The 52,948-nt window shown below is 64.6% G+C and carries 50 protein-coding genes and 1 tRNA gene (1 of these 51 running past the window's edge); 33 read left to right on the forward strand and 18 right to left on the reverse strand.

Annotated elements, in window-relative coordinates; genetic code table 11:
* Nucleotides 1-1,935: the 3' portion of a methyl-accepting chemotaxis protein gene (locus AWR35_RS10050; protein WP_058575829.1), read on the forward strand. The gene continues 210 nt to the left of window position 1, outside the view; the window shows 1,935 of its 2,145 coding nt (coding positions 211-2,145); its start codon lies off the left edge, out of view; the stop codon is at nucleotides 1,933-1,935.
* A 69-nt stretch (nucleotides 1,936-2,004) separates the two neighbouring features.
* On the opposite strand, the gene AWR35_RS10055 is transcribed toward AWR35_RS10050, so the two are convergent.
* The 6 genes from AWR35_RS10055 to rluB all read right to left on the reverse strand — a co-directional run bounded on the left by AWR35_RS10055 (nucleotide 2,005) and on the right by rluB (nucleotide 7,052).
* Nucleotides 2,005-3,375, reverse strand: coding sequence for a dihydroorotase (locus AWR35_RS10055; protein WP_082664066.1), 1,371 nt, complete (start codon nucleotides 3,373-3,375; stop codon nucleotides 2,005-2,007).
* Entirely contained in the window at nucleotides 3,372-4,385 is a 1,014-nt protein-coding gene (locus AWR35_RS10060) for an aspartate carbamoyltransferase catalytic subunit (RefSeq protein WP_058575830.1), read from the reverse strand. Before AWR35_RS10060 ends, AWR35_RS10055 begins: the two co-directional genes overlap by 4 nt.
* 5 nt (nucleotides 4,386-4,390) lie before the next feature.
* Nucleotides 4,391-4,912 (reverse strand): bifunctional pyr operon transcriptional regulator/uracil phosphoribosyltransferase PyrR, encoded by a 522-nt coding sequence (gene pyrR / locus AWR35_RS10065; protein WP_058575831.1) that lies wholly within the window; start codon nucleotides 4,910-4,912, stop codon nucleotides 4,391-4,393.
* Between the two features lie 40 nt (nucleotides 4,913-4,952).
* Entirely contained in the window at nucleotides 4,953-5,468 is a 516-nt protein-coding gene (ruvX, locus tag AWR35_RS10070) for a Holliday junction resolvase RuvX (RefSeq protein WP_058575832.1), read from the reverse strand.
* Nucleotides 5,468-6,031: a YqgE/AlgH family protein gene (locus AWR35_RS10075; RefSeq protein WP_058575833.1), complete on the reverse strand. Its 564-nt coding sequence runs from the start codon at nucleotides 6,029-6,031 to the stop codon at nucleotides 5,468-5,470. The genes ruvX and AWR35_RS10075 overlap by 1 nt, the downstream gene beginning before the upstream one ends.
* A gap of 61 nt (nucleotides 6,032-6,092) precedes the next feature.
* On the reverse strand, nucleotides 6,093-7,052 hold the full coding sequence (gene rluB, locus AWR35_RS10080; protein WP_066185139.1) for a 23S rRNA pseudouridine(2605) synthase RluB: 960 nt from the start codon (nucleotides 7,050-7,052) through the stop codon (nucleotides 6,093-6,095).
* A gap of 174 nt (nucleotides 7,053-7,226) precedes the next feature.
* Here rluB and AWR35_RS10085 point away from each other — a divergent pair, with 174 nt between their 5' ends.
* The 4 genes from AWR35_RS10085 to AWR35_RS10100 all read left to right on the forward strand — a co-directional run bounded on the left by AWR35_RS10085 (nucleotide 7,227) and on the right by AWR35_RS10100 (nucleotide 10,856).
* Nucleotides 7,227-8,393, forward strand: coding sequence for an ABC transporter permease (locus AWR35_RS10085; protein WP_058575834.1), 1,167 nt, complete (start codon nucleotides 7,227-7,229; stop codon nucleotides 8,391-8,393).
* A 1-nt stretch (nucleotide 8,394) separates the two neighbouring features.
* Nucleotides 8,395-9,180 carry an ATP-binding cassette domain-containing protein gene (locus AWR35_RS10090; protein WP_058575835.1) on the forward strand — a complete coding sequence of 262 codons (786 nt, stop codon included), beginning with the start codon at nucleotides 8,395-8,397 and terminating at the stop codon, nucleotides 9,178-9,180.
* A 9-nt stretch (nucleotides 9,181-9,189) separates the two neighbouring features.
* A complete protein-coding gene (locus tag AWR35_RS10095) occupies nucleotides 9,190-10,161 on the forward strand; it encodes an MlaD family protein (RefSeq protein WP_058575836.1) in 972 nt (323 codons plus the stop codon).
* Nucleotides 10,162-10,259: 98 nt separating this feature from the next.
* Nucleotides 10,260-10,856, forward strand: a complete 597-nt coding sequence (locus tag AWR35_RS10100) for an ABC-type transport auxiliary lipoprotein family protein (RefSeq protein WP_197408202.1) — start codon at nucleotides 10,260-10,262, stop codon at nucleotides 10,854-10,856.
* A 9-nt stretch (nucleotides 10,857-10,865) separates the two neighbouring features.
* Here AWR35_RS10100 and AWR35_RS10105 read toward each other — a convergent pair whose 3' ends face one another.
* The 4 genes from AWR35_RS10105 to AWR35_RS10120 form a co-directional block, all read right to left on the reverse strand.
* A complete protein-coding gene (locus tag AWR35_RS10105) occupies nucleotides 10,866-11,564 on the reverse strand; it encodes a cupin domain-containing protein (RefSeq protein ID WP_058575838.1) in 699 nt (232 codons plus the stop codon).
* A gap of 102 nt (nucleotides 11,565-11,666) precedes the next feature.
* Complete coding sequence (locus AWR35_RS10110; RefSeq protein ID WP_058575839.1) at nucleotides 11,667-14,978, reverse strand: efflux RND transporter permease subunit; 3,312 nt, start codon at nucleotides 14,976-14,978, stop codon at nucleotides 11,667-11,669.
* 2 nt (nucleotides 14,979-14,980) lie between these two features.
* Complete coding sequence (locus AWR35_RS10115) at nucleotides 14,981-16,123, reverse strand: efflux RND transporter periplasmic adaptor subunit (protein WP_058575840.1); 1,143 nt, start codon at nucleotides 16,121-16,123, stop codon at nucleotides 14,981-14,983.
* Between the two features lie 70 nt (nucleotides 16,124-16,193).
* A complete protein-coding gene (locus tag AWR35_RS10120) occupies nucleotides 16,194-17,717 on the reverse strand; it encodes a TolC family protein (RefSeq protein WP_231723597.1) in 1,524 nt (507 codons plus the stop codon).
* A 408-nt stretch (nucleotides 17,718-18,125) separates the two neighbouring features.
* On the opposite strand from AWR35_RS10120, the gene truA reads away from it, so the two are divergent.
* The 20 genes from truA to AWR35_RS10210 all read left to right on the forward strand — a co-directional run bounded on the left by truA (nucleotide 18,126) and on the right by AWR35_RS10210 (nucleotide 35,923).
* Entirely contained in the window at nucleotides 18,126-18,914 is a 789-nt protein-coding gene (gene truA, locus AWR35_RS10125; protein ID WP_058575842.1) for a tRNA pseudouridine(38-40) synthase TruA, read from the forward strand.
* Nucleotides 18,915-18,996: 82 nt separating this feature from the next.
* Nucleotides 18,997-19,659: a phosphoribosylanthranilate isomerase gene (locus tag AWR35_RS10130; protein ID WP_058575883.1), complete on the forward strand. Its 663-nt coding sequence runs from the start codon at nucleotides 18,997-18,999 to the stop codon at nucleotides 19,657-19,659.
* Nucleotides 19,631-20,860, forward strand: coding sequence for a tryptophan synthase subunit beta (gene trpB / locus AWR35_RS10135; RefSeq protein WP_058575843.1), 1,230 nt, complete (start codon nucleotides 19,631-19,633; stop codon nucleotides 20,858-20,860). The genes AWR35_RS10130 and trpB overlap by 29 nt, the downstream gene beginning before the upstream one ends.
* Before the next feature lie 29 nt (nucleotides 20,861-20,889).
* Nucleotides 20,890-21,705 (forward strand): tryptophan synthase subunit alpha, encoded by an 816-nt coding sequence (gene trpA / locus AWR35_RS10140; protein WP_156413996.1) that lies wholly within the window; start codon nucleotides 20,890-20,892, stop codon nucleotides 21,703-21,705.
* Nucleotides 21,706-21,790: 85 nt separating this feature from the next.
* On the forward strand, nucleotides 21,791-22,675 hold the full coding sequence (gene accD, locus AWR35_RS10145) for an acetyl-CoA carboxylase, carboxyltransferase subunit beta (protein WP_058575845.1): 885 nt from the start codon (nucleotides 21,791-21,793) through the stop codon (nucleotides 22,673-22,675).
* 43 nt (nucleotides 22,676-22,718) lie between these two features.
* Nucleotides 22,719-24,011 carry a folylpolyglutamate synthase/dihydrofolate synthase family protein gene (locus tag AWR35_RS10150; protein WP_058575846.1) on the forward strand — a complete coding sequence of 431 codons (1,293 nt, stop codon included), beginning with the start codon at nucleotides 22,719-22,721 and terminating at the stop codon, nucleotides 24,009-24,011.
* A gap of 32 nt (nucleotides 24,012-24,043) precedes the next feature.
* Entirely contained in the window at nucleotides 24,044-24,802 is a 759-nt protein-coding gene (locus AWR35_RS10155) for an SPOR domain-containing protein (RefSeq protein WP_058575847.1), read from the forward strand.
* Between the two features lie 55 nt (nucleotides 24,803-24,857).
* Nucleotides 24,858-25,346, forward strand: coding sequence for a CvpA family protein (locus AWR35_RS10160; RefSeq protein ID WP_058575848.1), 489 nt, complete (start codon nucleotides 24,858-24,860; stop codon nucleotides 25,344-25,346).
* A 183-nt stretch (nucleotides 25,347-25,529) separates the two neighbouring features.
* Entirely contained in the window at nucleotides 25,530-27,065 is a 1,536-nt protein-coding gene (gene purF / locus AWR35_RS10165; RefSeq protein ID WP_058575849.1) for an amidophosphoribosyltransferase, read from the forward strand.
* A gap of 157 nt (nucleotides 27,066-27,222) precedes the next feature.
* Nucleotides 27,223-27,726, forward strand: a complete 504-nt coding sequence (locus AWR35_RS10170) for a L,D-transpeptidase (protein WP_231723600.1) — start codon at nucleotides 27,223-27,225, stop codon at nucleotides 27,724-27,726.
* 46 nt (nucleotides 27,727-27,772) lie between these two features.
* Nucleotides 27,773-29,638 (forward strand): dihydroxy-acid dehydratase, encoded by a 1,866-nt coding sequence (ilvD, locus tag AWR35_RS10175; protein WP_058575851.1) that lies wholly within the window; start codon nucleotides 27,773-27,775, stop codon nucleotides 29,636-29,638.
* 23 nt (nucleotides 29,639-29,661) lie between these two features.
* On the forward strand, nucleotides 29,662-30,330 hold the full coding sequence (locus tag AWR35_RS10180; protein WP_058575852.1) for an FMN-binding negative transcriptional regulator: 669 nt from the start codon (nucleotides 29,662-29,664) through the stop codon (nucleotides 30,328-30,330).
* Between the two features lie 301 nt (nucleotides 30,331-30,631).
* Entirely contained in the window at nucleotides 30,632-31,918 is a 1,287-nt protein-coding gene (locus AWR35_RS10185) for a site-specific integrase (RefSeq protein ID WP_058575853.1), read from the forward strand.
* The gene (locus AWR35_RS10190; protein ID WP_058575854.1) at nucleotides 31,915-32,586 is read left to right on the forward strand and encodes a hypothetical protein; all 672 of its coding nucleotides are present in this window, start codon (nucleotides 31,915-31,917) and stop codon (nucleotides 32,584-32,586) included. The genes AWR35_RS10185 and AWR35_RS10190 overlap by 4 nt, the downstream gene beginning before the upstream one ends.
* Nucleotides 32,587-32,682: 96 nt before the next feature.
* On the forward strand, nucleotides 32,683-32,877 hold the full coding sequence (locus AWR35_RS10195) for a helix-turn-helix domain-containing protein (RefSeq protein WP_058575855.1): 195 nt from the start codon (nucleotides 32,683-32,685) through the stop codon (nucleotides 32,875-32,877).
* Nucleotides 32,877-33,050, forward strand: coding sequence for a hypothetical protein (locus AWR35_RS10815; protein WP_156413991.1), 174 nt, complete (start codon nucleotides 32,877-32,879; stop codon nucleotides 33,048-33,050). The genes AWR35_RS10195 and AWR35_RS10815 overlap by 1 nt, the downstream gene beginning before the upstream one ends.
* On the forward strand, nucleotides 33,050-33,448 hold the full coding sequence (locus AWR35_RS10820) for a hypothetical protein (protein ID WP_156413992.1): 399 nt from the start codon (nucleotides 33,050-33,052) through the stop codon (nucleotides 33,446-33,448). The genes AWR35_RS10815 and AWR35_RS10820 overlap by 1 nt, the downstream gene beginning before the upstream one ends.
* Nucleotides 33,448-33,915, forward strand: coding sequence for a DNA primase (locus AWR35_RS10200; RefSeq protein ID WP_156413993.1), 468 nt, complete (start codon nucleotides 33,448-33,450; stop codon nucleotides 33,913-33,915). The genes AWR35_RS10820 and AWR35_RS10200 overlap by 1 nt, the downstream gene beginning before the upstream one ends.
* On the forward strand, nucleotides 33,912-35,525 hold the full coding sequence (locus AWR35_RS10205; RefSeq protein WP_058575857.1) for a DUF3987 domain-containing protein: 1,614 nt from the start codon (nucleotides 33,912-33,914) through the stop codon (nucleotides 35,523-35,525). Before AWR35_RS10200 ends, AWR35_RS10205 begins: the two co-directional genes overlap by 4 nt.
* Nucleotides 35,522-35,923, forward strand: a complete 402-nt coding sequence (locus tag AWR35_RS10210; RefSeq protein WP_058575858.1) for a hypothetical protein — start codon at nucleotides 35,522-35,524, stop codon at nucleotides 35,921-35,923. Before AWR35_RS10205 ends, AWR35_RS10210 begins: the two co-directional genes overlap by 4 nt.
* On the opposite strand, the gene AWR35_RS10215 is transcribed toward AWR35_RS10210, so the two are convergent.
* Genes AWR35_RS10215 through AWR35_RS10230 form a run of 4 tightly spaced genes read right to left on the reverse strand, consistent with a single transcriptional unit; the run spans nucleotide 35,900 to nucleotide 40,921 of the window.
* Nucleotides 35,900-36,247, reverse strand: coding sequence for a hypothetical protein (locus tag AWR35_RS10215; protein ID WP_058575859.1), 348 nt, complete (start codon nucleotides 36,245-36,247; stop codon nucleotides 35,900-35,902). The two genes, AWR35_RS10210 and AWR35_RS10215, sit on opposite strands and share 24 nt — an antisense overlap.
* Nucleotides 36,248-36,261: 14 nt before the next feature.
* Nucleotides 36,262-37,185, reverse strand: coding sequence for a restriction endonuclease (locus tag AWR35_RS10220; protein ID WP_058575860.1), 924 nt, complete (start codon nucleotides 37,183-37,185; stop codon nucleotides 36,262-36,264).
* A 39-nt stretch (nucleotides 37,186-37,224) separates the two neighbouring features.
* Complete coding sequence (locus tag AWR35_RS10225) at nucleotides 37,225-37,416, reverse strand: hypothetical protein (RefSeq protein ID WP_058575861.1); 192 nt, start codon at nucleotides 37,414-37,416, stop codon at nucleotides 37,225-37,227.
* 46 nt (nucleotides 37,417-37,462) lie between these two features.
* A complete protein-coding gene (locus tag AWR35_RS10230; RefSeq protein WP_058575862.1) occupies nucleotides 37,463-40,921 on the reverse strand; it encodes a DNA methyltransferase in 3,459 nt (1,152 codons plus the stop codon).
* 479 nt (nucleotides 40,922-41,400) lie between these two features.
* Between AWR35_RS10230 and AWR35_RS10235 the strand changes: the two genes are divergently transcribed.
* The gene (locus AWR35_RS10235) at nucleotides 41,401-41,865 is read left to right on the forward strand and encodes a terminase small subunit (RefSeq protein ID WP_058575863.1); all 465 of its coding nucleotides are present in this window, start codon (nucleotides 41,401-41,403) and stop codon (nucleotides 41,863-41,865) included.
* A 261-nt stretch (nucleotides 41,866-42,126) separates the two neighbouring features.
* Here AWR35_RS10235 and AWR35_RS10240 read toward each other — a convergent pair whose 3' ends face one another.
* The 3 genes from AWR35_RS10240 to AWR35_RS10250 all read right to left on the reverse strand — a co-directional run bounded on the left by AWR35_RS10240 (nucleotide 42,127) and on the right by AWR35_RS10250 (nucleotide 44,217).
* On the reverse strand, nucleotides 42,127-42,597 hold the full coding sequence (locus AWR35_RS10240) for a hypothetical protein (protein WP_058575864.1): 471 nt from the start codon (nucleotides 42,595-42,597) through the stop codon (nucleotides 42,127-42,129).
* A 753-nt stretch (nucleotides 42,598-43,350) separates the two neighbouring features.
* Nucleotides 43,351-43,854, reverse strand: a complete 504-nt coding sequence (locus AWR35_RS10245; protein ID WP_058575865.1) for a hypothetical protein — start codon at nucleotides 43,852-43,854, stop codon at nucleotides 43,351-43,353.
* Nucleotides 43,855-44,126: 272 nt separating this feature from the next.
* Nucleotides 44,127-44,217: transfer RNA gene (locus AWR35_RS10250), tRNA-Ser, on the reverse strand.
* Between the two features lie 385 nt (nucleotides 44,218-44,602).
* Between AWR35_RS10250 and pal the strand changes: the two genes are divergently transcribed.
* The gene (gene pal / locus AWR35_RS10965; protein ID WP_282096957.1) at nucleotides 44,603-44,971 is read left to right on the forward strand and encodes a peptidoglycan-associated lipoprotein Pal; all 369 of its coding nucleotides are present in this window, start codon (nucleotides 44,603-44,605) and stop codon (nucleotides 44,969-44,971) included.
* Nucleotides 44,972-45,089: 118 nt separating this feature from the next.
* On the opposite strand, the gene nadB is transcribed toward pal, so the two are convergent.
* Nucleotides 45,090-46,769: an L-aspartate oxidase gene (nadB, locus tag AWR35_RS10260; RefSeq protein ID WP_058575867.1), complete on the reverse strand. Its 1,680-nt coding sequence runs from the start codon at nucleotides 46,767-46,769 to the stop codon at nucleotides 45,090-45,092.
* 216 nt (nucleotides 46,770-46,985) lie between these two features.
* On the opposite strand from nadB, the gene rpoE reads away from it, so the two are divergent.
* From rpoE to lepA, 6 genes are all read left to right on the forward strand, one after another.
* Entirely contained in the window at nucleotides 46,986-47,576 is a 591-nt protein-coding gene (rpoE, locus tag AWR35_RS10265) for an RNA polymerase sigma factor RpoE (protein WP_058575868.1), read from the forward strand.
* 17 nt (nucleotides 47,577-47,593) lie between these two features.
* A complete protein-coding gene (locus AWR35_RS10270) occupies nucleotides 47,594-48,280 on the forward strand; it encodes an RseA family anti-sigma factor (RefSeq protein ID WP_156413994.1) in 687 nt (228 codons plus the stop codon).
* 10 nt (nucleotides 48,281-48,290) lie between these two features.
* Complete coding sequence (locus tag AWR35_RS10275; protein ID WP_058575870.1) at nucleotides 48,291-49,427, forward strand: MucB/RseB C-terminal domain-containing protein; 1,137 nt, start codon at nucleotides 48,291-48,293, stop codon at nucleotides 49,425-49,427.
* Nucleotides 49,427-49,912, forward strand: a complete 486-nt coding sequence (locus tag AWR35_RS10280) for a SoxR reducing system RseC family protein (protein ID WP_058575871.1) — start codon at nucleotides 49,427-49,429, stop codon at nucleotides 49,910-49,912. The genes AWR35_RS10275 and AWR35_RS10280 overlap by 1 nt, the downstream gene beginning before the upstream one ends.
* Nucleotides 49,913-50,037: 125 nt before the next feature.
* On the forward strand, nucleotides 50,038-51,537 hold the full coding sequence (locus AWR35_RS10285) for a trypsin-like peptidase domain-containing protein (RefSeq protein WP_058575872.1): 1,500 nt from the start codon (nucleotides 50,038-50,040) through the stop codon (nucleotides 51,535-51,537).
* 150 nt (nucleotides 51,538-51,687) lie between these two features.
* A partial coding sequence (gene lepA / locus AWR35_RS10290) for a translation elongation factor 4 (protein ID WP_058575873.1) occupies nucleotides 51,688-52,948 on the forward strand: 1,261 nt, incomplete at its 3' end.

The following is a 52,948-nucleotide window of genomic DNA, read 5'->3' on the forward strand; positions in this document are numbered from 1 at the left end:
GGACTGGCAGATACGGTGGCGGCGCGGTTTCCGGACATCACGCCCACCTTGCTGCAGGAAAAGCGCGATATCGCGCCGGACTTCTCCGAACTGTTCGTGATCGATCGTGACGGGGAAGTCGTTGCCTCCAGTCATAGCCACCGCCCCGGGGCGCACTCCCTGGACATGCGTGCCGTCACGGAGGGGCTCAAGGACCCGTTCCTGCACGGTCCCTACAGCGATCGGCGCACGCTGGAGCTTGGCCCGTCGACCTCGCGCTTCCACGATGCGGTGACGCTGATGTTCTATCAGCCGATCGAGCGCGACGGCGAAGTGCTTGGCTGCGTCTGCGGCCGGGTGCCGAACGACGTGCTCGGCGACCTGATCCAGCGGGAGGCAGGCCACATCTATCCGGAATCGGGCGACAACTACCTGTTCATGGTCGAGTCGCGCTTTGACCCGACCATCCAGCCGGGAACGGCCCTGTCCCGGTCCCGCTTCGAGGACGATACCTTCGCTCACGGCGAGAACCTCAAGAGCGGCATCCATACCAAGTTCGGCACCGTGCAGGTGCAGAACCACACCGAACTGGAGCTGCGATTCACCGACCCGGCCACCGGGCAGCTCCACCCGGGGGTGCGCGAGACCATGCGCAAGGGCGAAAACCTCTTCATCACCTATCCCGGCTATTCCGACTACCGCCATATTCCGGTGATCGGCAAGGGAGTGACGTTTCAGCTGCCCGGTTCGCCGGATCGCTGGGGGATGATGTGCGAGGGGGATCTGGAGGAGGTCTACCGTCGCCGTTCGGTCAGTAACCGACTGATGCGACTCTATTTCGGCACCGTGCTGCTGACGGTCGGTACCACGGCCGGCGTGCGGCATCTGACCGATCTGTCGCCCTGGCTGATCGACGCGGTAGGTGCCGGCATGCTGCTCTTCGGTGCATGGCTGTTCCACCGGCTGGGCCCGGCGCGGTTGTCCGGACGTCTCAACGAGATGACCGAGGTGATTCGGACCATCGCCGAGGGCGAGGGCAACCTGCGCCAGCGGCTGGATACGGAACGCATGGCCGCCGACGAGACTGGCGACATGGGACGTTGGATCAACAGTTTCATCGACAATCTCGACGGTATTGTCGGCCAGGTGATCGATGCCGCCGGCGAGGTGCGTCAGACCAACGAAGACATGCTCGAACGCAACAGCACGGTGCAGCGGACTTCCTCCACCGTGTCCGACGCCGCCTCCGAAATGCTGTCGCTGGTGGAGAGTCAGCTAGATGAAATCCAGCGTGCGGCCAGTACGGCCGAGCAGATGAAGCAGGCCATGGACCAGGTGGTGGCCGATGCCAAGGGTCAGTTCGAATCGGTTCGTGCCGGTACCCAGGCGATTCGCGACGTGGTGGACACCTCCGCCAAGACGGTGCACTCGCTCGACAGCCGTACCGTCGAGATCGGCAAGATCGTGCAGGTGATCACCGAGATCGCCGACCAGACCAACCTGCTGGCCCTGAATGCCGCGATCGAGGCAGCCCGGGCGGGCGAACACGGGCGTGGCTTCTCGGTGGTCGCGGACGAGGTTCGCAATCTCGCCGCGCGCACGGCCACCGCGACCCACGACATCCGCACGATGATCGAGGGCATTCAGCGGGAAACCCAGCAGGCCGTCGGCTTCATGGAAAACGGCGTCAAGGATGTCGACAAGAGCCTCAAGCTGGCCGAGGATGCCTCGTCGGACAACTCCGGGCTGCACGACATCGTTCAGGAGATGTTCGGCATCATCAAGGAGATCGACGAAAGCGGACAACAGCACGGCAACACCGTGCGCAGCGTCGCGGATGTCACCACGGACATGAACCAGGAGATCGGTGGGCTGAAGAACAGCTCCGAACTGGTCGGCCACACGGCCAACAAGCTGCACCAGCTGGTGGGGCAGTTCCAGGTCACGCAGCGCTGAGAGGAGGGGAGCGCGGTGATTGCGCCGCGCGGGTGATCGGGGCGTCGTCGCTGGTGGCGTAACTCCCGGTTACGCCTCGCGCTGGAACACCCGTCGGCCATTGACCCAGGTCGCCTCGACGCGGTGCGCGAAGTCCCAGCCGACGAACGGCGTGTTGTCACCGGCACTCGCCATGCCGGACGAGTCCAGGCTCCACATCGCATCCGGGTCGACCAGCGCGAGGTCCGCTCGCTGGCCGATGGCGATCGAGCCGGCGTCGCTCAGGCCGAACAGTGCCGCCGGACGGGTTGCCAGCGCATCGATCGCGCGGTCGAATCCGATCACGTCTTCCTCGACCAGTTTCAGTGCCAGCGGCAGGAGGGTCTCGAGGCCCGAGATTCCGGGGTCCGTCTCCGGGAAGGGGGCGAGCTTGGCGTCGGGCTCGTGTGGCTGGTGATCGGAGACCACGGTGTCGATCAGTCCCTCGGCCAGCCCGCGCCGCAGCGCATCGCGATCGCGCATGGTGCGCAGCGGCGGGATCACGTGGGCATTGGGATCGAGCGCATCGGTGTCCATCTCGGTCAGCCAGAGATGGTGGGCGGATACGCCGGCGGTGATCGGCAGCCCGTCGGCCTTGGCGCGCTCGATCAGCTTCAGCGCGGCTGCCGAGGAGAGCATGGGCACATGCACCCGAGCGCCCGTCTCGCTGATCATGGCGATCAGTTGGGACAGGGGTGCGGTTTCGGCCGAGACCGGCAGGCCCGGCAGCCCGAGCCGGGTCGCCACGGCACCGTCGTGGGCGCAGCCGCGTGCAGCCAGCGATGGATCCATCGGCTGGAGCAGTACCTGAAGATCGAAGGTGGCGGCATATTCCAGGGCGCGGCGCATCAGGCGCAGGTCGTGGAAGGGGTAGTGTGCGTTGGAAATCGCCACGCAACCGCCTGCGTCGAGGGCGGCCATCTCGGCGAGCAGCTCGCCCTCGAGCTGCTGGGTCATCGCGCCGATCGCGACCACGCGCGCGCGGCCGGCCAACTGCGCGCGCCGCTTGATGTAGCGGGCAACGGCGACGGTATCGAGTACCGGTGAGGTGTCAGGCGGCATCACCAGGGTGGTCACTCCGCCGGCGACGGCCGCCGCGCTCTCGGTGGCGATGGTGGCCTTGTGCTCCAGGCCCGGTTCGCGCAGCCGCGCCCAGCCGTCGATAACCCCGGGGATCAGCCAGTGGCCTTCGGCGCAGAGGTGTTCGGCGGTATCGCGCGGCCAGTCGCCCGGCGCCTCGCCGATGCCGACGATGCGCCCATTGGAGAGGTAGATGTCGTCGGTGGTGTCGAGCGCGTTGGACGGATCGCGCAGGCGCGCACCGCGGATCACCCAGTGGTCGCAGTCGATGCCCGGGCGGCAGCCTTCCGGGTGGCGGACCGGGTCGTAGTCCAGGCCGAGGTTTTCCGGTGCGTCCTTCATGTGTTGTCTCCCCGGTTGGCGCTCATGCACAGGCTCATCACCGCCATGCGCACCCCGATGCCGTTGGATACCTGTTCGAGGATCACCGATTGCGGTCCATCGGCGACCGAGGACTCGATCTCGACGCCGCGATTCGCCGGCCCCGGGTGCATGACAATCGCGTCATCCTTCGCCCAGGCGAGTTTCTCCTCCGTCAGGCCGTAAAGGCGGTAGAACTCCTCTTCGCTCGGCAGCAGGCCGGACTCCATCCGCTCGCGCTGCAGGCGCAGCATGATGATCACGTCGACATCGCGCAGGCCCTCGCGCATGTCGTGGAACACCCGCACGCCGAGCTTCTCGACGTCGGTGGGGATCAGGGTGCGCGGCGCGATCACGCGCAGTTCGCCGACATTGAGCGAGTTGAGCACATGCATCTGCGAGCGGGCGACCCGCGAGTGGCGGATGTCGCCGACGATCGCCACGCGCAACGGGGTGAAGTCGCCCTTGTGGCGGCGGATGGTGAAGGCGTCGAGCAGCGCCTGGGTCGGATGCGAGTGCCAGCCGTCGCCGGCATTGAGTACCGAGACGTGCGGGGCGACGTGGCGGGCGATGAAGTGCGCGGCACCGGATTGTTCGTGGCGGACGACGAACATGTCCGCCTGCATCGCCTCGATGTTGCGCAGGGTGTCGAGCAGGCTCTCGCCCTTCTTGGTGGCCGATGTGGCGAGATTGAGGTTGAGCACGTCGGCCGACAGGCGCTTGGCCGCGAGCTCGAAGGTGGTCCGCGTGCGAGTCGAGGATTCGAAGAACAGGTTCACCACCGTCCGTCCACGCAGCAGCGGCACCTTCTTGATCTCGCGGTCGGTGACCGAAACGAACCCCTCGGCGGTATCGAGGATGCGCGTGATCCACTGAGGGCCTAGGCCCTCGATGGTGAGCAGATGGCGCAGGTGGCCCTGTTCGTCGAACTGGATCGCCCAGGGGTCCGGGGCGAACTTGGGGATCTTGGGGCGGACGAATTTCACGGCCATGGTGCTCAGCTCTCCTTGCTCGAAACCAGACAGGCGGTGATCGGATCCGGCCCGTCGACGTGAATCTGTTCGTCGGGACCGAGCGTGACTTCCTGGCCCGCCCAGTCGGCGCAGATCGGCAGTTCGCGTCCGTCGCGCTGGTAGAGCACGGCGAGAGCGATCCGGCGCGGTCGGCCGTAGTCGAACAGCTCGTTCATCGCCGCGCGCACGGTGCGCCCGGTGAACAGCACGTCGTCGACCAGGATGATATCGCGTCCGTCGACGTCGACCGACAGGTCGGACGGACTGACCTGCGGATGCAGGCCGAGGGTATGGAAATCATCACGATAGAACGTGATGTTGAGGCGACCCAGCGGGTCGCGGCATTCGAGTGCGCGGTGCAGGGCGTCGGCCACCCAGACGCCGCCGGTATGAATGCCGACGATCAGCGGATCGGCGAATTCGCCGCGTCGCTGCGAGTCGCGGATCTGGGCCTCGAGTCGGTCGATGGCCTCGTTCACCGGCAGCAGGCGATCGGTTGGTGTCATCGGAGCGGGGTCCCGGTCAGGTGGTTGGCGGCGAATTGTATCAATCTCGTCCGGTCGCGGCAGTGCCGACGAGGTTCTTCGTGACCTCGGTCTTGGTCACGTCCTCGATTGGACGGGGTCGGTCCTGGCTGAAAAAGCCGTCGAGGATCACGGCGGCGGCCATGGCGTCGATTCGCCCTTCGTCGCGTGCGATCGCCCGTTTTCCGAGTCGTTCGGCCGCCTGTTCGGAGCTCAGCCGCTCGTCGATCACGTAGACCGGCAGGCCACTGCGCACCCGCAGCCGGTTGCCGAAGCGCCGGATGGCGGCAGCCTGCGGGTAGCAGCGGCCGGCATCGTCGATCGGCCAGCCCAGCACCAGGGCATCCGGCTGCCACTCGGCGACCAGTGTCTCGATCGCGTCCCAGTCGATCTGGTCGGCGTTGCGGTTGTGCAGGGTGGTCAGCGGGCGGCCGCTGCCGATGCGCCGGTCGCCCACGGCGATGCCGATGCGCCACTCGCCGTAGTCGAAGCCCAGGGCCAGGCAGGGGGCTTGGCTCTGGGGCGCCGTGTCGGTCATCAGGCGTGTCCGGCTTCGCCGGAGAGCAGGTTGATGTCGATGCCGAGCTCCTCGGCGGCCGTGGTCCATCGCTGCTCGACCGGCTGCTGGAACAGGATTTCCTCGGTCGCCTCGACGTTGAGCCAGCTGTTCTCCGCCATTTCGCGGTCCATCTGCTCGCGGCTCCAGCCGGAGTAACCGAGAGCGACGATGACGTTCTGCGGTCCCGCGCCGTCGGCCAGGGCCTGGAGGATGTCCTTGGAGGTGGTCAGGCCGATGCGGTCGGTGACCTCCAGCGTGGAATCCCACCCCCCGTGCGGGGCGTGCAGCACGAAGCCGCGCTCCAGGTCGATCGGTCCTCCCATGTAGACCGGCCGCGCTCGGATCTCCGGGTCGGTGCAGGTGATCTGCATGTGGTCGAGGATGTCGCCCAGGTCGAGTTCGAGCGGTCGGTTGATGGTGATGCCCATCACGCCGTCCTCGTTGTCCTCGCAGATGTACGTCACGCTCCGGCTGAAGTTGGGATCCTCCAGGTTGGGCATGGCGATCAGGAGCTGGTTGGTCAGCGAGCTGTGTTCTTGCATGGTCTTCCCAGTATTGATGGCGGGCAGACGGCCTTCAAGCCTCGCCGGGCCTCGGGGCATGTCAGCCACGCGGGCCACGGCGCCGATTCGGCCCGGCGCCGGCCTTGCGGCGAGAGCGGGCCGGCTTGACGGTGGTTTCGCGCTTGAGCGAGTGACCCTTCGGCGCCTCGCGCTGTTTTCGTCCTCGAGCCGGGCGTTTGGAGTCGCGGACCGATTTGCCGGCCTTGAACGGCTTGTGGGCGCGACGGGCCTCGTGGCGGCCGAGGGTCTTGTGTCGGGTTTCCGGCTTGAGGCCGACGAGTTCCGCCAGTGCCCCTTCGATCGCCGGTTCCAGTTCCTGGACCTTGCCCGGCCGCAGTCGCGGGGGCAGGGCCACGCCGGCGTAGCTGATCCGGATCAGGCGCGAGACCTGGCCGCCGACCGCCTCGATCATGCGGCGCACCTCGCGATTGCGGCCTTCGTGCAGGGTGACGTGATACCAGTGGTTCGCACCTTGACCGCCGGCATCGGCCAGCCGGGTGAACTGGGCGACGCCGTCCTCGAGCGTCACGCCCTCGACGAGCTGTTTCTGCTGCTCGTCGTCAAGACCACCCAGCACCCGAACGGCGTAGGTGCGCTCGATGCCGTAACTGGGATGCATCAGGCGGTTGGCCAGCTCGCCGTCGTTGGTCACCAGCAACAGGCCGCTGGTGTTGAAGTCCAGCCGACCGACCGTGATCCAGCGGCCTTCGCGGATCGGCGGCAGGTTCTCGGCAACCGTGGGGCGGCCTTCCGGGTCGTGGTTGGCGGTGATCTGGCCCTCGGGCTTGTGATAGGCCAGCACGCGCCGTACCGGACGCACCTCGGGCACCTGCACGCGCTTGTCGCCCACCTCGATGGTGTCGCCTGGGCCCGCCTGGTCGCCGAGAGTGGCGACACGCCCGTTGACGCGGACCTGGCCTTCGGCGATCCAGTTCTCGATCTTGCGGCGCGAGCCCAGTCCCATGGCCGCCAGAATCTTCTGCAAGCGTTGTTTTTCCATGGGGTCTCCTCCGCAGAACTCGCCGTCCGGTCACTTGTGGACGACGCGTCGAAAAATGGCCGAGCATTCTAACAGGCCGGCAGCCCGATGCCGGCTCGTGTTCAGCCGCGGTGTGGACTCAGCTCGGCCATGATCCTACGCTTGGAGCAGTCTGTCCCGGCAAGCGGGCACCGGATGGCGACCAACCGAGCGAGGCACGACGCGATCGACGCATTCGACCAGCAAGGCACCCCGCCTCACATGCGGCTCGAGGATTCGTCGCCGGGGCGGGCGACGATGACGCTGGGCGGGGCATGGGTGCTGGCTCACTTGACCGAGACCCTGCCGCGTGCGGTGGACCCGGCAGTATCGCCGGGGACGCTGCAACTCGTCGGCCGGGCGTCGGTACTCGACAGTGCCGGTGCCCTGGCCATCGCCCGACAGGTGGCGCGCTGGGAAGAGGGCGGCTGGCGAGTGGACATGACGAGCCTGCCCGAGTCGCAGCACAAGCTGATCGCGCTGCTGAAGTCCCGTTTGCCCGACATGCATCTGCCGAGCGCGAAGCGCGAAGGGGCGCTGGCCCGACTCGGACGGGCGACCGTGGACAAGCTGGTGGAGGGAAATGCCTTTCTCGGCTTTATCGGCGAGCTGGTGAGCCGCGGCGGGCGTCTGCTGCTCGTGCCGTGGCGCATCCGCTGGCGAGAAGTGGTCGCCGAGATCGAGGCCGCCGGACTGCGTGCGCTCGGCATCGTCGGCCTGCTCTCGTTCCTGGTGGGCATGGTGATGGCGTACCAGGCGGGTGCGACGCTGCAGGATTACGGCGCCAACGTGTTGATCGTCAACCTGGTCGGCATCATCACCCTGCGCGAGATGGGGCCGCTTCTGACCGCGATCATCGTCGCCGGGCGCACGGGCTCCTCGTACACCGCCCAGTTGGGCACCATGCGCATCACCGAGGAGATCGACGCCCTGCGCGCGATCGGCATTCCGCCTTTCGACATCCTGATCCTGCCTAAGGTCATCGCCCTCATTCTGGTTATGCCGTTGCTGGCCGTATTCGCCAACCTGATGGGACTGCTTGGCGGGTCGGTAGTCGCCGCCTATCGTTTCGAGGTGAGCTTCGCGGTGTATTTCGATCGCCTGCCCGAGGTGGTGGATCTCACCACCCTGATGCTCGGTCTGATCAAGATGCCGGTATTCGCCATCGTCATCGCCCTGATCGGCTGCATGCAGGGCATGCGGGTGGCCGGCAGTGCACTGGCCGTGGGGCGGGCGACCACGATCAGTGTGGTGCAGGCGACCTTCCTGGTCATCGTCATCGACGCCCTGTTTTCCGTCCTGTACAACCTGCTGGGGTATTGAGGTGAGCGAAACGACGGCCTCCCTGAGCGGTATCCGCAACTGTTTCGGCAGCGAGTGCGTGCATGACGGGCTCGATCTCGCGTTGCCCAGTGGGCGGATCACCGCGCTGGTGGGCGGCTCCGGCAGTGGCAAGACCGTGTTGCTTCGCACGCTTGCGATGCTGCATGAGCCGGACGCGGGCTCGGTGGAGCTCTTCGGTGTCGATGCGGGCCGCTGCGGTGAGCGGCGTCGACGGGAATTGCGCGAGGGCATCGGCATGCTCTTCCAGGGCGGGGCCCTGTTCACCGCGCTGACCGTGCTGGAGAACGTCATGCTGCCGTTGCAGGAGCATACCCGCCTGCGCGGGGCCTGGCTCAAGGAGCTTGCGATGAGCAAGGTGCTGATGGCCGGGCTGCCGGCCGACAGCGCCGGCAAGTACCCCGCCGCGCTCTCGGGGGGCATGGTCAAGCGCGCAGCGCTTGCCCGGGCCCTGGCGCTCGACCCGGGCCTGCTGATTCTCGACGAGCCCACCTCGGGGCTTGATCCCATCTCGGCCGCCGCTTTTGACGCGCTGGTGCGTGAGCTGACCGATTCGCTCGGTCTGACCGTGATTCAGGCGACCCATGATCTCGATTCGATCTGGCGCGGATCGGACCAGGTGGCATTCCTGGCCAGAAAACGGGTGCTGGCCATGGCGCCGGCCGCGGAACTGGCGCGTCGCGACGAACCCGAGCTGGCGGCCTACTTTCGCGGGTCGCGTTCCGCGGAGTATGCGAAACTCCATGCAGGCCTGCCGACTGAGGATTGAGGCGTCGCGATGGAATCGAAGGTCAATTACAGCATCGTCGGCCTGTTCGTGGTCCTGCTGGTGATCGCCTCCATGGCGACCGCCTGGTGGCTGCACAGCGGCGGCAGCAATCGCCAGTACAACACCTACCTGGTGCTGGCGACCGACAGCGTCTCGGGCCTCAATTCCGACAGCCGGGTCTACTACCACGGCGTGGACGTCGGCTATGTCGACAGCATCCGCATCGATCGTGAGAACCCGGACAATATCCGCATCCGGCTGTTGATCGACCGAACCGTCCCGATCCGGGACGACATCCACGCCCAGCTGCAGCCCCAGGGCGTGACCGGACTGAGCGTGCTGAACCTCAAGGGAGGCGGGTCGGGCAAGCCGCTCGCGACACCACCGGGTGAGTGCTGCCCGGTGATTCCCTACGAACCCTCGCTGTTTTCCAAGCTCGAGGGTGGCATCAACGACACCATGGTGCGGCTGGTCGCGGTCAGCGAGCGCATCGACCGGCTTCTGCGCGAGGAGAATCTCGAGGCGATCGAGCGAACCGTCCATCAGCTCGATCAGGTCACCGGCACCCTGGCCGAGGAGCGCGACCAGATGCGCTCGCTGCTGCGCAACGCCGCCCAGACCGTGGAGAACACCGCGGAGATGACGGCGAAGGGCGAACGGCTGGTCGGGCATGCCGAGTCGACACTCGACTCGCTCGACCAGGCGATCGTCAAGGTTTCGGGTGCCATGGATACCTTCGAGGCGACCGCCGACGAGGTAGCCACGGCCGCAGACGCCACCGTCGGCTTCAGCCAGGCCGGCGAGGACGCTGCCCGCGAGATCTCGCGGCAGACCATTCCCGACATCAGCCTGCTGATCCGTGACCTGCGCGAACTCTCGCGGCGTTTGTCCGACTTCACCTCGACGCTCGACGAGAATCCCTCCCGGGCGCTGATCGGTGGCAACGAACGCCCTGCGGGGCCCGGCGAGGAAGCACGATGAGTATGATCCTGGAGCGAAACCTCAGGAACCGGCCAGAAAACGTTGATCGTATGGCAATTGTTTCGCGTTTTGCCGGGTTTTTATCGACGGCGATGCTGATGGTCGTTCTCGCCGGCTGCTCCGTGTTTCCCGCCCCTGACGGTGAGCCGGCGCACTGGCGACTGGTTGCCCCGGCCCTCGAGGAAACCGACCCTGGCGTGTCCGGCCCCGCCGTGACGGTGCGTCTGGTCGAGACCCGGGCGAGCAACGCGATCGATCGGCGCGACATGGCCTACAGCCGCACACAGCAGTCGCTTGCCTATTACCGGGACAATCGCTGGGTCGCTTCGCCCGCCATCATGTTCGACGAGATCATCGACGAAAGCCTCTCCGCGCGGCCCTGGGTGAGCAACGTCATCCAGGGCGGGGCAAGGGTGCCCACCGACCTGGCGCTGCACTGCGAGATCCAGCAGATCGAGCACCAGCTCGAGTATGTCGACGGCCGTGTGCGCCTCAAGGCGGCCTGCAGCTGGTACCGGAGCGAAGGCCGCCAGCTGATCGATACCTTGCTGTTCGATCAGACCGTCGGGGTCGAACGCAATGATGCCGAGCATTACGCTGCCGGCGCCCAGCAGCTGGTGGCGGATTTCGTGCAGGCCCTGAACGACCAGGGCCGGGCCCTGGCAGCCGACGTGGGGGAGCCGGACCGGCAGTGACCCGGCCCGTCAGTCCTGCCGGTACCAGCTCTCCGGGATCGGCAGGTGGCCGGTCTTGACCCAGATGGTGCAGCCGGTGTTGGAATAGGGCGCATGCCGGCTCCAGTGCGGGTTGCGCAGCCAGGTGCCGGCCGGGTACTCCCCGTACTCGTCGGCGAAGGTGCCGTCGACGACGAAGATTTCCTCCCCACCAAAGTGATGGTGTGCCTTGAACCGGGTGCCCGGCGCCCAGCGCACCAGTGCGGTGTGCTCGCCTTCGAAGCCGCCCAGCGGCATGACCTCCAGCCCGTCGACCAGCCCCGGCTGCCAGGCGGTGTTCCGGGTATCGACGACGATCTGCTCGGTTTCCCTCGGGTCGAGATGATGGAGCTTGACCAGGATCACGCAGCCGTCGGGGGCACTGGGGCGGTGGCGTGAGCCCGGCGGGTTGCGCACGTAGTGCCCGGCCGGGAAGCAGCCGGTCTCGTCGCAGAACGCCCCTTCAAGCACCAGGAATTCCTCGCCGCCATGATGGACGTGTTCCGGGAAGGACGCGCCGGGGACGAAGCGGACCAGGCTGGTTGCCCGGGTGCCGTCACCGCCCTCGCGTTCGATCAGTTTGCGCTCGACGGTCGGCTCCGGGGATTGCACCCAGGGCAGGGCGGCCGTGTCGACCACGGCACGCTGCTGCAGATCGGCATGAAGGGGTGTTAGCGGGTGTTCGGCCATGGTGTCGGTTGCTGTGGTGATCGGGAGGCAGAGGGTAGTCAAAAAAAACCGCGACCGGCCATGTCGGCGGGTCGCGGTTCGATCGGTCGGTCGCTAGCGGGGTCAGGCCGTCTTGCGAGCTTTCTTCTCGGCCTTGATCTGCTGATCGAGCTGCCAGAAGTAGTACATGATCGGGATCACCAGCAGCGTCAGCATGGTCGAGGCGAAGGTGCCGAAGATCAGCGAGACGGCCAACCCGCCGAAGACCGGGTCCGTGATCATGATCGCCGAGCCGAACATGATCGCCAGCGCGGTCAGCAGGATCGGGCGGAAGCGTACCGCGCCGGCCTCGAGCACCGACTCCTTCAGGCCGTAGCCCTGATGGCGGTAGTCGAGGATGAAGTCGATCAGCAGCAGCGAGTTGCGCACCACGATGCCCGCCAACGCGATGAAGCCGATCATCGAGGTGGCGTTGAAGGGCATGTCGAACAGCCAGTGGCCCGGGAAGATGCCCACCAGCGTCAGCGGAATCGCGCCCATCACGATCACCGGCAGCATGAACGACTGGTAGTAGGCCACCAGCAGCAGGTAGATGAACACCAGCGCGACGATGAATGCGGCACCCAGGTCACGGAACACGTCCAGCGTCAGGCGCATGTCGCCACCCCACAGGAGTTCGTACCCCTCCAGGTCGTCCGGCTGCGTGTCGACGAAGCCGAGGTTGCCCGTCGTGATGGTGACGTTCTCGCCCAACTGCATCTCGTCCAGCCACTTGTTGAGCGTCAGGGTGGCGTAGACCGGGCTCGAGCCGAGTAGGTCGCCCTGGACCGTTACCATCGGGTGCTGGTCGCGGTCCATGATCGGCTTGGTGACCGTTCCCTCTTCGATCTCCACCAGATCGCCGATCTTGACTGCCGTTCCCTGCTGGTTGGTCACGGTGAGGTCGCGGATCTGGCGGATCCAGGCGCGGTTGGCCTGATCGAGCTTGAGCACGATGTTCACCGGCTCGGAGGAGTTCGTGCCGTGCACCGTGCCCAGGGTCTGGCCGCTGACGTACTCGTGCACGACCTTGGCGATCTGAGCCGGTGCGACACCGGATTGCAGTGCCTTGGTCTGGTTGACGTCGATGCGGTATTCCGGGGCGTCAGCCGTGATCGAGTCGTCGATGTTGATCATGCCGTAGACGTCCTCGAAGCGTGTGCGCACCTTGGTGGCGATCTCGCGCAGCGTCTCGTAGTCCGGGCCGTGGATGCGGGCGAGCACCTGTGCCTGCACGGGCGGACCCGGAGGGGTGAGGAACAGCTTGATGCCGGCATCCGCGTAGCGCTCGCGCACCGGCTCGAGTTGCTCCCACATCTCCGTCGCCACGTCACTGGTTACCGGGCGGTGGTGACGGTCGACGATGTTGACGCGAATCTGCGCCATGTTGGGCGCCTGGCGCATCATGTCGCCACGCACCATGCCGGCGAAGGTTAGCGGGCCGGTGCGACCGACGTAGGTCTGATAGTCGGTGACGTACTGGTTCTGCGCCACGACCCGGCCGACGGCATCGGCGACCAGTGCGGTGCGTTCGGCGGCCGTGCCCTCGGGGGTGTTCACCTCGAGCAGGAAGGTATTGACGTTGCCTTCGGGCAGCATCTTCAGGCTGACGCCGGCCGGCGAAAGCGGCCCGTTCATGCCCGAGTCGCGGATGAACTGCCAGGCCGGCATCAGCATCGAGGCGATCATCAGGCCGAGCACGAACAGGAGGAACGCCAGCGAGAAGCCGCGCGAGCCCAGCAGCGGCTTGGCGACGCGCTTGTAGTTGCGCATCAGCCAGTCCTCGTGGTGCGGGTCGCCCTCGAGGGTGTCGCGCTTGGCCAGTGCCTTGCGCGCCTTGGAGCTCAGCCAGCGATAGGCGGTCCACGGCACGATGATGTAGGCCAGCACCAGCGAGGCGATCATGGCCACCGAGACGTTGATCGGGATCGGGAGCATGAACGGCCCCATCATCCCCGAGACGAACGCCATCGGCACGAAGGCGAGAATGACCGCCAGGGTGGCGATGTTGGTCGGGTTGCCGACCTCGTTGGTCGCCCGCACCAGCAGATCGGCGAACGACGGCTCCTTGCCCTCGTGCAGGTGGCGGTGGATGTTCTCGATCACCACGATCGCGGCATCCACCAGCAGGCCGAGCGACAGGATCAGGCCGAACAGCGAGATCCGGTTGATCGTCTGACCGAAGATCCAGCCCACGCCAAGGACCACGAACAGGGTCAGCGGCACGGTCAGGGTGACGATCAGCGCCTCGCGCCAGCCGAGGAAGAAGAACAGGATGATCAGCACCACCAGCACCGCGACACCGAGGTGCTCGATGAGCGTGTTGACCGCATCGTCGGCACGATCGCCGTAGTCGCGGGTGATGGTCATGTCGACCTGCTCGGGGAGCAGTTCGCGTTCGATCACCTCGAGCTTGTCCTTGACCGCCGCGGCGACGGTGACCGCGTTGGCCCCGGCGCGCTTGCCGATGGTGACAGTCACCGAGGCGGTCGGGTCACCGGCGGCTTCGCCCTGGGTGTTGGCCGGGCCGAAGGCATGCGTGGTGAACTGGTGGTTCTCCTCGGGCGCATAGCCGATCTCGGCCACCTGGCTCAGGTAGATCGGGCGCTGGTTGTGCTGGCCGATGACCAGGTTCTCGAGATCTTTCGGTCCCTCGAAGGCGGCGTCGGTGCGCAGGCGGAATTCTCGGTTGTCGTGGGTGATGGTGCCACCCGGCAGGACGACGTTCGCGCCCTTGAGCATCTGGCTCAGTTGCGTCATCGACACGCCGGTGGCGGCCAGGCGCTGCGGGTCGACATTCACGGAAAGCACGCGGCGGTGCCCGCCGATCACGTCGCTTGCCCCGACGTTGGGGACGTTCTGCAACTGCTCGAGCAGGCGCTGTCCGACCTCACGCAGTTGCGTGCTGTCGAGCGCCTCCGAGCTCAAGGTGATCCCCATGATCGGCACGTCGGTGATGCCGATGCTCTTGACCAGCGGCATGCTGGTATTGGGCGGCAGGCGGTCGATGTTGCGCGAGATCTCGTTGTAGAGAAGCAGCAGGCTCGATTCCTCGTCGCTGCCGACCTCGAACTGGACGGTGACCACGCCCATGTCGTCCATGGCCACGCCGTAGGTGTGGTCGACCCCCTTGAGGCGGGCCATCAGCGCCTCGAGCGGCTTGACCACCTGGTCCTGTATCTGGGTGGCCGAGTTGCCCGGTCGCTGGACGAAGATCTGTGCCCCCGGAACGACGATCTCCGGGTTGTACAGGCGCGGGGTGATCAGCACCGCCATCAGCCCGAACAGGGTGATGGCGATCATGATCAGTGCGGTGATCTTCGAATACAGGAAGCTGTTCGCGAGCCGCCCGGCGAGGTTCAGTTTCGGCTGCTTCGGATTCGTCGACTGACTCATGATCAGGCGCCACCCTCGTCGTTGGCGTTGCGGGTTACGGTCACGCCGTTGGCCAGGTGGTCCCGGGCGCTGACGACGACACGATCACCGTCGCGCAGGCCGGCCAGGATCACTACCTCGTCGCCGCGCTCCTGGCCGATGCGTACCAGGCGGAAGCGGGCTCGATCGTCGGCGTCCAGTACGAATACGCCCTGCATGCCGGCGCGGTCCTGAATCGCGCTCGCCGGAACGGTGACAGCCGGCTTCTGGTCGATAACCACGTTGACGGTGACGTAGTTGCCCGGCGAAAGCGGTACGTCGGCCGGGACGCTCAGCTTGACGGTGTGGGTCCGCGTGATCGGATCGGCTGCGCCCACCAGTCGCAACACTTCGGCCTGGAAACTTGCCGCGGTGCCATCGGCCTGCCGGTAGCCCACTTCGATGGAGTCGCCCTCGTCGAGCTTGGCGTAGGCCTGGTCGTCCACCTCGACCTGGATCTCGCGGTCGCCGCTCCCCATCAGCATCAGCAGCGGCTGGCCCGGTGTGGCCAGCTGACCGGGATCGGCCATGCGCTGGACGATCGTACCGGCGAACGGCGCGCGGATCTGGGCGTAACTGACCTGCGACTGGGCCTGCTCGACCGCCGCCTGGGCGGCGTTGAAGTCACCCTGGGCGACCTCGTAGGCGGTGCGCATCTGCTCGAACTGCTGCTTGGGGACCGCGTTTTCCTCGTACAGACGCTTGAAGCGTTCGTAGTTGCTGCGGGCGTTGGCGAGCCCCGAGCGTGCCTTGGCCAGGGCGGCCTCGGCCTGGCGGATCTGGCTGGTGACGTCGCTCTGGTCGATGGTGAGCAGAACGTCGTCCTTCTCCACCGCTTCGCCTTCGCGCACATTGATTTCGCGGACGTAGCCCATCATGCGCGAGGCGATCGGGGAGCGATCGCTTGCGATCACCGTGCCGGGAAACAGCGCGGTGTCGTCGACCTTGCTGGCATCGACGGTGATCCAGTCACCCTGGACCTTGGTCCCCGCGCCTGCCGCGGCATGCTGTTCGACTTCCTCGCCACCGCAGCCGGCCAGACCGAGAGAGAGCAGGGCCGCGAAGAGCGGGGTGGCCAGCCGGAGGGCGTTGGCGAAGGTCAGGGACGAATGAGTCGCGTGATTCATGATCAAGGGTTCTCGCTCAGTACGGATCGCGATAGAAAAAAGTTTGCGAAGGCCGGTTCGGCCGCGGCGGTCAGTATTCGCTGCTTGCCAGTGCCTCACGGATGCCGTTGCCGTTTTCGGTGGCGACACGTTCCGGTGCCAGCTCGCCCAGTGCCAGCCACAGCGCGGCACGCTGCATGGTGCGCTGGAAGTGGGCGCGAATCAGCTCGGCGCGGGCATTGTCGAGTTCGGTCTGCGCGGCGAGGAGTTCGGTCATCGTCGCCAGACCCTGCTGGTAGCGCAGGGTCTCCAGCCGCACCGCTTCCTCGCTCTGGTCGATCGCCAGCCGGCGCACTTCGACCCGCTTTTCTGCCATGTTGGCTTCGCGCCAGACCTTGCCGACCTGGCTGATGAGCTTGTTCAGGGCCTGCTGGCGCTCGGCCAGGCTGGCGTTGACCTTCGCCTGGGCGCGATCGACCTTCCCCGAGCGGGCGCCGAAATCGAAGATGCGCCAGGTCAGCTGACCGCCGACCGTGTAGCTGTCGTTCTCCAGTCCGACCGACTCGTTGTTGAAGTCCTGCTGGGCCATCAGGTTGACGTGCGGCTTGTAGTCGGCGCGGGCGACATCCACCTCGGCGCGTGCAGCCGATACCCGACCGCGCAGCGCCGCAATGCGCGGATTGTTGGCCAGGGCCCGCTGGCGCGCTTCGTCCAGGTCGGTCTCCGGTAGCGTGACGTCGATGGTCTCGGACAGGTCGATGCCGCGCGCCGTGTCGATGCCGGTCAGCACCTTGAGTCCATCGGCGGCGTTATCCGCCTGATTGCGGGCGTTTTCCAGATCGAGTTCGCGTTCGCCCAGGTTGACCTTGGCCTTGAGCAGATCCGCCTTGGTGACCACGCCTTCGTCGAAGAGCTTCTGCGACAGGTCACGGTAGGAGCCCGCCGCTTCGTGTGCCTGCTGGGCGACCTCGACGAAGGCCTCGGCGGTGTTGATCCCCGCGTAGGCCTCGATGGTGTGCAGGACCAGTTGCTGACGCGCGGCCTCGTCGCCGGCCTGGGCGGCCTGCAGCAGCGCCTGGGCCTGGGTGCGCATCTCGCGGATCTTGCCGCCGTTGTAGATGGGTACCGACAGCTTCAGCGAGGTCTGGATGTTCTGGTGCCAGCCGGGATCGTTGAGGTTGTCCGGCTCGGTTTCTAGCGCCGTCGGCAGGTTGGCGAAAGTTGGCCCGGCCGCTTCGAAAAACTCGCCGGCGCCGAAGTCGTTGAAGCTGGCCTGCTCCTGCTGCAGCTTCATGCCGAAGACATTGAGCGGATTGTTCGAGGCCATGACGCCGAAGGAGAGGTCAAGGGTGGGCAGCAGGTTGCCGTTGGCCTGTTCGATTGCCGCACGCGCCTCGTCGATCCGGGCCTGGGACAGGTCCATGGCCGCGTTCTGACTCAGGGTGCGTTCGACCGCCTCCGAAAACGAGAGATCGAGACTGGCTGCAGCTTCCGGTCCCCCAGTGGCGGCCGCGTCGGCCGAGGCGCTGGTGAACGTGGGTTGCGTATCGCCACTTGCCGCCCAGCCGGCCAATGGCGTGGCGGCCAGCAGGGCGATGCCCGCGGCGATCGGCATGCGGATCCGGCGGCAGGGCATCGCCAGTCCGGCCGCGATGGATGGAGTCTGCCCGCGAGTTTGCTGGTTGCGCACCATGCTGCCTGTCCTTCTTCGGGTGTCTGCGGTGATTGGGTCGGCCCGGCAAGCCGAACGGGCCGGGCGGACAATGCCGCGAACAATATCAGAAAACGCTAATATATAAAACCAATTCCGTCCGGCAAAGGCCTTGTATTCGCTTTGCCGTTCTTATCGCAACGGAGACTAGCACGGGCATTGCGAAGCCGTTTGCGCATCAGTTGATGCTGAAACGCTGATGAATGCCGGAGACGCCGGGCCGGCTCGACACACGGCGTGTCCGCCATGTCTGCCCGGCAGGTGGATGGACGCGTTATCATCGCGCTTCGTTTGATCGGGGAGAGGGCGGCAATGCGGCTGGCCATGGGCATCGAATACGACGGCGGGCGTTATCACGGCTGGCAACGCCAGTCGCACTGCGATTCCGTCCAGGCACGCCTGGAGAAGGCGATCGGTCGGGTGGCCGACGCGCCGGTCGAGGTGGTCTGTGCCGGGCGTACCGATCGCGGGGTGCATGCGACCAACCAGGTGGTGCATCTCGATGTCACCGCGGAACGGCCGCTCTACGGTTGGCAGATGGGCACCATGCAGCATCTACCGCGCGACATCACCGTGCTGTGGGTGCGGTCGGTCGACGAGACCTTCCACGCACGCTTTTCCGCCACGGCGCGCGAGTACCGCTACTGCCTGATCAACCGCTCCACCCGGCCGGCGATCGCCGCCGGGCGACTCAGCTGGTGGTATCGTCCGCTGGACGAGGCGCGCATGCAGGCGGCCGCGGACCTGTTGCTGGGCGAACATGACTTTTCCAGTTTCCGCGGCAAGGACTGCCAGGCCCACTCGCCGGTACGGACGGTCGAAATGATCCGCATCACGCGCCAGGGGGATTACCTGTTCTTCGACGTGCGCGCGAATGCGTTTCTGCACCACATGGTGCGCAATATCGTCGGCAGTCTGTTTGCCGTGGGTACCGGCGAGCGGCCGGTGGAATGGGTGGTCGACGCACTTGGGGAGCGGGATCGCGAAGCGGCCGGCATTACCGCACCGGCCGACGGGCTGTATCTCACGGGCGTGGAGTATCCGCTCGAATTCGACCTGCCGACCCACCCGCGCCGCCCGCTGTTCGAGCAGATCGACTGACGGCGCCGCCATTCGAGGCCCGGCGGGAATCCTGCTAGTATTCCCCGCCCGAATTCCATATACCGCGAGGGCCCTCACCCAGGTGAACACCAGCCGTACTCGGGTCAAGATCTGCGGCATCACCCGCTTGACCGATCTCCAGACCGCCGTCGCTGCCGGCGCCGATGCGCTCGGCTTTGTGTTCGTGCCGGCCAGTCGCCGCTCGATCACGGTGGAGACCGCCCGTGACCTGGTCGCCCGCGTTCCGGCGTTCGTGCAGAGCGTGGCGCTGTTCTCGGATCCGAGCGTCGACTGGGTCGAGACGGTCGTCGACCAGGTCGGACCGGACATGCTGCAGTTCCATGGCAGTGAAAGCGGCCGGTTCTGCCGTCAGTTCGGCCGCCCCTACATCAAGGCGGTCAGTGCCGAACTGGACGACGAGGGGCGCGAGCGGGTGATGCAGGACCATTACACGGCCCGGGGGTTTCTGCTGGACAGCCATGCGGTGAGCGGCCTGGGCGGCACGGGGCATACCTTCGACTGGAACCGCTGGCCGCGACAAGCCGCCAACGCGCGTCGACCGTGGATCCTGGCCGGGGGGCTGTCGCCGGAGAACGTCGCCGAGGCGATCGAGAGCCTGGCGCCGTATGCCGTGGACGTTTCCAGTGGCGTCGAGGACGATGCGCCGGGGCTCAAGTCGGCGGACAAAATCAATGCATTCATTCGAGGGGTAGGGCATGCCCGAGACCAACAACAAGGTGACTGACACGCCGGTCGATTACGGGACCTTCCCGGACGTCCGCGGTCGCTTCGGGGACTATGGTGGCCGCTACGTGGCCGAGACCCTGATGGAGCCGATCGAGGAGCTGACCGCCGCGTACGCCAAGTACCGCAACGATCCCGGCTTTCTCGAGGAATTCGAGACCGACCTGCGCGACTACGTCGGTCGGCCGTCGGCGCTCTACCACGCCAAGCGACTCTCCGAGCTGTACGGCGCGGAAATCTGGCTCAAGCGTGAAGATCTCAACCACACCGGCGCGCACAAGATCAACAACGCGCTGGGCCAGGCATTGCTGGCCAAGCGCATGGGCAAGACCCGCATCATCGCCGAGACCGGTGCCGGCCAGCATGGCGTGGCCACCGCGACGGTCGCCGCGCGCTTGGGCATCGAATGCGTGGTCTACATGGGCGCCGACGATATCCAGCGCCAGGCACCCAACGTCTTCCGCATGCGTCTGCTCGGCGCGAAGGTGGTGCCTGTCGATTCAGGTACCCGCACCCTGAAGGACGCGCTCAACGAGGCGATGCGCGACTGGGTGACCAATGTTGACGACACCTTCTACATCATCGGCACCGTCGCCGGCCCGCACCCGTACCCGCAGATGGTGCGCGACTTCCAGTCCGTGATCGGTCGCGAGGCACGCGAGCAGATGCTGGAAAAGACCGGCGAGCTGCCGGACCAGGTGGTCGCCTGCGTCGGCGGCGGTTCGAATGCCATCGGCATCTTCCACGAATTCCTCGCCGACGAATCGGTCGAACTGCACGGCTCCGAGGCCGGTGGCGAGGGCGTCGAGACCGGCCGTCACGCCGCGCCGCTGACCGCCGGGCGCCCGGGCGTCCTGCACGGCAACCGCACCTACCTGATGGAGGACGAGAACGGCCAGATCATCGGCACGCACTCGATCTCGGCGGGTCTCGACTACCCCGGCGTCGGGCCGGAGCACGCCTGGCTCAAGGATATCGGCCGAGTCGAGTACGCCGCGATCACCGACGAGCAGGCGATGGAAGCATTCCACGACATGATGCGCTGCGAGGGCATCATTCCGGCGCTGGAATCGTCCCATGCGGTGGCGCATGCTCGCGTGCTCGCCGAGGCGCGCGGCGGTCAGCGCATCCTGGTCAACCTGTCCGGCCGGGGCGACAAGGACATCAACACCGTGGCACGACTCGAGGGGATCGAACTGTGAGCGACACCAGCAAGCAGCCGGGCAGCCGTCTGGCACCGCTTTTCCAACGGCTTGCCGCCGAAAACCGTGCCGCCCTGATTCCCTACATCACCGCGGGCGACCCGAGCCCCGAGGCCACGCTCGAGCTGATGCACGCCCTGGCCGAAGGCGGCGCGGATGTGATCGAGGTGGGGGTGCCGTTCTCCGACCCCATGGCCGACGGTCCGGTCATCCAGGCGGCACACGAGCGCGCTCTGCGGTCCGGGCTCGGTCTGCGCGGCGTACTCGATCTGGTGGCCGAATTCCGCCGGAAGGACGGCGAAACGCCGGTCATCCTGATGGGGTACCAGAACCCGATCGAGGCGATTGGCGTGGCCGACTTCGCGGCACGTGCCGCCGAGGCCGGTGTCGATGGGGTGCTGACCGTGGACCTGCCACCCGAGGAAGCGGACGAGCTGGCCGGCGCGCTGCGCGGGCCCGGTCTCGACAGCATCTTCCTGCTGGCCCCCACCACGCGGGGCGAGCGCACGCAGGCGGTTGCCTCAAAGGGCTCGGGCTTCGTCTACTACGTTTCACTCAAGGGCGTCACCGGCGCGGCAAACCTGGACACGGATGCGCTGGGCGACCAGCTCGCCCGCATTCGCGAGACCTGTGAGCTGCCCGTGGGCGTCGGCTTCGGCATTCGCGATGCGGATACCGCCGGCCGGGTCGGTGCCGTGGCAGACGCCGTGATCGTGGGCAGTGCCATCGTCAGGCTGATCAACGAGCGTGCCGAGGCCGAAGGCGGCGTAAACGCCGCAGTACTCGACGATGTGCGCGATTTTGTTGCCGGCATGCGTCGGAGCATCGAATCCGCCCGTTCGTGACGGTCAAGCGAACCACGGACGAATAGCGAACAGACAAAAGCGCCGCGACTCGCATGGCGGCAGACATATCCCGGGAGACTGGACCATGAGCTGGCTCGACAAGCTGATTCCTTCACGCATCCGAACCGAAAGCACCGGCAAGCGGGGTGTGCCCGAGGGGTTGTGGGTGAAGTGCGCCGGGTGTGATGCGGTGCTCTACCGCGAAGAGCTGCGGCGTAACCTCGAGGTTTGCCCCAAGTGCGGCCACCACATGCGCATCGGCGTGCGCGAACGGCTGGATGCCTTCCTCGACGCGCGCGGCCGCGAGGAGCTGTTCGCCGAGGTGGCGCCGGTCGACATGCTCAAGTTCCGCGACCAGAAGAAATACCGCGACCGCATCAACGCCAGCCAGAAGAAGACCGGCGAGAACGATGCGCTGGTGGTGATGCGTGGCCAGGTCGATGGTGTCCCGGTGATCACCGCCGCCTTCAACTTCGCTTTCATGGGCGGTTCGATGGGCTCGGTCGTCGGCGAGAAATTCGTGCGCGCGGTCGAGGCGGCCATCCAGAACCGCTGCGCGCTGGTCTGCTTCACCGCCTCGGGCGGGGCACGCATGCAGGAGGCGCTGTTCTCCCTGATGCAGATGGCCAAGACCTCGGCGGCACTCACGCGGCTGTCGAACAAGCAGCTGCCGTTCATCGTGGTGCTGACCGACCCGACCATGGGAGGCGTTTCGGCCTCGCTGGCGATGCTGGGCGACGTGCAGATCGCCGAGCCCAATGCCCTGATCGGCTTTGCCGGCCCGCGCGTGATCGAGCAGACCGTGCGCGAAACCCTGCCCGAGGGCTTCCAGCGCAGTGAATTCCTGCTCGAGCATGGCGCGATCGACATGATCGTCGCCCGCGACGAGCTACCGCAGACGATCGCGCTGCTGGTGGCGAACCTGCAGAAGAAGGATCTGCCCAAGAAGGACGCGAAAACGGCGTCGTGACGCCAGCTGAACGCCAACGGTCCGGCGTGTCGAGGGGCAGCCGTTGAACCGATCGATTTCAGACTGGCTCGATCAGTTGCTGGCTCGAGATCCGAATCGGATCGAGCCGGGAGTCGAGCGCACGCGCCGAATTGCCGCGGATCTGCTCGGCGGCACGCCCTCGGCTTGCGTGATCAGCGTGGCAGGTACCAACGGCAAGGGCTCGAGCGTGATGATGGCTTCGGCCATCTGCCAGGCGGCCGGGTACCGGGTCGGCAGCTATACCTCGCCGCATCTCGAGGATGTCCGCGAGCGATTTCTGATCGACGGCCGGGAAGTCGGCGGGGCCGCGCTGATCGATGCCTTCGAGCGCATCGAGTCCCACCCTGACAGCGATGCCCTGACCTATTTCGAATGGCTCACCCTGGCTGCGTTTCTCGTCTTCGAGGAGGCCGGGCTTGACGTCTGGGTGCTGGAAGTCGGCCTGGGCGGTCGGCTGGATGCCGTCAACGCGCTGGATGCCGATCTTGCGCTGATTACGTCGATCGGACTGGATCACCAGGCCTGGTTGGGCGACAGCCGTGAGGCGATCGGACGAGAGAAGGCCGGCATTCTCCGGGCAGGGCAGCCAACTGTGTATGCCGATCCCGAACCGGTGGGCTCGGTCGTGGAGACGGCCCAACGCCTCGGGGCCGATTTGTGGTGCCTGGGGCGCGATTACGAGCTTCGGGCGGTCGAATCCGACAGCACTGCGGAAGGGTGGCAGCTGGTGCGAGCCGGTCGCCCGAGCCCGCTGCCGGGTCCGGCGCTGTCGGGACGGCACCAGCGGCTCAATGCCGCGGGCGTCGTTGCGTTGCTGCAACACCCGCGCAGCCCGCTCGCGGTGCCGGATGCGGCGGTGGCGACCGGTCTCTCCCAGGTGGAGCTAGCCGGTCGTTTGGAGTGTCGTCGCGATGGGGAGCGGGTGGTCTGGTTCGATGTGGCCCATAATGCCGAGGCGGCCACGGCGCTTGCCGAGGTGCTGGCGTCACGACCGGCAAGGGGACGCCGACTGGCCGTATTCTCCGCACTGGCGGACAAGCCGATCGAGGCCGTGGTGCGGCCCCTGGCCGAGGTGATCGATAGCTGGTGGATCGCGCCGTTGACGGAACCGCGAGCGGCCGATATCGGTCGGATCGAATCGGCGCTGACCGGAGCCGGCATTCGATCGGTGCGGCGTGAAGCCGACCTGCTGGGTGCGTATAATGCCGCGCTGACGGAGGCCGGGGACGAGGACGAGCTCGTGGTGTTCGGCTCCTTTCACGTTGTCGGTCCGTTGCGGGCCCGGTTGAGCGGAAACGAGATTGCGGACGCCTGACGGCGTCCTGGCCGAGTCGACAAGGGGGTGCCGTGGCAGAGCAAACCGAATCTAACTGGACCGAATCGCGCTTTCGCCAGCGGCTGGTGGGCGCGTCGGTCGTGGTGGCCCTGGCGGTGCTGCTTTTGCCGCTGTGGCTCGACGGCAGTGGTATTGACAGCCTGCGCGTTCAGTCGGTCCCGGACAAACCCGAGGTGGAAGGCGCCGAGCGCATCGAGATCCCGCAGCCGCCCGGCGATAGCGGCGAGCCGCTTTCCGATCCGCCCCAATCGCTGTTTCCCGACCAGACACCCATCGAGGCCCGTTCCGCGGCCGAGGACGATACGGCGCCCGCGGCGTCCGTAGACGAGGATGCCGGGCCGGCAACGCACGAGCCGACGGCTAAGCCCTCAGGCGATGCCGACATGGAGGCGCCGGTTGCACCCGAGTCCGCGGACGAAGAGCAAAGGGTGAACGAAAGCGAGACCGCGCCGGCGGCCGAGGAATCGGCTGCCGCCGAAGGTACCGTCGAGAACGAGCCGGCAGAGGCCGATGCCGCATTGCCGGAAAGTGCCTCGGATGGCGAGTTCGTCGTGCAACTCGGCAGCTTTTCCGACGAGCGCAATGCCAGGGCGCTGGCCGCCTCGGTGGAATCGTCCGGGTTCGACGTGTTCGTCACGCCGCTGTTCTCGGAGCAGGGCACGGTCTGGCGGGTGCGGGTCGGTCCGTACGCCACCCGCGAGCAGGCCGGGGAGGCCACCGACCGGTTGCGGCAGCGTATCGGTCGTGACGGTCTGGTAATGACCAAATGATGCGCGACTCGTTCACGCCGCCGCGCAGCACGAAACGGACGACAGGGGGATCGGCATGACGCTGGTGGACTGGATACTGCTGGCGATCGTCCTTATATCGACCGCGATCGCGCTGGTGCGTGGCTTCATCAAGGAAGTGATCTCCCTGATCACGTGGTTGGCGGCCTTCGGCATTGCGTTGGGGTTTTCGCAGACGGCGTCCGTGCTGGTGCCGGAGGCGGTCGACATCCCCTCGGCGCGCGTGGCGATCGCCTTTGTGGCGTTGTTCGTGATCGTCCTGATCCTCGGCGGGATCATCAACTGGGCAATCTCGAAGCTGGTGGAGACCACCGGCCTGTCGGGCACCGATCGCTCGGTGGGTATGGTCTTTGGCCTGTTGCGCGGGGTGTTGATCGTGGCCGGACTGCTGCTCCTGGGCGGTTTCACGGCCCTGCCACAGGAAGAGTGGTGGCGGGCATCGATGCTGATACCGCACTTCCAGGTGGTGGCCGAATGGCTGCTCGCCGTCCTGCCGGCCGACGTGGCTAGCAACGTCCAGTGGTGAAGCAGGACGACTCTCGACTTTTCAGGCGGCGTGCCGGATCATGCGCCGCATCGGGGTGACCCGATAGACGCCGGGCCGGTTCGTGGACCGGCCCGGCGTAGCCGTTTCGGCATCTGGCAGGGAGCCGCCGGGCCGAGGCCTTCTGACGTTTTTGCACGGTTAAGTACCGAGGTGGTTTGACGCATGTGCGGCATTATTGGGATGGTGGCGAAATCGCCGGTCAATCAGGCGCTGTATGACGGGCTGACCGTTCTTCAGCACCGCGGTCAGGATGCGGCGGGCATCCTGACCTCCGACGAGGAACGGCTTTTTCTCCGCAAGGAAAACGGTCTGGTCAAGGACGTCTTTCATACCCGTCACATGCGCCAGCTGATGGGCAACATGGGCATCGGTCACGTCCGTTATCCGACGGCCGGCTGTGACTCCTCGGCCGAAGCCCAGCCGTTCTACGTGAATGCCCCGTTCGGCATCGCCATGGGTCACAACGGCAACCTCACCAACGTCGACGAGCTGCGCGCCGCGGTGGTGGCCGAGGATCGTCGGCATCTGAACACCAACTCCGACTCGGAAGTCCTGCTCAACGTCTTCGCTCACGAGCTCGCCGCCATTGCCGATGCCCGGCCGACGGCCGACGACGTGTTCTCGGCAATCACCAACGTGCATCGCCGGGCTCGCGGCGCCTACGCGGTGATCGGGCTGATCGCTGGCGAGGGCGTGTTCGCCTTCCGCGACCCGCGCGGCATCCGCCCGGTGTGCTACGGCAAGCGCGAGACCGAACACGGCACGGAATACATGATCGCCTCGGAGTCGGTTGCCATCGAGGCGGGCGAGTTCGAGCTGGTGCGCGATCTGGCCCCGGGCGAGGCGATCTTCATCTCCCGCGAGGGCGAGGTCACGCTGCGCCAGTGCGCGGACAACCCGTCCTACTCGAGCTGCATCTTCGAATACGTCTACCTGGCGCGCCCGGACTCGATCATCGACGACGTGTCCGTCTACCGGGCGCGCATGCGCATGGGCGAGATGCTGGCCGAGAAGATCCAGCGCGACTGGGCGCACCACGACATCGACGTCGTGATCCCGATCCCCGACACCAGCCGCACCGCCGCGCTGGAGATCGCGGTCAATCTCAACCTCAAGTACCGCGAGGGCTTCGTCAAGAACCGCTACATCGCGCGAACCTTCATCATGCCGGGCCAGGCCAAGCGCAAGCGCTCGGTGCGCCAGAAGCTCAATGCGATCGATCTCGAGTTCCGCGGCAAGAACGTCCTGCTGGTCGACGACTCGATCGTTCGCGGCACCACCTCGAGCGAAATCATCCGCATGGCGCGCGAGGCCGGCGCGAAGAAGGTCTTCATGGCATCGGCCGCCCCGGCGGTGCGCTATCCGAACGTCTACGGCATCGACATGCCCGCGGCGAACGAGTTCGTGGCCCACGATCGCGACGTCGAGCAGATTCGTGATGCCATCGGTGCCGACGACCTGATCTACCAGGATCTCGAGGACCTCAAGGAAGCGGTGCGCCTCGGCAACTCAACCCTGTCCGAGTTCGACTGCTCCTGCTTCACCGGCGACTACGTCACCAACGACATCGACACCGCCTACCTGGACAACCTGGCCAGCAACCGGGCCGACACCGAACGGGACAAGGCAAACGGCGCGGCCGGCGCCTCGCGCCGTTCTCGGGATATCGTCTCGGTCGGCCTTTACAATGATCAATAGACGGCGGCGGTCGCTTTTCGCCGGCAGCCTGGCGCTGTTGGCGGGGTGGTCGGGTGGCCGGTCGGTCGCCGCGACAGCCGATGAATCGTTTGATCCCGAAGGCAGTGCAGAGGACCGCATGACCCTACCGGAGCGTGTGCAACGTTCGGCGGCCGAGATGTTCGACCGGCGGCCGGACGCCCAGGCACTGGTCGTGGATGTCAGAAGCCAGCGTCTCTACCTGTTCGAGGATGGCGACTTCGTCGGCGAATACCCGGTCTCGACAGCGGAGAAGGGGACCGGCAACCGGGAAGGCAGCCTGCAGACCCCGCTGGGGCTTCATCGAGTCGACGAGAAGATCGGTGCCGATGCCCCCATGGGCATGATCTTCCGCGGTCGCCGGCCGACCGGGGAACGGGCCGAAATCCTCACCGGGCCGGACGAACGCGCCGCCCGCGACGACGTCACCACCCGGATCCTGTGGCTTGCCGGCCTCGAGCCGGGGGTCAACCAGGGGGGCGACGTCGACTCCAAGCGCCGATACATCTACATCCACGGCACGCCGGAAGAGGGCCGTATCGGCCGGCCGGCCTCGCACGGCTGCGTGCGCATGACCAATGCCGACGTGATCGCGCTGTTCGACCGCGTCGAGGTCGGTGCGCTGGTCGACATCATCGAATAACGGACTCCGGTCCACCCGTTTTCAGATCGTTTGCGGAGAACCATCCATGCCCGATTATCGTTCCAAGACCACCACCCACGGCCGCAACATGGCCGGTGCCCGCGCCCTGTGGCGCGCCACAGGCGTGAAGGACGACGATTTCGGCAAACCGATCATCGCGATCGCGAATTCCTTTACCCAGTTCGTGCCGGGGCACGTGCACCTCAAGGACCTCGGCCAGCTGGTCGCCCGCGAGGTCGAGGCCGCCGGCGGGATTGCCAAGGAATTCAACACCATCGCGGTCGATGACGGTATCGCGATGGGCCACGGCGGCATGCTCTACTCGCTGCCGAGCCGCGACATCATCGCCGACTCGGTCGAGTACATGGTCAATGCGCACTGTGCCGACGCGCTGGTGTGCATCTCCAACTGTGACAAGATCACCCCGGGCATGCTGAATGCCGCCATGCGCCTGAACATCCCGGTGATCTTCGTCTCCGGCGGGCCGATGGAAGCGGGCAAGACGCGCCTGTCCGAGGATTCCGACGAGATCATCAAGCTCGACCTGGTCGATGCCATGGTCCAGGCGGCCGACGATTCGGTTTCCGACGAAGTGCTGGCGCAGGTCGAGCGTTCGGCCTGCCCGACCTGCGGTTCCTGCTCGGGCATGTTTACCGCCAACTCGATGAACTGCCTGACCGAGGCGCTGGGCCTGTCCCTGCCGGGCAACGGCTCGCTCCTGGCCACGCACGCCGACCGCAAGGAGCTGTTCCTCGAGGCCGGTCGTCAGATCGTCCGTCTGGCGAAGACCTACTACGAGAACGACGACGCCTCCGTGCTGCCGCGCTCGATCGCGACGCGCGAGGCGTTCGAGAACGCCATGGCGCTCGACATCGCCATGGGCGGCTCGACCAATACCGTACTGCACCTGCTGGCCGCGGCGCGCGAGGGCGAGGTCGATTTCGACATGACCGACATCGACCGCATGAGCCGCAAGATCCCGCACCTGTGCAAGGTCGCGCCGAGCACGGCGCAGTACCACATGGAGGACGTGCATCGCGCCGGTGGCGTGATCGCGATCCTGGGCGAGCTGGATCGGGCCGGCCTGCTGCACAGCGACATCCCGAACGTTCACAGCAAGACCGTCAAGGACGGCCTGGATCGCTGGGACATCGCCCGTGACACTGCCTGCGAGGAGGCCAAGCAGCGCTACCTGGCCGGCCCGGCGGGTATTCCCACCCAGACCGCGTTCTCGCAGGACACCCGCTGGCCGAGCCTGGATACCGACCGCGTCAAGGGCTGCATCCGCGACTACGAGCACGCCTACTCGAAGGACGGCGGTCTGGCCGTGCTGTTCGGCAACATCGCCCGCGACGGCTGCATCGTGAAGACCGCCGGTGTGGACGAGTCGATTCTCAAGTTCACCGGCCGGGCACGCTGCTTCGAGTCGCAGGATGCCGCCGTCGAGGCGATTCTCGCCGACCAGATCGTCCCCGGTGACGTGGTGGTGATCCAGTACGAAGGCCCCAAGGGCGGTCCGGGCATGCAGGAGATGCTCTATCCGACCAGCTACCTCAAATCGAAGGGATTGGGCAAGGACTGCGCGCTGCTGACCGACGGGCGTTTCTCCGGCGGCACCTCCGGCCTGTCGATCGGCCACGCCTCGCCCGAGGCGGCCGCAGGCGGCGAGATCGCGCTGGTGAAAGAGGGCGACACCATCGTCATCGACATCCCCGAGCGCACGATCCACCTCGACATCAGTGATGCCGACCTGGCGCATCGCCGCGAGAAGATGATCGAGAAGGGCGATGCTGCCTACAAGCCGGTAAACCGCGAGCGTTACGTCAGCCAGGCCCTCAAGGCCTACGCGGCCCTGACCACGTCGGCGTCGCTGGGCGCCGTGCGCGATCTTTCGCAGATCGGCGTCAAGTAAGGCGACTGGCGGCAAGGGAACGCATGCCGGGTTACACCTACATCCCGCCGGCGTTCCGGCAGGACGACCCCGAACGACTTGCGGCCATCGTTGCGGCTTATCCCTTCGCCGTGCTCACGGTGGCAAGCGGGGAGGCGCTTGATGCGGTGCATCTGCCATTCCTGCGTTTCGGTGAGGTCGATCAACCCGAGACATGGCGCTTCGAATCGCATCTCGCGCGCGCCAACCCGGTCGCCGAGGCGCTTGCGGACGGTCAGGAACACCAGGGGCTGATCGTGTTCACCGGCCCGGATGCGTATCTGAGCCCGCACTGGTATGTCGACGGGCGCGACACCAGTGTGCCGACCTGGAACTATCAGGCCGTCCATGTCAGAGGCAAGGTACGCCGGATGGGCGAGGACGATCCGACCTGGCTCGATAGGCACCTGCAAGCACTCATCGACACCCACCAGACCCGTACGGGGGAGCCACCGTTCGACTACTCGCACTTGCCGGAATGTCAGATCGCGGCGATGAAGGCGGCGATTGTCGGCATCGAACTGCGCGTCGAACGCATCGAGGGGATCGAGAAGCTCAGCCAGAACAAGACCGGGGCCGACCGTCAGGGGGTTATCGAGGGTCTCTCTCGCCGTGACGATGCCGAATGCGAGGCAATGGCCCGGCTGATGGCCGAGAGCGACAGGCGGCGCTGACGTACGCAGTTCGCGCAGGGTGGCCGCCAGATGGCGAGCGGTGTTCGTGCCTTGAGGCGCCACCAATCAGGGTTGTTGCCGAGCGGCCAAAGAAAAAGGCACCCGCAAAGGGTGCCTTTCCTGCAGTTCGGTGGCGGAGGGTCAGTCTACCGGCGAGAAGGTGCTACTAGTTGCTTTGTGTTGCAACTTGTTTTCCTCAACCCGCACTACACCGCCGTTCCGGCGTAATCACCTGTTGCTTGTTGTGGTAACGCGTCGCGTAGTCTCATTTTTGGCTAATGGGATGCCAATGAGGTGACGTATGCCGAAGATGGCGCGCGAGATGAGTGCGGTAGAGGTGCGACGACTGGCAACGCCGGGTTTTCACGCTGTGGGTGGTGTTCCCGGGTTGTTGTTGCAGGTCACGGACAGTGGCAGCAAATCGTGGGTGCTGAGGACGATGGTTGGCAACCGCCGACGCGGCTTTGGGCTTGGTGGCTTCCCAGAAGTCTCGTTGTCGGTTGCGCGGGACAAGGCGCGCGAGCTTCGGGAGAAGGTTCGCCAGGGCATCGACCCCATTGCAGAGAAGCAGGCGGCCCGCGCCGCCCTGATCGCGGCGCAGTCAAAGGCCAAGACGTTCGAGGAGATCGCGGCCGACGTGATCGCAAAGAAGCAACGCGAGAGCCGGAACCTGAAGCATGCCCAGCAGTGGGCCAACACGCTCGAGCGGTATGCATTTCCGACGCTTGGGGAATTGCCGGTCTCCGAAATCCAGATGGGGCATGTCGTTGAGACTTTGAAACCGATCTGGGAGAGCAAGACGGAAACCGCCACCCGTGTGCGGCAACGCATCGAGGCGGTCATGTCTTTGGCGATCGCCCGTGGCTATCGCACGGATGCGAACCCGGCCACCTGGTCGCTGTTGAAAAACGAGCTGCCGGCCGCTGCCAAGATCAAGAAAACGAAGCACTACCCGGCGCTGCCCTGGCGCCAGGTGTCGGCGTTCATCGCAGCTTTGCGAAAACAGGAAGGGACGGCAGCCCACGCCCTTGAGTTCCTGATCCTGACCGCCAGCCGATCCGGCGAAGTGCGCAACGCAGCTTGGGATGAGATCGATTTCGACGGGCGTCTGTGGGTGATTCCCGGCCACAAGATGAAGGGCGGGCGTGAGCACCGCGTCCCTCTCTGCCCTCGCGCGCTCGAGGTTCTGCGTTCGGTTCAAGGCATCGACCGTGACCTCGTATTTCCAGGCTCCCGTGGTGGCCCAATGTCCGACGGCACCATCAAGGCCGTCGTCAAGCGGATGCACGAGAAGCGGATCAAGGCCCATCAACCGGGCTGGGTTGACCCCCAATACGATCGCGTTGCCACGCCGCACGGCTTTCGATCGAGCTTCAAGGACTGGGCTCGGGAGATGACCGGCTACGCCGACGAGGTTTCGGAGTTGGCGCTGGCACACGTGAACACAGACGCCACCCGAGCGGCCTACGCGCGCGGTGAATTGCTCGATAAGCGCCGCCGGTTGATGAAGGAGTGGGAAGCCTTCTGCTCTAGCCCTACCCAAGAATCCGGTGACAATGTGGTTCCGATCCGGGAGGTGCGGGCATGAATATCAAGGAACATTACTTTCCAAAACTTATATGGCCGGATCTGCGCAGAACCCGTCTGCTTATCAAATCGATAGATGACGAGTTTGGCGAGGGAGCGGCAATGCGATTCTTGGAGAGACGGAAGCATACCCGCATTTTTGAAGATAGGTATGGAGAAGGCGCGATGGCGAGGTGTCTTGAGAAGTATCCAGCCGGTGACTGCGCCACCCTGCTTTTTATGGAGAAGCATGGTCGCCCCCCGACCCTTGCTGATCTTCTTGCTGAGCACCCTGACCTTGATGAGGATCTTCTGAAACCCGTTATTCCCCGCCTGAATGGAGAACTGGATCGCATAGAAGATGGGCTCTCCTTGCTAGAAAGACACCGCAAGATGGGAGCTGAGGGCTATCGGCATAGGGGGATTGTCGATTTGGTGTCCGCGGAAACCTTGTTGGAAAAACAGCGGAAAGCAGCAGCAGCCCGCTCGAGGTATCGCTCGGATGAAGCCACCGAATTGTGCAGGCAGGTCGTCGATCACGCCAAGAAGTTGTTGATCTCGGACGAGATAACACGTGAAGAGTTTTACCGGCGGCTTGAGCAGTTCACTGACGTGATTGGAGAGAAGCGCGCACGGAGAACGATTCGCGGTTACTTGAAAGGGGCTGGTGTAAAGCCGCCTCCAAAGTGAAATCAGAGCAAGTCTCTCGTGGCAGTGCGCCGGCTCGCTGCCACTTGCGCTCGCACTATGCCCTCGTCGTTGCACAAAACTGCGAGGTAGAGCGTTATGGAGACCCAACCCATTCCCCACCTGAAAGATTGGGAGGCAGCCGCTCGTTATGGCGTCCACCGCAACACCTGGCTCCGCTGGGTGCGCGAGGGCAACGCCCCCAAGCCGGTCAAGTTCTCGGAGCAATGCACCCGTTGGCGCCTTGCTGATCTCGAAGCCTGGGAACAGGCCAAGGTCGAGGAGGGTGCGTGATGCGAGTCGATCCGATTACTCAACTGCGCCGAGCCGAATCCACCATCGAGGCATTGATCGCCGGCGAGGCGGCCACGGACCTTTTCACTGATGATCTGATGAACGTGTTGGCCACTGCAAAGCAGCAGGTCGCGGAGGCACGTGAGCAGATCGAGGAGGGAGGGGCTGAGTGATGACTACGCGCCACTGGAACGGCGGTCGCGCAGTCGGAGCAGGCACCTCTGATCTTCGCAATCCGCCAGCATCAAAAAAACAGCAATTCCACGACGTGCTCGCCTACATGCGGAACCACGGTGTTCCGCCAGCGGCCGGCATTCATTTCATCGATGATGGTCTTTTCCATCCATATCAGGTCGAGGGTGACCCGCCTGGGGTGTCGCGCGGCTTCTACATCGCGCTGCCGCGAGATGCCTGGGGCACGGGGGCGATCGCGTTTGGCGACCTCACCAGCGGCACCAAGGCCGTTTGTGCCCCACAACTGCCGCCGAACCGTCAGGAAACGGCTAGGGCGTTTGCCGACTGTCAGCTCAGCCACCGGCGTAAGCGCGGAGCGCGGGAGGTGTGCCGATGATGGACAACACACCGCCGTTCGACCTGATCGCCGCGCGAGTCGATGGCATGCGAGAGGAGCGTCCGGCACCCGGGAAGGTGCGCGCGATGACCTGTCTTTGCCCAGCCCACAAGGACCGCCGGCCGTCGCTGCTCGTCTCAGAGAAAGAGGACGGCGACATTTTGCTGCACTGCCGTGCTGGTTGTTCGTTCTTCGAAATCCGTGATGCACTCGGTATCGAGGCGATCGATCTCATCCCGGCGCACAAGCGACACGCTCGGGTCGATGGCAATCATGGGCCAGACAAGGGGCCGCGCTTCTCTGCCTGGCAAGCCATCCGCGCGCTGGCCGTGGACGTGATCACCGTCGAGCTCGCGGCCAATCAGGTCCGCCGTGACGGCTGGCTCAACGAGGATGACATGGCGGCACTCGCTTCGGCCCACGACCGCATCCGCGGAACCATCATGGCAGGAGGGTTTCGCGTATGAGCATTGCAGCACAGGCCGAAGCCGTGACCGCCAGTCCCATGCAGGAGGAGGCCGATGACCGGGATTACACGATCGCACCACCGAAGGCTGACCCAGCCATGTTTCATGGCCTCGTCGGCGAGGTGGCAGAGGCGGCCACCACCGGGCGAGAGCCGAATCGGTCAAGCGTTGCCCTGGCCTTTCTGACCTGGCTTTCCGCCGCGGCGGGTCGGCATCACTTCATCGCTGTGGGCGACCAGACCCACCCGCTGCTGATCAACGGCCTGCATGTCGGGCGATCCATGGTCGCGGCCAAGGGCGAGAGCTGGGCACTGGTGAAGCGCATCCGCCACGCCGTGGGCGAGATGATGGACGGTGATCCCGTGCCTGGCACCGATGACGAGGGCGCCGTGATCACGCCGGAACTGTTCGCCGGCCGGGTTCACTCCGGCGGCCTATCGACTGGCGAGGGGCTGGCGGCACAGGTTCACGACGGCTACATGATCGGCAAGACCGAGCACGCTCCAATCGACGACAAGCGCCTGCTGATCATCGAAGCGGAGTTCGCCAAGCTGCTCGAGCAAGGAAAGCGGGAAGGCAACACTCTGAGCCCGATCATCCGCGACCTGTTCGATGGCGGATCAATCCAGCCGGCTACCAAGTCCGCCAGCGTCTGGGCAACCGAGCCCCACGTCGTCATTCACGGCGCGATCACGCCGCACGAGTTGCGGGCCCGCATGGATGCCACGGCCGCATTCAATGGCCTGATGAATCGGTTCCTCGTCATCTTCGCCGAGCGCACGTGCTTGGTGCCGTTTCCCGAACCGACGCCCGACGAGGTAGTCCGGCGGCTGGCGATCCATTCCCGGGACGTGATCAAGTTCGCCCGCGGTGACTATCCCCGGACCAAGTACGCCGCACCGATCACGCTGTCCGACGAGGCCCGGGAGATGTACCGGGAGGCTTATCCCGACCTTCGGCGGCGCGACGGCTCCACGCCGATCATCACCTCGCTGCTCGAGCGCCGGGCACCGATCACAATGCGCTTGGCCGGCCTGTTCGCCATGACCGACCAGACCGCCGTGATCGGCCCGGCTCATATGCGAGCCGCGCTCGCCTGGTCACGGTTCCACCGGGAATCGGTCGCCTACGTTTTCGGCCATGACATAACTCAGCGTATCGAATCGAGTAAGCGCGACGGTCAAAAACAGAAGATCCTCGAAGGGATCCCCGCCGGCCGATGGGTGACGCGGACCTTCATTCAGCGCGATGTGTTCGCCAAACGGATCACGTCCAAGGAACTGACCGCCGCACTCGATGACCTGCTCGCCGACGGTATGCTCGAGCAGAGGGAGAGGTCCAAGCAGAACGGCATCGGCAACCTCAAGGAGTATTCCCGCCCCGCGCAAGATGCGCAGCATGCGCAAGACCGCAACGCGGCGAGCTTTGCGCCGCTGCGCAATAGTGCGCAAGACGCGCAGCAAGGGCGAGTCGGCCCGGAATCCTCGCCCCATGTTGCGCATGTTGCGCAGAGGTGCGCAGACGCTGAAACCCGCACCAGAACAGGCGTTGCGCATGATGCGCATGTTGCGCACGGCGCAGACGGAAATGATGACGAGGTGGTGATATGAGAGCCGCCGACATCATCACGACCCTGGTCGGTCGAGGGATCGCCGTCTCACTGGAGGACGGCCGCATCCATGCCCGCCCCGGGCACCGCCTGACCGATGACGACGTGCGACTGATCCGCCAGCACAAGCCGGCCCTGATTTACCTGCTCACGACCCGAGCCGAGGCAGACGAAGCCGGAACGCTGGCGGCAGGCGAATCGCCCCGCGCGTTGTCCCCAATCGAGAAGGCCGGCATCGCTCGGCTATGCCGCCAGCAGTACGGCGCCGACGACGAGGCGATCCGGGCGACGATCGAGAACTGCGAAGTGTGCCCCTCGATGCGTGAGTATCACTTGGCGCTCGATCGCCTGCGGAGACCAACTGGGGTTTCGATCTCAGAGGAAGGCCGAAATCACTGAGTCGGTGAGAAAAATCGATGCTACCGCCGCGGGGATGATTCCGGCTACAGCGATGATTTGTGACCATTTCTTGAAGATGGTCATGATCAAGAAGCTGAAGAGAAGTCCAAGGGCAATCACAGCGAGTGGCGACCACCACTGCAGGTGTATGAATGAGCCGGTCAACAGGTAAATCATGAACACCGTGCTGATCATTTTCGGCCAGGAATCCCCTTTGGCAAGAGTGTGGCCGACGGGCCAGCCGTTCCTCGCCGCCCAGTCAGAGTAGGTGAGGCACAAGAAAGCTATCGAGATCAGCCCCGAGTACACGAGGTGGTCGTACATTGATCGAGGTCTCTCTATTCGTCGAGGAAATAGTCTGTGTCGAGTTTCTTGAGTTCGTATATCGAGGCCGTCGAGACTCCTACCCCATGGTCAATCATCAATCGAGCGAGACGGCGGCCATCGAGCAGGATGATGCGGTTGTCTATTAGGGTGGCGTACTCCAGTGCTTCGCGGGTGAAGCTCGACGTGGTTATGAAGACCCCCTTCTTTGCCCGTCGACCTTGCAAGGCGCCTGCGAACTTCTGGATCTCTGGGCGGCCGACCACGCCTTCCCAGCGCTTGGCTTGCAGATAGATCACGTCCAGGCCTAGTGGGTCTTCGTCGATAATGCCGTCGATGCCGCCGTCGCCGCTCTTCCCGACAGCTCGTGCTGCGTCGTTTCGTTCGCCGCCGTATCCCATGGCGACTAGTACGTCGACAACTAGCTGTTCGAAGAAGTCCGGGGTCACCTGCTTGATCTGATCAAGCAATTCGATCTCTAGGTTTGTCCGGATGGTCTTCCAAGCAAGCTCCAACCCCTCTTCGGGTGTCTGTTCGTCATCGTAGGAGACCGAAGAGGTTGCTTCCTCGGCAGTCTCGGACGGCTCGTTGTTCTTCTGGTATCGGAAGTCGACGAAAGTCGGGTACCGCTCAAGATAGCGGTTGGTCATCCGTTCTGGGCCCGTCTTAATCGCCTCCCGACCAGCGTCTGTGATGGCGAACACCCCACGACGCTTCGCCTCTAGGAGTCCTGCCTTTTTAAGGTGGGTGGCGGCCCAGGCGACGCGGTTGTAAAACAGCTTCGCACGGCCGCTGGGGAGCATCTGTTGACGTTCCTCGTCACTCAGACCGAACGTGTCGGCCAGTGCGTCGTGTGCGTCTCGCAGGCGTCGCTCCTCGGCCCCCTCCGCGTATTCGAGCAACGGTCGGAACAGGGTCTGGAAATCAGGGACTGTCATGTGCTTAACCGACGGTTTCCAATTGTTCGTTCTGGCTGGTCAATCTTCGTCATTTTTCGGCAGAGATGTGCGGATTGCCCATGCGAGCAAATGGACTATCAGCGCTACACCAACAACGAAAATGGTAATGCCAAGAACGATTGGCCAAGACTCAGTGAAGATGGTTTTAAACGAACCATACATAGAGACCACAACAAAGATGCCGAGGATGAGCTTTCCTAATGCGCTCATGGTTGTATCTCCTCGAGGGCAAGGGCTGATTTTTTAGCTCTGCCGCCTACTGAGCTTGCCACAAGCCTTTTTCATGCCGTATCAGGCCAAGCTCCGCTAATGCATTTACGACTTGAGCTACTGATTTCTCGGGTTTTCGTTTGAAGTGAGCCGCAAGGCCCTCGGTCGTTCTGGGGCCAGTGGCGAGGGTCTCACGGATGGCCTCGATCTGCTTGGTGAGGTCTTTCGGGAACGTGGGTTTCTTTTCCGTGGGGGCGGAAACGGCAGTCTCGGCAACCTCCGCCTGTTCGAGGTCGGCGGCAGTCTGGGTGGCGTCCGGGGCCTGGTAGTCGGGGCGTAGCCAACGGACGTGGCCGCGGGCCTCTTCGGCGGCGCGGCGAGTGTTGAGGTCGACCAGCCGGGTGAGCAGTTCTTCCTCGGCCTCGGCCTGTTCGGCGGGCTTGTCGGGCAGCGGGGTGGTCGCGCCGGGGCGGCCGACGAGCGTGTCGGCCAGATCATCCCAGCCGTAGGCGGCGAACACGGCGCGGTCGAGGTCGTCGTGCAGTTCGCGCAGCACCGAGACCAGCCCATGTTCGTGGATGGTCTGTTCCTTCTTGGTCAGCGACTCGCCGGCGCGCAGCTTTTCCAGCACGTTGTACATGCCGGTCAGGGTGAGGTCGGGATGGGCCTCCTGCTGGCGCTTGCGGTGGGCGTCGATGCGTTCGGCCAGCTCGCCGATCTGCTGGGCCTGCTCGTCGGTCAGGTCGGGGAAGGGGAAGGTCTCGAAGCAGCGGCTTTTGTTATAGCGCGGGTCATTGCCCATGCCCATGCGACCACCGGCAGCCAAAGCCCACAATGCATGTGGGCGGCTAGAAAGAACTCCAAGAGTTTTCGGACTGTCGGCCGCAATGCTGACCAATCCATCGTCCGGCAGGACTTCCTCATCAAGGAAGAAGAACACTCTATGTTTGCTGACGTAGACAGTGGTGATGAAGCGGGTGAGTCCGTTGGACATGGTGCGCCATTGAGCGGCGGGATCGCCAAAAATCCACCATTTGTCGCGTCGGCGTTTTGCGCGGTTTTGTTCCCTTTCCGGCTTCACTCGATCAAGTAACCACTGATAGACGGCTGGGTATCTTTCGCGAACTTCGTCGATTCCGAGGCCGAACAAGTCGATGATCATGACTTCCCGAGGACGCTGATTCATGTCGCGTCCATTCCGGTAGTGCCGAATGTGATGTTCTAGGCCGGGTACGGAGCCAAGTCCGAGAGTTATTGCTTCATCTTTCTCGACGGTGAATCCTGAACCAACAGGAATAACGCCACGGCTACTGAGCCCAGCGTTTGACTTGAGCGGCACAGCTCCCGCGACATTTGCACCAACAGATAGATCTGAGAACAATTTTCCGTTTCGTGCGCTTAACGTGAGGTCACGGCTTTCTTCGGTGTTGTTCTTCTCTTCCACTACCTGATACAGCGTGCCGGGCTTGTCCCCAGAAGTTCCAACCGTCATGGCAATCCGCACGGATGCCCCATCGGCACTATCTACCCATGGGTGGTCGGGGATAGCAAATGCGAGAGACAGTGGTTGCTTGCTGTGGTTAAGGTGCGGCTCAATCACCCGCCGATTAAAGGTCTGGCGCAAGCTGTTGGTGGTGATGAAGCCAAAGCGTTTCACCTCGCCGCGGCGCGCCTTCTCGGCGGCGATGTGCCACCAGTACATCACGAAGTCCGCAGACCCGGATACCTCGCCAGAAAAAGTATCTTTCAAAGCATCGATGTAACCGTCTCCAAGAACGGTTCGCATCCTTTTGTTCCCGATAAACGGCGGATTGCCGACGATGTAGTCGGCCTGGGGCCAGTCGGCCTTGGTCGGGTTGATATAGCGGTAGACGGTGGTCCGGCCGCTCTCGTCGGGGATCAGTTCGCCGGTGGTGGGGCTTTCCTTGTAGGAGATGCCGTCCCAGATGGTGACCGGCTGGCCGTGTTCGTCCGTCATCGGCTCGCGGGCGTCATAGTCGATCAGCGCGTCCCGGCATTCGATGTTGTGAAAATCCTTGAGGATCGGCTCGGGCAGGTCGAGCTTGCCGTGGATGCGGAAGTGCCACTGCAGGTAACCGATCCACAGGACGATCTCGGCGATGGCGGCGGCGCGCGGGTTGATCTCCAGGCCAAGGAACTGGTGTGGGTCGACGGTGAGCCCCTCGACATCCATATGGGATTGTCCCTTGGAGAGGTCACTGATGAGGTTGAGGACTTCGCCCTCCAGCCGTTTCATGTGTTCGAGCGAGACGTACAGGAAGTTCGCCGACCCACAGGCCGGGTCGAGTATGCGGGTCTGGCAGAGGCTGTGGTGAAAGTCGATGAGTTCGTTCAGGGCCTTGTCGTGCTTGCCCTTCTGGAGCCAGGTTTCGGCGGCGACCTGCACGGTCTGCCACTCGGCGCGCAGCGGCTCGATGAGCGTGGGCATGACCAGTCGTTCGACGTAGGCCCTAGGCGTGTAGTGGGCGCCGAGCTTGTGGCGTTCTCTGGGGTCTAGGGCGCGTTCGAGCAGGGTGCCGAAGATGGCTGGTTCGACGTGCCGCCAATCGGCCTTGGCGGACTCGATCAACAGCGTGATCTGGTCGCGGTCGAGCGCGATGGGGTCGATGTCCTTGAACAGCCCGCCATTGAAGCGCGGGATCTTTTCCATCAGCGCGCCGTTGAAGCCGCCTTCGTTCATGGAGCGCCACAGGTCGGCGAGCGCGGCGGAGAAGTGTTCCGGGTTGTCTTTCAGCTTTTCCAGCAGGCTGGTGAAGCTGTCGCGCGGCAGCAGTTCCACGTCCTCGGCGAACATGGTGAAAAGGCAGCGCTTGAGGAAGTGGGCGACGCGGTCGACGGCGTAGCCGCTCTGCTCCAGCGAGCGGGCGAGGGTGGCCAGCCGGCGGCTGACGTCGCGGGTGACGCGGGCGGCGTGTTTCGAGGGGTCGAGCCGGTCGGGGTCGGTCCAGAGGTGGATCAGGCGCTGGCGGATCGCGGGGGCGCGCAGGTCTTCCAGGCGGATGCGGTGATGGCCCGGGTCCGGGTAGGGGACGTAGGTGCCGCCGGAGCGGGTGAACTCGGCGTAGAGCTCGATCGAGCGCCCCACGTCGGTGACCACGATGAACGGCGGGCGGCCCTCGCTCTGCGGGAGCGCGCGGACGTACTGGTCCGCCTGGTTCTGCGCGGCAAGCATGGCCTTGTCCCAGCCGGAGGAGTCGAGCGTCTTGCCGCTCTGTTTGGCTTCCAAGACAAAGCAGCCACGGCGATAAAGGTCGATAAAACCGCGCGAGGAGGAACCATCGGGCTTGTCGAGATCTACCCGGCGCTCGAAGACGTACTCGTTGAGCTCGTTGTCGTCGCCGGCCGGATCGGGCGCGGGCAGGCCCAGCAGTGCGATCAGCTCGGTGAGAAACAGCTGGTAGTTCGCTTTCTCCGTCCCACCACCGCCGGCCCAGCGGGCGATGAAGTCTTCGGTGGCGGTTGAGGTCGGGGCTTCATGCGACATGGAGTGGTCAACTGCTTCATTCCGTGAATAGAGGGGCATCCTAGCAAATCGTGATTGCCCCTAATGGCCCTGTCCCGCTGCGCTTGCCCAATCCGCTGATTTCCTGAAGCTGACCGCCCCACGATACTGCGATGTGGGCGCCAAGTACTGTTTGGGAGGCTAGCCGTGGATGCGTCGGGAGTTGGTGTGAGTCGAGACGCGATCGTCGATGTTTTGGTTGCTCGCGGATTGGGCTGGGAGTTCACATTGAGAGATCTGTCAGATGTGCTGGGGACGATGGATCGACCCGTGCGAGGTGCGTTTGCTTGGTGCATCGCTGCACACATCGTCGAGCATAGCGGGGAGGTGATTCGTCGGACAGCCCGGGGCAAGCCCTATAAGGTGCTGACCTACCGCTGGACGGGTTCAACTCGGGCGACACCCTACACGCAGCCGGTGCAAATCAACGCTGAATGCGAGGCGTGGCTTCGAGGTGCGTGATGGCTTGGCACGATGGTCTGTCAGAGAAGCAGCGTCGATTCGTTGAGGCGTTCTCCGCAAACGGGGGCAATGCGACGAGGGCGGCCAAGGCGGCGGGGTATGCCCACCCGCACGTAAAGGGGTCGCAGACGTTAGAAAAAGTTAGTGTTCGCGAGGCCATCGAGGCACTGCGCTTGGCGACAACAAATCCGGCGATCGCCACCCGAGAGCAGCGCCAAGTTTTCTGGTCGCGAGTGATCCGCGGAGAGGAGACGTACTTCGATCACAAGCTGGGGCGTGAAGTGCCTTACCCGATCGAGGCACGGCTTCGCGCGTCGGAGCTCTTGGGGAAGGCTCAGGGTGATTTCGTGCAACGCCGTGAGTTGGCTGGTCGCGGGGACGGTGGGCTCAGGATCGTACAGGTGCCACGGAAGGAGGCGGCCCAGCGCATCGAGGAATTGCGGGAGGCGATCGTGGGGCAATAGTTGGCCGCCAATGGCCTCGCTGCTTCGCAGGAGCCTACTGGCTTCTGGTCGGTGGGTTTTCTATGTGCGATCGCTTTTCCTCTCTCGTCCTGGCCGCACCGCCACACCCGGACTCGGGATGGCCCGTCTGGCTTTTCATGCGCTTGTGGGTCTTTTGTCACGTCAGGCTCGAGTGCCCAGGCAAATTCGGCAAGCGCTTCAATCAGCTTGTCTGGCGCCAACTCCCCGTCGAACAAATCCAAGGCCTCGCCGATTCAGTCACTACCCAACACTTGTTGCCGAGGTATGTTCCCGTTCCATCTCGGCAATGGTGTTTCGGATCTTTTTGTTTTTACTGCTTAATATGAAAGCGGGAATCAAAAGAGCTAGCCCCGCGCCATAGAGCGCAAGGGCGGGGACTCCCAAAATGTAGAAAATCCAATTTCCCGTCACGATCTCCCCATCGCTGTGAACGGCAGGCTGATCGTCGGCCTTGATGCCGACTAGGAGATCGTCCCCGCCTCGCTCGGAAAACCACATCTCAACATCCTTACCGAGGGCTTCTCTCAGGAACCCATTTATCGATGCAGAGGCGGTCACCTTCTTGATGATGTCGTCATCGACTTGAATGTACGAGTACGTTGTCTTCGCGGCGGTTGGGTCGCCACGATGCGATCGATTGTTGATACCGTCCCCGATTCGCACAAGTCGACCGGATGCCTTGTATCCGCCGTTAAACGCCTTCTTTTCCATCGTTCCCTCGTCATTCAAGTTGTTTTCGTTGTTGCCAGACGCACGCTCACTCTGGGTGGCGATTGAAAATTGATCACTCCGGTGTGGAGCCTCTGATCCAGCCAGAGACAGTCTTGCGATTCACCGAGCCACATTTATCGGAAGCTATGTTGTCCTTCCCCGCGGCCAGTTTGCTCGACGCGCCACTGAGCATGTGAACCAGAAGCTGAATGATCCGCCATTTATTCAGTATTGCTCACGGCCGCAGCAGCCAACTCGCGACTATCGGCGAGCAGTTCGTGTTGGCGACTACGCCTTCCCCAGCTTTTTGGATCGTAACCAATCTTGGCTTCGTTTTGGCGGGTGTGTAGTGGTCAGGCAATCTTGGGAAGTTCACACGCACCTCACACATGTCACGCCCGATTCGCAGGGGTACGGTCATTACTCATCGCACCGGCCGTCATTTCGTGGTGGCAGGGAGGCGCTGACGATCCGGGTTCCCGGCGGCAGAGATTCTAGGAACTCGATTGTTACCTCGGGGTGGCGGCTTTCTGCGCCGAACCCCGCTGTCTCGAGCATCGGGTGATCGGTGCCGAAAAGGGGCATCGTTTTGCCGCGTGATGGCGGCCGGCCCACTGTGCTCGTGCGTGAGGGACGCCGTTGAGCGTGGGGGAGCAGGCCAAGTTGAGCGAGTTCGATTGCGCGCCCCCCGTAACCGGGCACTACATCGTCCCTCTTCGCTGAGTCACCGACCATATGATCCGTCGCCACGCATCATTGGGAATCGTGCAGCCGCCGGCAGGCACCAAGGACGCGCCGAATACGCAGGTCATCGGTAAGGTGGGCCCCATTGTCCATGACGCACTCAGTGATCGAGGTGCTCGGGTGCCAAAGGTAGTACCAAGCACGAGCGAGTTGCCCGCCCACGCCAACCTCATCTTTCTGGTTGCAGTGCCGAATTGCGGCATGAATCGCGATCTCGTTTTTCATCGGGGGAATCAATGCGAGCTCGCACAGGGCACGGATTTGTTGGGTGGCTTTCGGCGTCTGTGGTGGATTTTCTTGGTTCCAGGGCGCGTTCGGTTCGTAGTGGGTTTCCCACGACCGAAGGATCTTGGCACTGCTTGCGTCGGGGTGCTGACGCTTGATCTTGTCGTAGTACTCCGAAAGCGGCACGTAACGATTTGTATCAGCGCTTAATTCAGGGACGGCGGTAGCCGGGGAGCTCCAGCCAAATAAGGCCCATACGATCAAAGCATGGATTCTGAAGTTGCCCATTCCATTGTTCTCAACGCTTGAGTGAGACCCACCCCGCATGGCTGACTTCCCATGCCCCCATGGAGCATCGCCGTCCTGGCGAGGAGATCGAACACGACGATAGCACCATGTTTCTAGCGCATCATCACGTAGCGCCACGCTCCACGAAAAAGGCCGCAACCCGGAAAATCCAGGTGCGGCCTTGGGGTGCTTTTCAACCGTTTTGAGGTTGGCGCATTGTTTGGTGAATAGCGAGACGATGTGATCGTAACCCGCTGATTCTAAAGTCTGTGTGGCGGAGGGTCAGGGATTCGAACCCTGGAAGGGCTACAAACCCTTGCCGGTTTTCAAGACCGGTGCATTCAACCGCTCTGCCAACCCTCCGGCGCCCGCGCATCTTCGGGTATCCCCTGAAAACTGTCAAGACGAGAGCGTTTCTGTTGTATCGTTACAACGACTCGTGTCGCGGTGGTTTGATCGAATCAGCGCTGCGCCGGAACCGGTCTGCAATCGGCCGGTCACATTCGCGCAACCCGATCAGCTAATCGTGGTCGGGGGCTGTGGTACAGTTTTTTCAGTTTTCGTAGCAGTATCGATAAACAAGGAGATCGAAATTATGCGTTGGTCCTATCTTGCCTCGGTCGGGGCACTGGCCGTTGTTCTTTCCGCTTGTAGCTCCACTCCGGGGCCGGGCGCCGATGGCACTTCGGGCGGTGATGCCGCATCTGCCAGTGGTGCACAGAGCACCGGTATGGCCGGTGGTGCCGGCATGAGCGAGGCTGAGCTGTACGAGGGCCAGCCGGCCGAGCCGCAGCGTGTGGTCTACTTCGGCTTCGACGAGTACTCGGTCGCAGCCAAGTACCAGGGCATGCTCGAGGCGAACGCGGACTTCCTCAAGGCGAACGGTAACCGTGAAGTCGTCGTCGAAGGCCATACCGACGAGCGTGGCAGCCGCGAGTACAACATCGCCCTGGGTGAGAAGCGCGCCAACGCGGTTCGCGACATCCTGCTCTCCTACGGTGTGTCGGCCGGCCAGGTCGAGACCGTAAGCTACGGCGAAGAGCGCCCGGCTGTCGAAGGCAGTGGTGAGAGCGTCTGGTCGAAGAACCGCCGCGCAGTCATCGAATACGGCCAGTAAGCAGGCCGCAAGGCGCGAAGCCGCAGGGGTGCCCGTACGGGTGCCTCTCGGGCCCGCAACCGTCGGGCCTGACGAACGCAAGAAAGCCGGGCAGATGCCCGGCTTTTTTCGTGTGGTCCTAGCTCTGTAGCGAGTTGGGCCGGGATCCGTCCCTGACACTCGGATACGGTCTGGCCGGTGGCGGTACCAGCACGGTGTCGAAATGGTCGGCACGCGGGTTGGTGTCCGGAAAGTCCTTGGAAAAATGCAGCCCGCGGCTCTCGTGTCGCGTCAGCGCCGAGCGGACGATCAGGTCGGCAATCTCGACCAGGTTGCGCAACTCGATCAGGTCGTTGGTGACCCGGAAGTGGGCGTAGTAGTCGTGGATCTCACGACGCAGGAGCTGCACGCGGTCGCGGGCGCGGTAGAGCCGCTTGGTCGTGCGGACGATGCCGACGTAACTCCACATGCTGCGGCGTAGCTCGTCCCAGTTGTGGGTGACCACGACCGCCTCGTCCGGATCGGTGACCTGGCTTTCATCCCAGGGTGGGATCGACGGGTGAGCCGGTTCCGCGGTGACCGGCGTCGCTGCAAGCTGCTCGGCTGCGGCCTGCGCGAAGACCAGGCACTCGAGCAGGGAGTTGCTGGCCAGCCGATTGGCGCCGTGCAGACCGGTGTGCGAGGCCTCGCCGATTGCGTACAGGTTCGGGATGTCGGTGCCGCCGTGCTCGTCGACCATGATGCCGCCGCAGGTGTAATGCGCGGCCGGTACCACGGGCAACGGTTCGCTGGTCATGTCGTAGCCGAATTCCAGGCAACGGGCGTGGATCATCGGGAAGTGCTTTTCGATGAACTCGCGCCCCTTGAAGCTGATGTCCAGGTAGACGCAGTCGATACCGAGGCGCTTGATCTCCGCATCGATGGCGCGCGCGACGATGTCGCGCGGCGCGAGCTCGGCATCGGGATGGTGGTCGGGCATGAAGCGGGTGCCGTCCGGTCGAAGCAGCACACCGCCTTCACCGCGGACAGCCTCGCTGATCAGGAACGATTTCGCGCGCGGCTCGTACAGGCAGGTGGGGTGGAACTGGATGAACTCCATGTTCGCCACCCGGCAGCCGGCACGCCAGCCCATCGCAATGCCGTCGCCGGTCGCCCCGTCGGGGTTGGTGGTGAAGAGGTAGGCCTTGGCGGCCCCGCCGGTCGCAAGTGCGGTATGGCGTGCCCGGACGGTGACCACCCGGTCGTTCTTGATGTCGAGCACGTAGGCGCCCAGGCAGGCATCGCGCGTCTCGCCCAGGCGGCGGGCGGTGATCAGGTCGATGGCGTTGTGATACTCGAGGACCGTGACGTTTTTCCGTTGGCGAACCTCGTCGACCAGCGTTTCCATCAGCGAGCGCCCGGTATGGTCGGCCGCGTGGGCGACACGACGCTGACTGTGTCCGCCTTCTCGCGTCAGGTGCAGACGCTCGGGGTGGCCATGGTCGTGATCGTGACTGAAGGGCATGCCGAGCGACTCGAGCCACTGGATCTGCTCGGGGCCGGCCCGCACTACGCGATCGACCACATCACGATCCGGCAGTTGGGCACCGGCGTTGACGGTGTCCTCGATGTGCTTGTCGACGTCTTCCGTACCGCCCAGTGCCGCGGCGATGCCACCCTGAGCCCAGGGGGTGCTGCCGCCGACCAGTTTTCCCTTGCTGATGACCATGACCTGAAGGTGCTCGGGGAGGCGCAGGGCCATGGCCAGTCCGGCGGCGCCGGAACCAATGATCAGAACATCACTCTGATGCACGGTTGGGGATCGGGTCGGTTCGCTCATCAGCGGCTGGGTTCCTCAACACTCGTGGGTCGTCATTTCGGTGGCGGTGCCACCGTGTCTAGGTGTCCCGTTTTCGGTACACTGTTGCGAATCAAGTATACGTGCTTGGGACCGTTGTTTTGGGCTCCCGGCCCCCGGTTTTCGGGGCGAGCGCCAGTTGTTCACGTGTTCTTGATGAACCCATCCCCCGTAACCAAGGCAGGATCCGATACCCGAATGAGCGCCGAGGAGACAGACAAGGCCCTGGTGGCCCGAGCACGCGAGGGCGACCGGCGCGCTTTCGATCTTCTCGTTCTGAAGTATCAGCATCGGGTACAGCGGTTGATTGCCCGTTACATCCGCGATCCCGAACAGGTATTCGATCTGGCCCAGGAAACCTTCATCAAGGCCTATCGGGCGCTCGGCCGGTTTCGCGGTGATAGCGCGTTCTACACCTGGATCTACCGTATCGCGGTCAACACCGCGAAGAACCAGCTCGCCTCCGATGCTCGGGGCGGGTACATGGTGTCGTTGAACTCTGGTGGGTCGGACGAGTCAGACGAACCAATGATCGAGCCCGAGGCCCTGCGCGATGGCGGCACGCCGGACGCACTGGCCGCGACAGACGAGCTAAGAGGGGCCATCGATCAGGCGATTTCGGCACTGCCCGAAGATCTTCGCACGGCGCTCACGCTGCGGGAGATGGAAGGGCTGAGCTATGACGAGATCGCTTCGGTAATGGACTGTCCGATCGGCACGGTGAGGTCTCGGATCTTCCGAGCCCGCGAGGCGATCGAACAGTCGATACAGCCGCTCAAGGGCGACTAACGCAGGTGGCAAGAATGATGACAAAACGGCATGCAAACGATTCGGACACCCTCCGCACGGCAATCTCCGCGTGGTGGGACGACGAGTCCCACGACGACAAGGCGCTCGAGGCAATGCTCGACGATGTCGAACAGGTGGGCTCGCGAACCCGAGATTACGACCTCGTAGGCAGCCATGTTCGCGGCGAGTCATTCGAGACGAGAGATCTGCTGGGTGCGATCAACGCCCGCCTGGATGAGTTGCCGAGCGACGAACGCCCCCAGGCCGACAACGTGGTCGCCTTCCCGCATCGCCGTCTGCGTCAGCGCCGCGTCTGGCAGGGCGCCGTCGCCGCCTCGCTGTTTGCCGCCGTCACCGCGGTCGGCCTGACGCTGTCCACCGGCGAGGATCCGACCGGCGAGGGCGTCGCCCCGATGCAGGCCGAAGGGCTGACGGCCAACGACCGGGCCGTGATGGCCTCGCTGAACGACGAGGCAATGCCGGAAGACGCTTCCCCGGCGTCCCTTCTGGCCACCCAGAGCCCGGTAGGCCATGCCTTGCCGGCGTCCTCGTCGCCGGCGAGCACGCCGCAGCTGCCGGACTGGGCTACCGGTCGGAGCAGCACCGGCGCGGATCCGTACGTCGTGACGCACTATCGCACGGCCGCCCCGGAGTCGGGCACGACCGGCCCGGAAGCGCGCGCCGCCACCTTCGGTCGGGAATAGCCTATTCGTGATGCGACCGATCCGGTTTCTCGATATCCCGTTCTTGTCACTGGTCACCGGCGCGTTCGCGTCGGTGGCCTTTGCGTGGGCATCGAACGTGTCGGCCGAGCCCATCCTGAAGGCACTTCCGGCCGAGCCGGAGGCGTCGAGTCATCTCGAAACCGCGTCGGACGGGGAACCGGCAAAGGCGGGTGCCGGGCATGATCTCAATCAGAAAATCGCCGCGATGGTCGAGGCAATGACGCACTCGACCTACGGTGGGCGCTTCATTCACATGCGGGGCGACCAGATCGACCTTATGCGGGTCATCCACCGGTACGTCGACGGTCAGCGGGTCGAGCTGATGGTCTCCGAGAATGGCGAGGTGCGCGAGATCCGCCGGCTGGGCGACCGCTGTGCCTGCGTATGGCCCGAGCGGGAACAGGTCATGCTGGGTGACTACCCGAACATCAACAGTCGCCTGTCGGGCGAACGGTTCGAGTCCGTCGACGAGCTGTCCGCGAACTATCGCCTGATCGATCTCGGCGACAGTCGCGTGGCCGGGCAGGCGTGTCATCTCATGGCAGTCGTGCCGCGCGACGACCTCCGCTATGGCTACAAGCTGTGCATCGGCGAGTCGACGCCGCTGCTGTTGCGGATGAGCATCTACGACGAGTCCGGCCGGGCAATCGAGCACAATCAGTTCACCCAAATCGAGCGGATCGAATCGGCCCGATTGACCTTCCAGGACGACCTCACGGCCGGACTCAAGGACCAGTTCGAACGCGTCGAGCTCGGCGGCGAACCGGTCGAGGAGGCACCGATCCGCCAACAGCAGTGGGTGGTCGATCCTCTGCCGGCCGGTTTCGATGTTCGCTCCCGCGGTTGGCGACGCAATCCGGTGACCGGTCAGTATTTCGAGCACATCGTCGTTACCGACGGACTGGCGACCGCCTCGGTGTTCGTCGAGAAACGCGACGGCGACGCCGCGCGTCGTGTTACCCGCACGGACCAGGGCATGACGATGGCGGTGCGCAGTGTCGACTCGGTGCGCATAACCGCGATCGGCGACGTGCCGGCCGCGACCGTGGAGCTGCTGGTCGAGAACACCGTGCGTGATGCCGGAGCCGTGCCGGCTGTCGAGGAGCCGGCCGTCGAGTCGCGCTGATGGCTGATCCTCTCGTCGAGTCAGACGAACTGGCCCTCGAGCCCGCGCAGGTGGTCGATGTCGAGGCCCACGGCGTCTGGCTGGAGACAGGGGGGCACAAGGGCTGCGCCAACTGTCGGGAGGGCCGCGGATGCGGCGTGAGTATCTTCCAGCGACTTTTCCGTCTGCCTCGTCATCGCGTGTTCATGCCCACGGAGGAACCTCTCTCGGTGGGCGACCACGTGGTCATTGGCATGGCCCAGCGCGCGCTGCTGGTGGCATCGCTCTGGCTCTATCTGGCGCCGCTCGCGGCCCTCTTGATCACGGCATTGATTCTCGACCTGGCGTTTTCCCTGGAGTGGCTTACCGTCGCCGGCGGGCTGTCGGGGCTTGTCGGCATGTTGCTGATCGTGCGGGCGCGACAGGCTCGCCAGGCGCGTTCGGGGCGGTTCTTTCCGGTGCTCCACGAAGTCACCCTGCGTGCAACGCCCGATCCTGACGATTGACCCGCCGGCCGCCATGGGGCCTCCGTCTTGCGTGCGGTCTCATGTCGTTTTGCTTCGCTTCGCAGTAAGCTGTGCGCAGCCGCCCACTGGCGCTTTCTTATTCCGACTGGTTCCCTGCTGTTCTGATGTCCACTGACTTCTGTCCCACCTGCGTCGCCTTCCGCTCCGCGCTCGCTGCCTTCGGGCGCTGGCTGGCGGTGCTGTTGACCGCGGCGGTGCTGCTGACCGGCTGCGCCGACCCCGAGGATCAGCCGCCGCGCAAGCAGGTAACCGGCCTGCCCGATTTCACCACGCTGGTGGAGGTCAATGCGCCCTCGGTCGTGAATGTCACCGGGGTGCGCAGCCTGCCGTCACTGTCGGGGGCGCCCGACGAGGCGAACGCGCACGAGTGGCTAAAGGGACTGTTCGGTGACGAGAGTGACCAGTTGCCGGGACCGCTGTTGCCGCAGGAAAACGATGGATCGGGTTTCATCCTCAGCGAGGACGGCTATATCGCCACCAACGCGCACGTCATCGACGGTGCCAGCAAGGTGTTCGTCCGGCTGGCCGACAGTCGCGAACTGGCGGCCAAGGTGGTCGGCGTGGACCAGATCGGCGATATCGCGCTGCTCAAGGTCGATGCCAAGGGACTGCCGCCGGTTTCGCTGGGTGATTCGGATGCCGTGCGCCCGGGGCAGTGGGCGCTGGCCATCGGCTCGCCCTATGGCTTCGATCAGACGGTGACGGCGGGCATCATCAGCGGGCTGGGTCGGCACTTGCCCTCCGAGACCACCCAGCCCTACGTGCCGTTCATCCAGAGTGATGTCGCGATCAACCCGGGCAACTCGGGCGGACCGCTGTTCAACACCAGCGGTCAGGTCATCGGTATCAACGCGCAGATCTTTACCGAGTCCGGTGCCTTCAACGGCATCTCCTTCGCCATCCCGATCAACTACGTGGTCGACGTCATCCGGCAGATCAAGCAGAGCGGCCAGGTGCGGCGCGGCTTTCTTGGTGTCGAGGTGCGGGCGGTGGATCGGCAACTGGCCGACCGACTCGGCATGGAGCGCGCCCGCGGGGCCGAGGTGGTCGACACCATCGAGGGGTCGCCGGCGGCCGAATCCGCGCTCGTTCGGGGCGACGTGATCCTGGCGGTCAACGGCGTGCCGATCGATGACAGTGCGGACCTGACCGAGGTGCTCGGCTCGCTGATGCCCGGTTCGAACGTCACGCTGGCGGTTCGCTCGGGCGGCGAGGAGCATGAGGTGCATGTCACGCTGACAGCCCTCCCTGACGCCGTGAACGCACCCACCGCTCCGACGCCCGAGGTGCCGGAGGAGCCCGAGCTGGTGGTCATCGACACCTTGGGGATGATCCTGCGTCCGCTGGAGGAGGGCGGGGTGCGTGTCGGCGAACTCGACCCGAAGGGGCCGGCGGCACTCGCCGGGCTGATGAGTGGGGACCGGGTGGTCTCGATCGATCGCAAACCGGTCGACTCCCTGTCCCAGGCCTACCGTCTGATCGCGCGGATCGCCCATAACCGCGGCAAACGGGGCAATGACCTGGTGCTGTTCCTCGTCGAGCGTGATGGCGAACAGCGCTTCTTCATGCCGGCCTTTTCCGGCAACCCCCACCGGTCGGATTGAGGTGGGGCCAGCGGAGTAGGGCTGCCCATCGATCCGCGCCGACGTTGCCGATTCGTACAGACCTTCCCTTGGGCTATATACTGTGCGGCTCCTCTCGCCGCCTGTCCCGGCATGGCGGGATTCGTCCCACGAACCAAAAGTTAAACCTCTATGGCGTCCGAGCGACTCTCCCGGATTCGCAACTTCTCGATCATTGCCCACATCGACCACGGCAAATCGACCCTGGCCGATCGCATCATCCAGCGCTGTGAAGGGCTGGAAGAGCGCGAGATGAGCGCGCAGGTGCTCGACTCGATGGACCTCGAGCGTGAGCGCGGCATCACCATCAAGGCGCAGAGCGTATCGCTGGATTACCGCTCGCGTGATGGCCATACCTATCGTCTCAACTTCATCGACACCCCCGGCCACGTCGACTTCTCCTACGAGGTGTCGCGATCGCTGGCCGCCTGTGAGGGTGCGCTGCTGGTCGTGGATGCCTCCCAGGGCGTCGAGGCGCAGTCAGTCGCCAACTGTTACACCGCCATCGATCTCGGCCTCGAGGTGGTGCCGGTGCTGAACAAGATCGACCTGCCGGCCGCCGAGCCGGACCGGGTCAAGGCCGAGATCGAGGACATCATCGGCATCGAGGCGCAGAATGCGGTGACCTGCTCGGCGAAGACCGGCGAGGGCGTCGACGAGGTGGTCGAGCGATTGATCGAGGAGATCCCGCCGCCGCAGGGTGACGACGACGGCCCGCTCAAGGCGCTGATTGTCGACTCCTGGTTCGACAACTACGTCGGCGTGGTCGCGCTGGTGCGCGTGATCGACGGTGCGATCCGGCCGAAGGCCAAGATCAAGGCCATGGGCACCGGCGATGTCTTCACCGTCGACAAGACCGGGGTGTTCACGCCCAAGACCCTGGCGCGGGACGGCCTGTACGCTGGCGAGGTCGGTTTCGTCATGGCCGGGATCAAGGACATCGATTCGGCCAAGGTCGGCGACACGTTCACCGACGCCGAGAATCCGGCCGATGCGGCCCTGCCGGGCTTCAAGGAGATGCAGCCGCGGGTGTTCTCCGGCCTGTACCCGGTGGAATCCGACAACTACGACGACCTGCGCGAGGCACTGCGCAAGCTGCGCCTGAACGACGCGGCGCTGGCCTTCGAGCCCGAGGTGTCGACCGCGCTGGGCTTCGGTTTCCGCTGCGGCTTCCTCGGCCTGCTGCACATGGAGATCATCCAGGAGCGACTCGAGCGCGAATACGGCATCGATCTGATTACGACCGCCCCCACGGTCATCTTCGAGGTCGAGGAGAAGGGCGGTGACACCTACCAGATCCACAACCCGTCGCAGCTGCCGGATCCCTCGGAGATCAACGAGATCCGCGAGCCGATCATCGAGGCCAACATCCTCTGTCCGCAGGATTTCGTCG

Origin of the sequence: Guyparkeria sp. WRN-7 (genome assembly GCF_001641825.1) — a bacterium.
Classification (GTDB): Bacteria; Pseudomonadota; Gammaproteobacteria; order Halothiobacillales; family Halothiobacillaceae; genus Guyparkeria.

Bases quoted from the DNA above. Each gene is read 5' to 3' on its own strand.
- AWR35_RS10055 (WP_082664066.1), bottom strand. From the start codon at position 3,375: ATGAAGGACGCACCGGAAAACCTCGGCCTGGACTACGACCCGGTCCGC.
- AWR35_RS10060 (WP_058575830.1), bottom strand. From the start codon at position 4,385: ATGGCCGTGAAATTCGTCCGCCCCAAGATCCCCAAGTTCGCCCCGGAC.
- pyrR (WP_058575831.1), bottom strand. From the start codon at position 4,912: ATGACACCAACCGATCGCCTGCTGCCGGTGAACGAGGCCATCGACCGA.
- ruvX (WP_058575832.1), bottom strand. From the start codon at position 5,468: ATGACCGACACGGCGCCCCAGAGCCAAGCCCCCTGCCTGGCCCTGGGC.
- AWR35_RS10075 (WP_058575833.1), bottom strand. From the start codon at position 6,031: ATGCAAGAACACAGCTCGCTGACCAACCAGCTCCTGATCGCCATGCCC.
- rluB (WP_066185139.1), bottom strand. From the start codon at position 7,052: ATGGAAAAACAACGCTTGCAGAAGATTCTGGCGGCCATGGGACTGGGC.
- AWR35_RS10085 (WP_058575834.1), top strand. From the start codon at position 7,227: ATGGCGACCAACCGAGCGAGGCACGACGCGATCGACGCATTCGACCAG.
- AWR35_RS10095 (WP_058575836.1), top strand. From the start codon at position 9,190: ATGGAATCGAAGGTCAATTACAGCATCGTCGGCCTGTTCGTGGTCCTG.
- AWR35_RS10100 (WP_197408202.1), top strand. From the start codon at position 10,260: ATGGTCGTTCTCGCCGGCTGCTCCGTGTTTCCCGCCCCTGACGGTGAG.
- AWR35_RS10105 (WP_058575838.1), bottom strand. From the start codon at position 11,564: ATGGCCGAACACCCGCTAACACCCCTTCATGCCGATCTGCAGCAGCGT.
- AWR35_RS10110 (WP_058575839.1), bottom strand. From the start codon at position 14,978: ATGAGTCAGTCGACGAATCCGAAGCAGCCGAAACTGAACCTCGCCGGG.
- AWR35_RS10115 (WP_058575840.1), bottom strand. From the start codon at position 16,123: ATGAATCACGCGACTCATTCGTCCCTGACCTTCGCCAACGCCCTCCGG.
- AWR35_RS10120 (WP_231723597.1), bottom strand. From the start codon at position 17,717: ATGCCGATCGCCGCGGGCATCGCCCTGCTGGCCGCCACGCCATTGGCC.
- truA (WP_058575842.1), top strand. From the start codon at position 18,126: ATGCGGCTGGCCATGGGCATCGAATACGACGGCGGGCGTTATCACGGC.
- trpB (WP_058575843.1), top strand. From the start codon at position 19,631: ATGCCCGAGACCAACAACAAGGTGACTGACACGCCGGTCGATTACGGG.
- accD (WP_058575845.1), top strand. From the start codon at position 21,791: ATGAGCTGGCTCGACAAGCTGATTCCTTCACGCATCCGAACCGAAAGC.
- AWR35_RS10160 (WP_058575848.1), top strand. From the start codon at position 24,858: ATGACGCTGGTGGACTGGATACTGCTGGCGATCGTCCTTATATCGACC.
- purF (WP_058575849.1), top strand. From the start codon at position 25,530: ATGTGCGGCATTATTGGGATGGTGGCGAAATCGCCGGTCAATCAGGCG.
- AWR35_RS10170 (WP_231723600.1), top strand. From the start codon at position 27,223: ATGTTCGACCGGCGGCCGGACGCCCAGGCACTGGTCGTGGATGTCAGA.
- ilvD (WP_058575851.1), top strand. From the start codon at position 27,773: ATGCCCGATTATCGTTCCAAGACCACCACCCACGGCCGCAACATGGCC.
- AWR35_RS10180 (WP_058575852.1), top strand. From the start codon at position 29,662: ATGCCGGGTTACACCTACATCCCGCCGGCGTTCCGGCAGGACGACCCC.
- AWR35_RS10185 (WP_058575853.1), top strand. From the start codon at position 30,632: ATGCCGAAGATGGCGCGCGAGATGAGTGCGGTAGAGGTGCGACGACTG.
- AWR35_RS10190 (WP_058575854.1), top strand. From the start codon at position 31,915: ATGAATATCAAGGAACATTACTTTCCAAAACTTATATGGCCGGATCTG.
- AWR35_RS10195 (WP_058575855.1), top strand. From the start codon at position 32,683: ATGGAGACCCAACCCATTCCCCACCTGAAAGATTGGGAGGCAGCCGCT.
- AWR35_RS10815 (WP_156413991.1), top strand. From the start codon at position 32,877: ATGCGAGTCGATCCGATTACTCAACTGCGCCGAGCCGAATCCACCATC.
- AWR35_RS10820 (WP_156413992.1), top strand. From the start codon at position 33,050: ATGACTACGCGCCACTGGAACGGCGGTCGCGCAGTCGGAGCAGGCACC.
- AWR35_RS10200 (WP_156413993.1), top strand. From the start codon at position 33,448: ATGGACAACACACCGCCGTTCGACCTGATCGCCGCGCGAGTCGATGGC.
- AWR35_RS10205 (WP_058575857.1), top strand. From the start codon at position 33,912: ATGAGCATTGCAGCACAGGCCGAAGCCGTGACCGCCAGTCCCATGCAG.
- AWR35_RS10210 (WP_058575858.1), top strand. From the start codon at position 35,522: ATGAGAGCCGCCGACATCATCACGACCCTGGTCGGTCGAGGGATCGCC.
- AWR35_RS10215 (WP_058575859.1), bottom strand. From the start codon at position 36,247: ATGTACGACCACCTCGTGTACTCGGGGCTGATCTCGATAGCTTTCTTG.
- AWR35_RS10220 (WP_058575860.1), bottom strand. From the start codon at position 37,185: ATGACAGTCCCTGATTTCCAGACCCTGTTCCGACCGTTGCTCGAATAC.
- AWR35_RS10225 (WP_058575861.1), bottom strand. From the start codon at position 37,416: ATGAGCGCATTAGGAAAGCTCATCCTCGGCATCTTTGTTGTGGTCTCT.
- AWR35_RS10230 (WP_058575862.1), bottom strand. From the start codon at position 40,921: ATGTCGCATGAAGCCCCGACCTCAACCGCCACCGAAGACTTCATCGCC.
- AWR35_RS10235 (WP_058575863.1), top strand. From the start codon at position 41,401: ATGGCTTGGCACGATGGTCTGTCAGAGAAGCAGCGTCGATTCGTTGAG.
- AWR35_RS10240 (WP_058575864.1), bottom strand. From the start codon at position 42,597: ATGGAAAAGAAGGCGTTTAACGGCGGATACAAGGCATCCGGTCGACTT.
- AWR35_RS10245 (WP_058575865.1), bottom strand. From the start codon at position 43,854: ATGGGCAACTTCAGAATCCATGCTTTGATCGTATGGGCCTTATTTGGC.
- pal (WP_282096957.1), top strand. From the start codon at position 44,603: ATGAGCGAGGCTGAGCTGTACGAGGGCCAGCCGGCCGAGCCGCAGCGT.
- nadB (WP_058575867.1), bottom strand. From the start codon at position 46,769: ATGAGCGAACCGACCCGATCCCCAACCGTGCATCAGAGTGATGTTCTG.
- rpoE (WP_058575868.1), top strand. From the start codon at position 46,986: ATGAGCGCCGAGGAGACAGACAAGGCCCTGGTGGCCCGAGCACGCGAG.
- AWR35_RS10270 (WP_156413994.1), top strand. From the start codon at position 47,594: ATGACAAAACGGCATGCAAACGATTCGGACACCCTCCGCACGGCAATC.
- AWR35_RS10275 (WP_058575870.1), top strand. From the start codon at position 48,291: ATGCGACCGATCCGGTTTCTCGATATCCCGTTCTTGTCACTGGTCACC.
- AWR35_RS10280 (WP_058575871.1), top strand. From the start codon at position 49,427: ATGGCTGATCCTCTCGTCGAGTCAGACGAACTGGCCCTCGAGCCCGCG.
- AWR35_RS10285 (WP_058575872.1), top strand. From the start codon at position 50,038: ATGTCCACTGACTTCTGTCCCACCTGCGTCGCCTTCCGCTCCGCGCTC.